Genomic DNA, 56,524 nt, shown 5'->3' with positions numbered 1-56,524 from the left:
TCGCGCCGTGCGCCGGAGAACCTCGGCCCCTGCGACGGTTCGGCTGCTGCCTGACCGGCTCCCTCATCTCCCATGCCCGTGCTGACGGTGGCCGTGGGGGTGTGGACCGGTGCGTGCTTGGTGATTCGTCTCGTCGTGCAGTCCTGCACGCAGCCCACCGCCCCCTTTGGACGGCGGTGACCGCCGCGTGCCGTACCCACGTGCAGGAGTTCCCTGATGCGTATCCTCGCGTCATCCGCCCGCCGTCTTGCGACGGCTGCAGCCTTCGCCGCGACGGCCACTGTGGCCCTGACCGCCTGCGGCAGCTCCTCCGGCGATCAGCCGATCGCCTCGATCTCGGTGCCCGCGAACGCGCCCACCGCCTCCAGTGGCTCGATCACCCTCGACCCGCCCTACACCAAGCCGAGCCTGACCCTGACCGACGACCACGGTCAGAGCTACAACCTGGTCAAGCAGACCGCTGGCAAGCCGCTGTTGCTGTACTTCGGCTACACCCACTGCCCCGATGTGTGCCCGACGACCATGGCTGACATCGCGGCTGCCACGCGTACGCTGCCCACGGCGGAGCAGCAGCGCCTTCAGGTGGTCTTCGTGACCACCGACCCCGCCCGGGACACCCCGCAGCGGCTGAATCAGTGGCTGGGTGCCATCGACCCCGCCTTCATCGGCCTGACCGGCGACTTCAGCCAGATCCAGGCCGCGGCGAAGAGCGTTGGTGTGGGCATCTCCGCGCCGGTCAAGCACGCGGACGGCAGCTACACCGTCAGCCACGGCGCCGAGGTCATCGTCTTCTCGCCGAAGGACGACAAGGCCCACCTGCTCTACACCTCCGGGGTGCCGGAGTCGCAGTACGCCCAGGACCTGCCGAAGATCGTCAAAGGAGAAACGCCATGAAGAACCTCGCACCCCACGTAGCCGTCGCCGTGGCCACCCTTGTGGTCGGCGCCACCGCGCTCACCGGTTGCTCCACCTCGTCGTCAGCCGCATCCCCAGCCGGTGGCAGCCCGGAGCTGAAGGTGACGGGCGCGTATGTGCCGCAGCCGCCAATGGCCGACATGGCCGCCGGTTACTTCGCCATCACCAACTCCGGCACGGCCCCGGACCGGCTGACCGGGGTCACCAGCGACATCGCCTCCGACGTCTCGATGCACACCACGACCGCGTCCGACCAGATGAAGCCGGTGGCCTCCTTCACGATTCCGGCGGGCGGCCGGCTCGTGCTGAGCACCGGGGGCAACCACCTGATGCTGATGGGCTTGAAGCACAAGCCGGTGGCCGGCCAGGCGGTCGCCTTTCACCTGCGCTTCGCCACCTCGGCCCCGATCACTGTGCGGGCGCCGGTCGAACCTGCCACCTACCAGCCCAAGGGCTGAGCCGGCGCCCCCACTGCGTGCGGCAGCCCGGCGGCCGCGGTGTGCGCGGGGGAGCGCGCGAGCCGGCCTTGGAGCGACACCCGCAAGTGGCGTCCAAAAGAAGCGGAATAAGGAAGATGACGGATCAACACAGCATTTCCCGGCGGCGGTTGCTGAGCACGGCGGGCGCCGCCGGAGCGGCCGGCCTGGCGGTCGGCGGAGCGGGCGGCGTGCTCGGCTCCACAGCCGCACATCACTCCACGCCGCTGACAGCGGTGGGCAGCACGATGGTCCCGTTCCACGGCACCCACCAGGCGGGCATCACCACCCCGGCCCAGGCCCGGGGCCACATCGTCGCCTTCGACCTCGCACCCGGCGCCGACCGCAAGGCGGCGGCCGGGCTGATGCGCCGCTGGTCGGCGGCGGCCGAGGCGATGACCGCAGGCCGCACCCCGGCCGGGGACGACCAGATCGCACTGGATGCGGGCCCCTGTTCGCTGACGGTGACCTTCGGCTTCGGCGCGAGCTTCTTCCCCAAGGCCGGCCTGGCCGACCACGCCCCGGCGGCACTGGTGCCGATGCCCGCGTTCCCCTCTGACGCGATCGACCCCAAGCAGAGCAACGGGGACCTGTGGATCCAGATCGGCGCGGACGATCCGCTGGTCGCCTTCCACGCGCTGCGCATCCTGCAGAAGGAGGCCGCCGGGGTGGCGACGCCCCGGTGGCAGATGAACGGGTTCAACCGCACGCCGGGCGCTACCGCCCGTCCGATGACGGTCCGGAACCTGATGGGCCAGATCGACGGCACCAACAACCCCAAACCAACTGATAAGGACTTCGACGCCAAGATCTTCGTGCCCGACAAGAGCGGGCCGCAGGCGTGGATGAACGGCGGCTCCTACGCCGTCGTACGCCGCATCCGCATGCTGCTCGACCCCTGGGACGACCTCACCGAAACCGAGCAGGAGCAGGTCATCGGACGGCGCAAGTCCAACGGCGCCCCGCTGTCGGCCCCGGCACCGACCGGGATCGAGACCACCCCGGTGGACTTGGAGAAGGTCAACCCGGACGGCTCGCTCGCCATCCCCGGCGACGCCCACATCCGGGTCGCGGCTGCCCAGTCCAACGCCGGAGCCACCATCCTGCGGCGCGCGTTCTCGTACCACGACGGCTACCGTGCGGACGGCAGCCCTGATGCCGGGCTGCTGTTCATCTGCTGGCAGGCCGATCCGACCACCGGTTTCATCCAGATCCAGCTCAAGCTCGACGGCAGTGACCACCTGACCCGGTTCATCCGGCACGAGTCCAGCGCGATCTTCGCCGTGCCCGGCGGGGCCCAGCCCGGCGAGTACGTCGGCCAACACCTGCTGGAGGCATGAAGCGATGCCCGCGATAAATGACGCGCTCGGCCTGCTGGCTGCCTCTGCGACGCCCCCGAAGTCCGGTATGGGGTCGATGCCGTGCATGCCGTCTATGCCGATGCCGGGCTGCCCACACGCGCCGGGCTCTGGGACGATGCACATGCACGGCTCCATGAGCGGGCCGATGTGGATGCCCATGGACCCGCCGACCCTGGCCCGGTTGCTGGCCTGGCATCCCCAGCCGATCCCGCTGGAACCGGCCGCCTGCGTGCTGGCCCTGGTGATCTACACGGTAGGGGTGTGGCGGTTGCGACGGCGCGGTGACAAGTGGCCGCTGCACCGCACCCTGGCCTGGACGGCCGGGGTGCTCAGCATCGCCGCGGTCACCTGCACCGGGGCCGGTGGGTACGGCATGGAGCTGTTCAGCGTCCACATGGTGCAGCACATGGTGCTGTCCATGCTCTCCCCGATCCTGCTGCTGCTCGGCGCGCCGTTCACCCTGGCGCTGCGGGCCCTGCCCTCGGCACCTCGTGGTCGTACCGGGCCGCGCGAGGTGCTGATCCGGCTCCTGCACAGCCGCCTGGCCCGGATCGTCTCCTCACCGCTGTTCACGCTGCCGCTGTTCATCGCCAGCCTGTACGGCCTGTACTTCACCCCGCTGTTCGACGCCGCGATGGGCAGCTGGCTCGGGCACGAGTGGATGCTCGCGCACTTCCTCGCCACGGGCCTGCTGTTCTTCTGGCCGATCATGGGCGTCGATCCGGCACCGCGCCGCCCCTCCCATGTGATGCGAATGCTGGAGCTGTTCATCGGCATGCCCTTCCACGCCTTCTTCGGCATCGCCGTGATGATGTCCAGCACCCTCATCGTCGGCTTCTTCGCCCACCCCCCGGCCGCCTGGCACCTCAGCCCGCTCGCCGACCAGAACACCGGAGGCGGCATCGCCTGGGCCTTCAGCGAAGTCCCCACCATCCTCGTGCTGCTCGCCCTGCTCGTCTCCTGGGCCGCCTCCGAACGCCGCGCGGCAGCCCGCGCCGACCGCCAGGCCGACCGCGACCACGACGCCGAACTCACCGCCTACAACGCCTACCTGACCCGCCTCGCCGCCCGAGAAGACCTCGGGTAATGCCCCAACGACGCTTACCCCGGCGTGAGCGAACGCCTCGTTCGCCACCCCGCACGCCGTACGCCGTACGCCGTAGCCAGACCGACCGTCACGACCAGAGCCCGAATGCAACCCCGGCCGCAGCAGCCAGCTTGAACAGGCCGGATAACTCCCTCAAATCCCTTGATTTTTCCAACAGTTCAGGCCGCCTCACCTCCGTTCGATGGTGTCGGCCACCCCCCATCCCGGGAAGGAATGACCTCATGAGTGACAACACCGCCGTCGGCAGCGCACGTTGGTCCAGGCGACCAGCAACAACTGCGGCGGCAGCGGAGTGGCAGGCGCGCGATGCCCGACGGTGGCTGCAGCTCGCCCTGGCAGCCATCTGGCTCCTCGACGGCGTGCTGCAGTTCCAGCCCTACATGTTCACCAAGAACTTCGGCACCCAGTTGCTCGCCGTCACGGCACAGGGCAACCCGCAGGTGATCGCCCAGCCCATCACCTGGGTCGCCGGGATCGTCACCCACCACCCCGTCCCCACCAACGCCGCGTTCGCCGCCATCCAGGTGCTGCTCGGCCTCGGCATCGCCTGGCGCCCCACACTCAAGCCCGCCCTCGCCGCATCGATCGCCTGGTCGCTGGGCGTGTGGTGGTTCGGCGAGGGACTCGGCGGCGTCTTGACCGGCACCACCAACCCCGTCATGGGCGCCCCCGGAGCCGTCATCCTCTACGCGCTGCTCGCCGTGCTCCTGTGGCCGACCGCCCGTACGGATCACGACGTGGCGCCGTCTCGGTTCGTCGCCGAGCGCCCGCTCGGTGCAACTGCCGCACGCGTGCTGTGGCTGGTGCTGTGGGGCAGCCTGGCGTACTTCGCCATCCAAGGCAGCAACCGCAGCCCACAGGGGCTGCACGACATGATCGCGCAGATGGCCTCCGGTGAGCCCAGTTGGCTCGCCTCGATCGAAACCCACGCCGCAAACCTCGTCGCACACCAGGGCCTGCCCGTCTCGATCGCCCTGACCGTCCTGCTGACCGTCGTCGCCGTCGGCGTGTTCCTGCCGAGGCCCGCCGCCCGCGTCGCCGTCATGCTCGCCCTGGCGCTGGCACTGGTGATCTGGGTCGTCGGGGAAGCCCTCGGCGGCATCTTCACCGGTCAGGGGACCGACCCCAACTCCGGGCCGCTGCTGGCCCTGCTCGCCCTCGCCTACTGGCCGTCCACCCTGCAGCAATCCGCGGCAACCAGCGGTGAAGGGACGGCGAACTCCTGAATCGTGGCCCGCTGAACCGCAGCCGGGCCCGACCGATGCGGAGGAGAAGATCATGGCGTCACCCTCCTGGTTGACCGACACCTTCGCCGCGATCATGCTCGTGATCGCCCTCTCCTGCGTGGCCCGGCTGCTCACCTCCTCGCTCCGACGGCGGGAGGTCGAGTTGGATGCCGATGCGGTCCACCTCGTCATGGGCATATCGATGGCCGGGATGCTCGTACCGCGGCTGGACCCGGCACCGAACGGCGTGTGGGATGCGGCCTTCGCACTCGCGGCAGCGTGGTTCGCTGCCCGAACGGTCCGGGCCTGGCGCGGCAACGCCGCCACGGGCTGGCGCTGCCCGCACCCCCTGCCCCATCTGGTCGAAAGCGGCGCCATGCTCTACATGCTGCTCGCCGCCCAGAACCCGGCCCCCGACAACACCGGCAAGAGCATGGCCATGCCCGGCATGGGCGCAACGGCCGGCACCGGCTTGGCGCGTTTCCCCGCCCTCGCGCTCCTCCTGGCGGTCTTCATGGTCGGCTACGTGGTGTGGCTCGGCGACCGGCTCACGCTGGTGAGCCCGGCATCGACCGGCAGGGCAGCCCGGAGCGCAGACGAAAACCCGGCCGGGTCCTCGGGCGACCTCGGCTGGATCACCCGCGCAAACGCACGAACCGCGGCGCGCGGCACCGCCGGCTGCGGCACACAGCCGACCGGGCACACCTCCGCGTCGGGCAGGACGATTCTCGCTCCACGCGCCGCGGCCTGCTACAAGATCGCCATGGGCATCACCATGGGCTACATGCTCGTCACCATGCTCTGAGGTGTCTGCGGGGCCTGGTGTGCATGGGGGCGCGAAGGTGGTCGCTCTGGCATCGTTTCGCCGACCGTGGCCCGGCATCGCTCACCAGCGACCGGCCACTGGCCGACCCCGAGCCAACGGAAGTCAATGTCAAATGGATCGGGCTGCGGCGCAACGGCACCTTGGGAATGGCCTGCCGCAGGGTGTCCGCCCGCTCCGCCGGCTGGCCCAACAGCCCCCCGCCGAAGGCGGCCCACCCCTGTCGGCAGAGGAGACCCCAGGGGCCGAGAGCCGGGCCCATACAGGCCCCCGGGTGTCCGGCATGTCGGGTGAGGTGTGAGCAGCCGCCCGAGGGGACCCGCCTGTGGCCCGAATCGGGGCGGTGGCGGATTTCATTTCGGGTGCTGACTCGCGGAATGAAACCGCCATCCGGGTGATTGCAGTCTTTGATGGCATGAAGGTCACAGGCAATCCACAGGTCACCCGCCGAGCCCTGATGTCGCTCGGTGGGCTGGTGCTGCTCAGCGCCTGCGCGGCGCACGCCAGCACGCCCCCACCTACGTCGGCGTCGAAGACCCCGCAGCCCACCACCGTGCCGGGCGACTCACACCCCAGCCCGCCGCCACCCAGCGACCCGCCCGACGCCGCACCGGCAGGCAAGCCGGAGTTCTACGTCCACCGGGGACCGCACGCGATCGCGCTGACCATCGACGACGGCCCGCACCCGGAATGGACCCCACAGGTCCTGGACCTTCTGCGCCGCTACGGGATCACCGCCACGTTCTGCCAGGTCGGAGCCCAAGTCAGCGCCTATCCCGGCCTGGTGCGGGCGGTGGCCGCCGAAGGCCACCTGATCGCCAACCACACCTGGACCCACGCCGACCTGGCCCGCGCCTCGGCGGCGACCGTCCGCTCCCAGCTGGAGCGCACCAGCGATGAGATAGAGAAGGTCTCCGGCCACCGGCCCGCCCTCTACCGTGCGCCCTACGGGGCCTGGTCGAAACAGACCCTGTCCACCTGCCGGGAGTTGGACATGCGTCCGCTGGACTGGTCGGTCGACCCGCGCGACTGGTCCCGGCCGGGCACCTCCCGCATCGTCGAGCGCATCATGGCCCACACCCATCCGGGGTCGATCATCCTTGAACACGACGGCGGGGGCGACCGCTCCCAGACGGTGGCCGCCTTGCGGGTCGTGCTTCCCCGCTTGATCGACGCCGGCTATCAATTTGTCACGCCGTAGGCCGCGAGCGACCGGTTAAGACAGAGCCCGGCTGCCCTTCCCGGCCAGTCGGGAAGGGGAGCCGGGTCCTGCCTTATGCCCAGCGTGCTCAGCGCGCAAAGAGGTCACACGCTGCGGCCGAGCCGGGTCGTCAGGAAGTTCTCTTCCTCGGCGAGCGCCGTCCAAGCCGACCGCTCCGAACGTTGGTGCTGGTCGATGCGAATGCCGTCGGCCAGGGTGGTCCTGCCCGAGCCCGGGAACCCGGTCAACACGGCGACGAACGCACATTCGTTCACGGTCTCCTCCACGTCGGTAGCCGCGGCACGTCGGTAGCCGCGGGTGGGTGTCGATCACATGATTCCGAGGTAGTGGAGTGGGCCGTGGATGTCGACGGGGAACATCCCGAAGACCGCCATGGCTTCGCCGACGGCGATGACAACCAGGCAGAGACCGGTCCACCACGTCTGCGGTCGACCGCCTCGTTGCCGGACGACCGGCAAGGCGGATCCACCGTGGTGGTGAGTCGGCGATACGCGTCTGTGAGGAGCGCGTGGCGGGGCACCGTCTCAGCGGTAGTTGCCGGTGTGGCCGACGCTGTAGCGACCCGGTTGGGGGAAGAAGGCCAGGCCGTGGGGGTTTGCGCCGACGCGGATGCGGGCGAGCAGGTGGCCGTCGTGGGTGGAGAAGACGTAGACCTGGTCGGTGTTGCGTCCGGAGAGCCACAGTTGGGTGCCGTCGGCGCTGACGCTGCCCATGTCGGGGGATCCCCCGCCGGGGATGGTCCAGGTGCTGGTGACCTTCCGGGTGGCGGGATCAATGACGCTGACGGTGCCGGCGTTCCGGTTGGAGACGTACAGCAATCTGCCGTCGCGGCTGGGGTAGATGCCGTGCGTACCGGCCCCGGTGGCGATGAAGCCCTCGACCTTCATGTACGTGCCGTCGACGACGATCACTCCGCCCTTGGTGAAGGAGGCGACGTAGACGGTATGCCCGTCCGGACCGAGGCGGATGTCCTGGGGTACGACGTGCGGGCCGAGGCGGATGTCGTCGAGGAGTTGCAGCGTCTTGGTGTCGTACTTGAGCAGCTGGCCGGAGAACTCGCAGGTGGTGATGAAGTAGGTGCCGTCGGCGGAGAAGTCGGCGTGGTTGATGCCCCGGCAGGGGACGGCGACGGTACGCCGCAGTCGCATGGTGCGCGGATCCAGCACTTCGATGTGGTTGCGGCGTTCGGCGAAGGCCAGGGCGCTGTTGCCGTCCGGGGTGAAGTACAGGTTGTAGGGGGCGCCGACGGGGACAGGCTTGCCGGGTTTGGCGGTGCGCGGGTTGATCGGGACGAGTTGGTTGCTGCCGCTGGCGTCGACCCAGAGGGTCTTCAAGTCCCAGGAGGGGGTGACGTGTTGCGGCATAGTCCCGACCGGAAAATGGGCGACGATCTTGAAGGTCTTCGGATCGATGACGGTGACCGTGTCGCGGTCGGGATTGTCCGAGGGGTCTCCTCCGCCCATGCCGGGCTCGCCGCTATTAGGCACGTACACCAACTGGGGGTCACCTGCGACGGCCGGGCTGAACATGCCGGCGCCGGCGTATCTGTAGATTCCCGCAGCCCCCGCGACCTGGGCTCCTCGATGGGCGGACCGGTCGCCGGTGGCGGCTCGCAGCCACCCGGGTACGACCACATTGCGCAGGTCGGCCAGCGGAGGCGGCAAGTGGGGATCGCGCATCGGTCGGATCAGGCGGCTGGACGTGGACCCCGCGGCCCAGGACGAGTGGCCGGAACTCGCTCCGACGCCCGCCGCCAGAGCCCCGCCCGTCAGAGTCAGACCGCACACCACAACGGCACGGAAACCTGGCCGACGCACCGAAACCTCCGTTGGGCAAGAGAAGGGATCTCCCCATCAACGTAAGCAGTTATGTGGCGGGTCGCGACCCGGCGAGAGAACTGGCGGCCATTGGAGTTCTCGGGGAGCAGGTTGCGGTCTTTGCCGCGACGAGGGAGTGACTGAACCGCAAACATGTTCGTCAATGCCGGTCGAGCATGAGCTGCCCGGCATGCCTTCCGACAGGTTTTGCTCTATGCTAATTTTGCGTATGGCAATGGTAGGGCGGAGCGCCGCTCGACGGCGACGCGGTCGCGGTTGAGCGGCGCGGCCAGGTGGCTGCCGTCAACGGCTTCGTCGGGTATGTGTCGTTGCCAGGGGAGGGGGACGCATGCCTGTCGAGACGGGTGTCGATCATGTCGAGTTCATATGTCCCAAGTGCGGGCATCAGTGGGAGCGGCAGTACGGGGTGCGGCACTGCGAGACCCCGAGCGGAGAGGTGCGGGAGTACTTCCAGATCGGAGGGCTCTGGGTGCTGCCGCCCTACACCGCCGCCGGCGCACCGCGATGCGTGCGATGCGGAAGGCGTGTGATCGGAAGGCTGAACGGGCGGCACTGAGGCGGCGTTACCGCCTCGACGGTCCGGTCCGTTACACGGAGCGGGTCGGCCGGGCACCGACTCGACCGGCGCCGGGCCGCTACTGAGCCCGACGGGTGAAGGGAGACTGGCTTGCTGCACAAGGTGAGAGACGTTCCGTCACCGACCGGGCTGCGCCGCCTGCTGGTCCGCGCTCCCATCCTGCTGTACCGCTGGCATCTAGGGTGGCTGTTCGGCCAGCGGTTCGTACTCCTCACCCATACCGGGCGTCTGACCGGGCAAAGCCGACAAGTCCTGCTCGAAGTTGCCGGGCGCGCACCCGAAACCGACGCCTATCTGGTGGCCTCCGGGTTCGGCGTCAACGCCCAGTGGTACCGGAACGTACGCCAGGATCCCGCCGTCACCATCCAGGTCGGCGGCTGGCGCACGGCTGCGGTGGCCGATTTGCTCACGCCCGAAGAGTGCGCCGGTGCCATGGCGGAGTACGCCGCCCGCCATCCGCATGCCGCGGCGCAGCTGATGCGCGTGTGCGGACTGCACGTGGACGGGAGCGAGACGGACTTCTATCAGGCCGGACGGGATCACATTCGCTTCGTCAGACTAACGCCGAAGGCGGCCAGGGGTCCTGGACGGCCCTCGGCCGAGGCGCGCCCCTGAGAGCGTCGCGGAATCCGCGCGGACCGGTGGACGACACCATCCGTGGCGCTCAGGCGCCCGGCCGGGTGCGCAGCGGCCGCTGCGTCGGCCGGGCCTTCGTCCAATGGGATGGCCTTGTTCTCGTCCCGGCCGGTGGGCGGCCGGTCACCGAAGACCACGGCCAGCTGCTGCAGGACATCCACGCAGTACCGGTCGCTCTCCAACACGCACCACCGCGTCCACGTGGCCGCGCGCCGTGCGCAACCTCCGCAGCGCGGCCGTCGGTCCCTCCTGGCCGACGGCGCTGTATGCCAGGGCCGGCCGCCCCGAAAGCCTGTGCGCGGCCTTGTTCACGGGACCACCCGCCATCACGCCTCCCTCAGCCGCCCTGGGTCCGCTTCGGGCCCAGGAGGCGGCCCGCAAGGCGCGCGTATTCCAGGCAAGCCAACCCGACCGGGGGAGGGTAGGCCCACCCTGCCCTCCGCGAAGGCCGCTGGGCCCCATCCGCACAGAAGCAGGGATGGCGGACTGCCCCTGCCCTTGGTGCACGAGGGCGATCCGCTGACGGTGGCCCGGCTCGGGCGGAACCACGTCGTCGTCGGATATGCGCAGTCTCCCGTGGAGACGGGCCCTAAAACGTCGAAGCGGTGTCCGTGTGATCGCTGTGCTCCGGTGGAAACACGGATGAATGCATGCCCGCTGCTCGGCCGTGGACGTCGCTGTGGGCGGCGTCGGCGACGAGGTGCCCGCCGGCACGCAGCGCGTCCAAGACGCCCATGGCGTCCATGATCTTCACGTGCTCGTCGCGGAGGTCGCACAGCAGGACGTGGGTCCCGCGGCGGGCGAGCGTGGTAATGGTGGTCCGTAGCGCGAGGATGCCGGTGGCGTCGACGGCGGAGACCCGTGACATGCGCAGCACAATCAACGAGGCCTGGGATCCCTTCACCGGGTGCAAGAGGCGGTCGACGGTGGCGAACAGCAGCGGTCCGTCAATATCGTATGCGGCCATCCGGCGGTCCGGACGGGTCTGCCATGGAGCCCAGCTGACGGGTAGTGACTCAAGGTGTACCGGTTCCATGTCATGGAACGCAGGCTCGGTGCGGGCGGAGCGCACCAGAGTGTGCAGCGCCAACGCCGTGGCCACCGCGACACCGGAAGCGATAGCGGTGACGAGGTTGAAGACAAGAGGGGTCACCGCAGTGACCCCGGCGACGGCGGCCTGGCCGCGGTCGGCCCTGGCCAGAGAGCACAGTGCGCCGAAGTCGATCAAGCGGATCACGGTGGCGATCATCACTCCGGTCAGCGCGGCACGTGGGATCGCGGCGGTCAGCGGGGCGACGGCGTAGGCCAGGATGCCCAGGACAGCGCAATTCACCAAGGATGCGAGGCGAGAGGTGGCGCCGATACGGGCGTTGACAGCCGTGCGCATGACGGCGCCAGTGGCCGCAAGCCCCCCGAACAGTGGCGCGGCCAGATTGGCGACGCCCTGCCCGAACAACTCTCGGTCTGCGTCGTGCCGGTCGTCCCCGCTGATACCTTCCGCAGCCGAGACCGCCATGAGTGACTCGAATGCCACCAGCACCGCCAGCAGCGCCGCCGAGGGCAAGAGAGCCGACAGCGAGGAGAATCTCAGGAAGTGCAGGGACGGGACAGGCAAGCCCGCCGCGACGTGACCGATGCGCTGCAACGGCAGATGTGCGGTCTGAGCCAGCGCCGTGATGGTGGCCACGGCCAGGACCGTGAACGGTCCGGGCAGCCGCAACTGGCTCTCGATCAGCCGCACGACCATCGCGCCACCGGCCACGGCGACAGTCACCCAGTGGGGATGCGCCGGAAAGTGCACGACCGCTTTGACCGCCGTGACGACGGCCATGCCAGTGTGCCTGGCGGCCAGTCCCAATGCCACGGGGAGTTGACGGAGGACGATCACGATGGCGCCACCCACCGTGAATCCCTGGACAACCGGCACGGGCACATAGCGCATAAAGCGGCCGGCGCCGCTGACGGACAGGACGATCAGTAGAATTCCGGCCAGTAGTCCGGCGGTGAGTGTCCCTGACGGGCCGTAAGTGCGGGTGACGGGGGTCAGGATCAGCAACAGGATTCCGGTTGGACCGGTGACCTGGAGATTCGAACCCCCGAGCAGAGCTGCGACGGCTCCGGCCACCACGGCGCTGACGATTCCGGCGGAGGCACCCAGCCCGGACGCGACCCCGAGACCCAGTGCTGCGGGGAGCGTTGCAATCGCCACGACAACTCCGGCCATGATGTCCCTGCGCGGAGAGCAGCACATCGCGGTGAGGTCATGCCACGCAGGCCGGACCGCTGCAATGCGCCGGACAACTCCGCGCATCCGGCACGGTCTGCCATGGCCGGTGCGATTCATCCAAGTCCGCCCCTTCTGAATTCAGGCACGGGAGAATGGGGCACGCGGACTCACCACGAGTCCCGCGCTGCAATGGCTGCATCGAACGGGTGCTATAAGCCCGAGTCCAAGCTGATGCGGCGCAGGTATGACCAATGCTCCGCCTCCCCCGGGTCGTCCCAGGATGTGCAGAAATGCATTGGTCTCAAAGGAGTCGAGTGCAAGGAACCTGAACTCCTGTGAATGAAGGGTTCTTCACTCGTGGGAGCTGTTGGAATCTATGGGCGCTGCGCGTCGAAATTTACGATGGCACACCTCATATGCCTGCCGCAACCGGTCTCTTGTCTTCGGATTATCGGCTTTCGGTCGTGCCTGCCGTGCGATGTAAACGCGCCGATCGGAGGCGCGGGATGCGGCCGTTCGGCAGGTCGGGACGGGCAACATCCGCCGCGCCGGGGTGCCGTTCATCGAGGTGGATCCGCCTACACCTCGCAGCGCTGCCCGCGCTGCGACCACACCGAGCGCGCCAACCGGCCGACTTGGGACAACTTCTCCTGTCGTCGTTGCGGCCTCGCTGGGCGAGCCGACCACGTCGCCGGGGTCAACATCGCTCAGCGAGGGGCCACGGCGTGGGTATTCGTCAACATGCCCGCTCCGGTCCCCGCATAGCGGGGACCGGTAGATGTGACCCGTGGCCGCCCTGTCGTAGGGGGCAGTCGGGAGCATAAACAGAGCCGTACCGAACCGAGTCAACAAGCTCGGTTACGGCAGAGTAGTTGACTGGGTGGTGACGACGGCTTGGACATGGACCAGGCCGGCGACTCCGAACTCCAGCGTCAGTGGCAGCGTGTGGATGGCCGTGGTGCCGTGGACGTCCTGGAAGAGAACATGCGGACCGTGGCCGCCGAACGTGGTGGTGCTTCCCGGCTGCAGCAGGATCCCGGCGGAGGTCATGGAGCCGTCGACAGCGCTGCCGCCTTGAAGGGTGGCCCTGCTTCCGCCGGGGGCGGCGATCATGTCGAGATGCTCGGGGACACTGCCGTCGTTGCGGATGGTCATGGTCACCTCGCCGGTCCCGGAGGCGTTGAGGCGGGCGGTCACGTCGCTCAGGCGCAGGTCGATTCCGGGCGCGGTGACGTCCATCCGCCCCGGGGTGGAGGCTGGGCTCGTCGAGCCGCTGGTGGACGTGGTCGGCGCCGTCGGCTCGCTCGGGCTTACGGAGCACGCCGTTGCCAGCGCGGCAAAGACTGCCGAGACGGCGGCCGCGCGAATGGTTCGGATGAGGAGGCTGTCGCGGGTCATTTTTGCATTATGCCAACATTGGTCGACGGTCTTGCACCCGCACCCCGGGTAAGCCCCGCCGCTCGCTCGCCGGCTCACCAGCCTCACCAGCCGACGTCGAGGGACGGTTTGACGTGCGCTGGGGGCTCCCCGCCGGCTTGCGTGAACGCGTTGAGCGCTTCGATCAGACCAGCACGCCGGTCGGGCGGCATGGCGGCGACGATGCGGGCGATCTCGTCCCGGCGGTGTTCGGTGGCCTCGCGGACGACGCGTCGTCCGGCGTCGGTCAGGTCGATGAGGATCTCGCGCCGGTTGGCCGGATTGGGCGTGCGGGCCAGCATGCCGGAGGCCACGAGCCGGTCGACCATGCGCATGGCGGTGGAGGGGATGACGTCGAGGTGTTCGCCGAGGCGGGAGATGTTCATCGCGCCGCGGCTGTCGAGGACAACGAGCATGCGGAATTGCGGCAGCGTCAGCGCCTCTTCGACGGAGGCGAGAGATCGCGCGGAGACCGCCACGAGTAGTCGTGATGCGGTCAGGACGGCGGTGACCACCTCGTCGGCGCTCTCGGCATCGGCACCGGCGGGGCTTGAGCGTCCTTGATCGCGCGGTGAGGGGGCGGTGTGGGGTGGGCGCTTCGGCATGTGCACCTTTCTACCTCCTCTCCACCGCCTCGCCGGAGGCCGCGGGCCACTGCGTCTCACATAGTGAGCGTCCCTTGCATAGGACAATGGTAGGTCTTGCATACTGCAAATATGATGAGCCGACCGACCACGGGACCCACCACAGCTTCCATACGCGGCGCCGCGCCCGCCGTGCGGCGTGGCCTGCCCGCCGGGCTTGCCGCTTTGCGCGAGGCGAAGAGCGGACTGCTGGCGATGGCACTGCTCGTCGGAGCCGTCGCGGGCCTCGGGGCGATCGTCTTCCGTTGGCTGATCAAGACCTTCACCTCCCTGCTGTCCGGTCACGCCGACTATTCGGCGGTGACCGGGCATCCGGCCAACCCGCATGTGCCGTGGCTGGGCCCCTGGTTCGTCCTGGCGGCACCGGTGCTGGCGGGGCTGGCGTACGGGCCGCTGGTGCAGCGTTTCGCCCGCGAGGCGCGCGGCCACGGGGTGCCCGAAGTGATGTACGCGGTCGCCCGGCGCGGCGGACGGATCGCCCCGCAGGTCGCGATCGTGAAGTCGCTCGCCTCCGCGCTGTGCATCGGCGGCGGCGGATCGGTCGGTCGCGAGGGGCCGATCGTGCAGATCGGCTCCGCCTTCGGCTCCACGCTGGGGCGCGTGGTGAAGGTGGCCGAGGACCGGATGCGGGTGCTGGTCGCCTGCGGTGCGGCCGGCGGCATCGCGGCCACCTTCAACGCCCCACTGGCCGGGGTGTTCTTCGCGATGGAGCTGATCCTGCGCGACTTCACCGCAGAATCCTTCGGCATGGTCGTCCTCGCCTCGGTCACCGCGTCCGTGATCGGCCGGGCCGCCTTCGGCAATACCCCGTTCCTGCACCTGCCGCCCTTCACGGTCCACAACCTCGCCGACTACCTGCTGTTCGCGCTGCTCGGTGTGATCGCCGGTGCCGTGGGGGTGGCCTTCACCCGGATCCTGTACTGGATCGAGGACGCCTGCGACTTCGCCTGGCGCTGGCCGGAGTGGGCCCGCCCCGCCGTCGGCGGTCTGCTGCTCGGCGGTCTGCTGCTGGTGCTGCCGCAGATGTACGGCGTCGGCTACCCCGTGCTGGAAAACGCCGTCGCCGGCAAGTACGTGATCGGCTTCCTGCTCGTCCTGCTCGTCGGGAAGATCGTCGCCACCAGCCTGACCATCGGCATCGGCGGCTCCGGCGGGGTCTTCGCGCCCTCCCTGTTCATGGGCGCCATGCTCGGCTCCGCCTTCGGCGCCACCGCCCACGACCTTGCGCCCGGCATTACGGGGCAGCCCGGGGCGTACGCTCTGATCGGCATGGGCGCGGTCTTCGCCGGAGCCGCACGCGCCCCGATCACCGCCGTGATCATCATGTTCGAGCTGACCGGCGAGTACTCGATCATCCTGCCGCTCATGGCCGCGATCGTGCTGGCCACCGGCATCAGCCGGGCGCTGTCGAAGGACACCATCTACACCCTCAAGCTGCGCCGCCGCGGCATCGACATCGACCACACCCCGGCCACCGCACCGCTGGCCGGGATCACGGTGGGCACGGTGATGGAGCCGGTCCCGGCAACGCTCGATGAGAACCTGCCGTTGGCCAAGGCCGCCGGTGCCTTGGCCCGTTCCCCGCACGGTGTCCTACCCGTCCTCGCCGCCGACGGCAGCTATCTGGGCTGCGCCACCGCCCGCACCGCCGCCGAAACCCTCGCCGACGGCACCCACAACACCACCACCGTCGCCGCCATCACCCACCTGCCCAAGCCCGTCACCACCGGCACCGGGGTCGCCGACGCGCTCGACGCCCTGGTCGCCACCGACGGCGCAGGCGTGCCTGTCCTCGACGAGGACCGCACCCGCCTGATCGGCTGGGTCACCCACCAGGCCGTCCTCACCGTCCTCCACAACGGCCCGAAGCAAGCACCGCAGCCAGCACATACCTGACGGCCAGTCACGGGAATCCTGCTCACCGGCGACAACCACCGGGCCGCCCACACCGCCGCGGCCGTCGGCATCGACCAGGTCCACGCCGAGGTCCACCCCGATCACAAAGCCGCCATCATCCGGCGACCTCCGGACAGACGGTCAGCGGGTGGCCATGGTCGGCGACGGCAACAACGACGCCCCCGCGCTGATGCAGGCCGGTCCGGTGATGGGGACTACTACGAGTACGGGTTCCTGCCCGCGCCCGGCTCCTTAGTGACCCTCGGTATCGGGATCGCGGCTGTCGGCTTCGGGATCGCCGCATCCACGGCGGTTTGCGTGCGGAACTGCTGCTGGCTGGCTGGCGGGGATGCAGAGCGCTGCCCGTCGATCACGGTCGTGCCGGAAGCCGTGTTGTTCACGGTCGTGCCGGGAGGCCGGGTTGCGTCTGTCGCGGCCTTGTGTCGCACCACCCTCATTCGATAGCTTACCCTATCGGATATGTATTACTATCGGATAGGTAGCCCTATCCATGATCGTCGGTCGTCATGACGAGAGCAGGTGGGACGCATGGCAAAACGCGTGACCAAGAGGCGACTGGAGACGAACGAGCGACTGCTTGATGCGGCCGAGAAGGCGTTCGCCGAGCATGGGTTTCACGGGGTCTCGATCGCGGAGCTGTGCGCACGGGCCGGCTATACGACCGGCGCGTTCTACTCGAACTACGGCTCCAAGGACGAGCTCTTCCTCGCGTTGTTCACTCGTCGCTCCGAGGTCGTCCTCAAACAGCTCGGGGAGGCGGTGGACCAGGCCATTGTCTCCGGGGATCCGGTTGCCGTGTTCATCGAGCTGGCGAGCGTCGTGGACGAGGAGACAAGAACCTGGTTCCTCATATCCACCGAGTTCACTCTCTACGCCATCCGCAACCCCGAGGTGGCCGAAGTGCTCGCTCGCCACGACGCGGCGATCCGGGCGGCCATCGCGGAGCTGATCGCGCCGCTCCTCGCGACCGCGCCGAGCGGGGTGGCCGAGGCGGATCTCGACATGCTGCTGCGCTTCGTCGTCGCTGTCCGGGAAGGCGGGCTGGCACAGAGTCTGGTGGAGCCGACAGCTCTTCCGCACGGCGAGCTGGAACGCCGGTTCCTGCCCGCGCTGTTCGGAGGACGCGGATGACGACCGGTATCGAGCAGTGGTGGTCCGGGGGCGACCTGGTCCCGCTCACCGTTGCCGGAGTCTCACGCGAGGTGTTCGTTCGCCGGATCGGCAGCGGCCCCGTGATGACCCTGCTCCACGGTTTCCCCAGTTCGTCGCACGACTGGGCCCAGGTGGTACCTGATCTCGCTGCTCACCACACCCTGCTCATGCCGGACTTCCTCGGCTTCGGTGCGAGCGAGAAGCCAGCCGATCACGACTACTCGATCCACGAACAGGCCGACCTGGTGGTCGCGTTGTGGCAGCACGAGGCGGTGGCCTCGACGCACCTCGTGGCACACGACTACGGCACCACCGTGGCGCAGGAGCTGCTCGCGCGCAGCGCCGACGGGTCATTGAAGAGTCGGATCACGAGCCTGACGCTGCTGAACGGCGGCATCTACCCGGAACTCCACCGACCGGAACCGGTCCAGTCGGCGCTGCTCGACCCGGACATCGGCCCCCAGCTCAGCGCATCGCTGAACGCAGAGCTCATGGCATCCGCCCTCGCACCGACATTCGCCGAGGGCTACGACCCGAGCGCCGACGTAGCCGAGATGTGGAAGGGCGTGAGCCGCGGTGACGGCCACCTGAACGCCCACCGGCTGATCCGCTACATCACCGACCGGGCCACCCACCGAGACCGATGGGTGGACGCCATGGAGACGAGCAACCTGCCCAAGACGTTCATCTGGGGCCTGCGCGACCCCATCTCGGGTGCCCACATGGCCGAGCGGATCGCCGAGCGCATGCCGGACGCGCCGCTCCACGCCCTTGGGGACGTCGGGCACTGGCCCCCACTGGAGGCGCCGCAACGCGTCGCCGCCCTGATTCTCGCCGCGGGAGGAAGCAGCTGAAGTTTCCCTGTGCCGGCGTCACGGGGCGCACGGCCTGACCACGTCTACGTACATCGGTCTCCGCACATCGAGAGGAACGAAGAGCATGACGACCACGCAGCGCTACGCCCCCGAGATCCTCGACCTGATCCGGGCCAACGTCGGCCCGATACCCGACGACTTCGATCTCCCGCTCCCGCCCATGGATCCCTCGGTCGAAGAAGAGCGCGACATACGCAAGCAGGAACTCGCCGCCGCCTTCCGGATCTTCGGCAAGCTGGGCTTCTCCGAGGGGGTCGCCGGGCACATCACCGCCCGCGACCCGGAGTTCCCCGACACGTTCTGGGTCAACCCATTCGGGATGAGCTTCAACCAGATCAAGGTCTCCGACCTGATCCGTGTCGACCATGAAGGCAACCTCCTGGACGGAAAGCGACCGGTGAACCGTGCTGCTTTCTGCATCCACTCCGAGGTCCACAAGGCCCGCCCGGACGCCGTCGCAGCCGCGCACGCGCACTCCCTCCACGGCAAGGCGTTCTCGACGCTCGGGATCCCGCTGGCACCTCTCACCCAGGACGCCTGCGCCTTCTTCGAGGACCAGGGCCTCTACTGCGACTACCGCGGCGTCGTGAGCGACTCCGAGGAGGGGCGCCGTATCGGCGAGGCGCTCGGTTCGGCGAAGGCTGTGATTCTGAAGAACCACGGCCTGCTGACCATCGGCCAGTCGGTTGCCGCTGCCGCGTGGTGGTTCATCACGATGGAGCGGTCGTGCCAGGCGCAGCTGCTTGCCATGGCCGCCGGCACCCCGCACGAGATCGATCGGGAGACCGCGGAGCTGGTCCGCGCACAGATCGGCGGGCCGCTCGCGGGCTGGTTCCAGTTCCGTCCGCTGTGGGACCAGATCGTTGCCTCGTCACCGGACCTGTTCGACTGAGGCTCCCGGCTTCGTCAGAACCAACCAGAGGAGGCAGGAGCGCACATGGCAAACTTCGGCGACTACCAGTTCGAGATCTACCTCGACGGACTCTCCGGCATCATGCCGAAGATGCCGATGACCTACGCCGAGTTGGAGGAGCGAGGTTCCCAGGCGTTGGACCCCTGGCTCCTCTCCTACGTCGCCGGCGGGGCGGGCGACGAGCGCACTCAGGACCTCAACGCCTCGGTGTTCGACGACTGGGGGCTGATCCCGAGGATCCTCGTCGACGGAGCCCAGCGAGACCTGTCCATCGAGCTGTGCGGGCTGTCGCTGCCGTCCCCGCTGTTGATGGCGCCCGTGGGTGTGATCGGCCTGTGCGCGCAAGACGGCCACGGTGACCTGGCCGTGGCGCGAGCCTCGGCCAGGACTGGTGTGCCGATGATCGCCTCCACGCTCACAGTCGACCCGATGGAGGATGTCGCTGCTCAGTTCGGTGACACCCCGGGCTTCTTCCAGCTCTACACCCCGAACGACCGAGAACTTGCGGAAAGCCTGGTGAACCGGGCCGAGCAGGCGGGTTTCAAGGGGATCGTCGTCACACTGGACACCTGGATCCCCGGGTGGCGGCCGCGTGACCTCAGCCGCTCGAACTTCCCCCAGCTGCGAGGGCTGGTCCTTGAGAACTACTTCAGCGACCCGATTTTCAGGTCCCGGTTGGCCAAGCCCCCGGCACAGGACCTCCAAGCCGCAGTGGGCGCCTGGGCGACGACCTTCGGCAACCCGAGCCTGATGTGGGACGACCTCGCCTGGTTCCGTTCCATGACCGACCTGCCGCTCATCCTCAAGGGAATCATGCATCCCGAGGACGTCAAGCAGGCGATTGACGGCGGTGTCGATGCGATCTACTGCTCGAACCACGGTGGACGCCAGGCCAACGGTGGCCTTGCCTCGCTCGACATGCTGCCAGATGTCGTCGAAGCCGCCGACGAGACTCCGGTGATCTTCGATTCCGGGGTGCGCTCCGGCGACCACGTCGTCAAAGCGCTGGCGCTGGGCGCGCGAGCGGTGGCGGTGGGGCGACCGTACGTCTACGGTCTGGCGCTGGGGGGCGAGGACGGAATCGTCCACGTGCTGCGGTCTCTCCTTGCGGAGGCCGACCTCCTCATGGCGGTCGACGGCTACCCGAAGATCGCGGACCTCGGCCCCTCGGCTCTGCGGCGACGCCCGTGACTCAGCTGTTCAGCTTCTGTCAGCCACCAACGCGGTGACTTCTCGGTCGTGCAGGTCCACCGAGGGTCCTGGCCTCCGACGCCGTCGTCACCATGGGCTGCCGGGGAAGTCCGGCAGCGCCTTGCGCGGGCTGATCGGCGCTACCCAGCCGCGATAGCTTCTGCGATATGCCAGAGCTCGCCGAATCGGCCGCCGTCGTCGAACCGTTCAGCTGCGTTGACGCTGAGATTGATCTTGCTGACGGCGTGCTTCGGGGGGTTCGAGCCGGCGGGGCAGGGCACCGGACCGCGCCGAACTCGGCCGGAGGAGACAGGTCCCACCCCTTTCGAGCCGCAACTGCGCGCTCAGCCGACGGCAGTGCCGAACCACTCGGGCAGCTGGCTGAGCAGATCCTGCTGATCTTCACCGACCCACGCCACGTGGCCGTCCGGGCGCAGCAGCGCCGCGGGCACGTCCAGTTCCTCGCTGACGTCGACGACGTGGTCGACCCGATCTTCCCAGCCTGCCACCGAGAGCCGGCCGGTCTGGTCGAGCAGAAGTCCGCGGCCGCCGTGCATCAGCTCGTAGAGGCGACCGCGCTTCAGCCCGACGTCCCGCATCCGCCGGCCGAGCAGTTCATGCCCCTCGCCGAAGTCGTAGCGGACCGCGATCGCAGTGATCTTCTCGATCAGGTACCGGTTCACGTCCTCGAAGTCCATCAGCTCCGACACCAGCCGGCGCACTGACCGGGGACCTGGCTCGGGGGACAGCAGCTCGGTCTGCGCGCGGGTGTTGTCCAGCACATCGGCGGCCACCGGGTGCCGTTCGGTGTGGTAGCTGTCCAACAGCCCCTCCGGCGCCCAGCCGTTGACCTCGGCGGCCAGCTTCCAGCCCAGGTTGAACGCGTCCTGGATGCCGAGGTTGAGCCCCTGCCCGCCGGTCGGCGGGTGGATGTGCGCCGCGTCGCCGGCGAGAAGCACCCGGCCGGTCCGGTAGCGCTCGGCCAGCCGGGTGGCGTCGCCGAAGCGGGAGAGCCAGCGCGGTGAGTGCGCGCCGAAGTCGGTGCCGGCGAATACCCGCAGCCGCTGCCGGAGCTCCTCCAGGGTCGGTGGGACCGTGCGGTCCTCGGCCACCCCTGCGGCGGGCACGATGATGCGGTACACCCCGTCCCCGAGGGGTATGGCGCCGAACCGCACATGGGTCTTGCGGACTTCGGCCACCACGGCGGCCAGCGTCTCCGGTTGCTCGGTCACCTCCACCTCGCCCAGCAGCGTCTCGACCCTGGCGGGCTCACCGGGGAAGCCGACGCCGAGCAGCTTGCGCACCGTGCTGCGGCCGCCGTCGCAGCCGACGAGGTAGCGCGAGCGCAGCTGCGTGCCGTCGGCCAGCTCGGCGGTCACCCCGTGTTCGTCCTGGCTCAGCCCGACCAGTTCGCAGCCGCGCCGGATCTCGGCGCCGAGCTCGGTGGCGTGCTCGGTCAGCAGGCGCTCGGTGACCGCCTGCGGGATGGCGAGGACGTACGAATGGGCGGTGTCCAGGCGGTCAGGCCACGACTTGCCGATGCCGGCGAAGAAACCGCCGACTGCGAACTGCTTGCCGAGCGGGAGGAACCGCTCCAGCAGACCGCGCTGGTCCATCACCTCGATGCTGCGCACGTGCATGCCGAGCGCGCGGGACTGCCCGGTCGGCTCCGCCTCCTTCTCCAGCACGAGCGCGTGCACACCGTGCAGCCGCAACTCGCCGGCCAGCATCAAGCCGGTCGGTCCGCCGCCGGCCACGATCACGTCAATCATGAAAACCCCCCTCATCCAACAAGGTTGCATTTCGCCAGCTGCTCCGCGCAGTCCGGCGGCGCGCACACCCGCACCTCCGCGCCGAGTGCCCGCAACCACACCGCGAGTCCCACCGTCGTTCGACATCCCCGCGCGACCCATACATAGCCAAAAGCGCACGTACTTCGCGAATCCCTGATTTCCGCAAGTTCTGGCTTCGGTCGGAGATTCTGCAGCACGACCCGGGTCTTGCCGCAAGGCCCCCGGTGCGCTATACGTTGAGAGTGGCAAGGAGTGGGTAACCTCCTTGCCTTTGCCTTTTGTCGTCCGCTGTGGACGGACAAGCTCCTCCCGAGCGGTGATGCGCCGGTTCCACTAATCCCGGGGCCGGACTTCAGCGAAGGGATCAGTGTCGAGCTGCGGCATGTCATGTGAGGCTCGCGGCCTGTTCCCTTGTGTTCTGGGGCGCGTTCTCCCGGCGCGGGAGCAGCAACGGGGTGGTGAGGAGGAGGACTCCGGCGGCTGCAATCGCGGCGCGGGGGCTGGTGATGGCGGCAAGCAGACCCCACAGGGCGGTCAGCGCCGCGATGATGGCGCTGCTGCTGACCGACCACGCGGACAGGGTGCGGGCGACCCGGTCGGGGTCGGTGTGGTCGAGCCGGTAGGTGGCCAGCACCGGGTTGAACACGCCGTAGCAGGTCACCAGGCCGAGTTGGACGGCGATGATGAGTACGATCCCGGGGACACCGGGCCGGACGAACGCCAATCCGACAGGCCAGCACGCACGCAGCGCCCCGGCGGTGAGCATCACCTTGTGCTGCCCGAATCGCGCGACGAGTCGGCGCGCCAGGCGTGAGCCGACGAGACCACCGACGCAAGGGGCCGCGAACGCGAGACCGTACTGCCAAGGTGCGAACCCGAGGCGGCCCAGCAGGAGTACGGCGAGCAGCGGCTCGGTCGCCATGATCAGGCCGTTGACCACGATTGTGTTGAAAAACAGCGGGCGCAGCGCGGGGTGGGTGAGGATGTAGCGCCAGCCTTCGAGCAGATCGCCTGCTCGCAGCCGCGGTGCACCGGTCCGCGCGGGGCGCGGCTCGCTCCCGCCGATAGCGCGGATGCCCAGCGCCGAAAGCAGGTAGCTGACCGCATCGGCCACCACGCTGGTCACCGGGCCGAACATCCCGATCGCGGCCCCGCCGAGCGGTGGTCCGACCACAGTCGCGGTCCACGTCGTGGACTCGAACCGGCCGTTCGCGACGAGCAGGTCCTCCGGCGGCACGAGCGCCTTCAGATACGCACCGCTGGCCGTCTTGAAGGCGATGTTGGCCGCAGCGACGACGACGGAGACGACGAGGAGTTGGGCGAAGCTGAGCCAGCCGAGCGCGAACGCGGCGGGGACGCTCATAATCGCCGCGAACCGGGTCAGGTCCATCGCCACCATGACCGGCCGCTTGCGGCGGAACTCCACCCATGGACCGAGCGGCACCGCGACCACGGCCCCTACTGCCCGCCCCGCGGCAGACAGCGCCGCCACCTGGGTCGGCCCGGAGTGCAGCACGAGGACCGCGATCAAGGGAAACGCACCGAACCCGATCCCCGAGCCGTACGAGCTGACCGCATACGCCGCCCACAACCACCCGAACCGCCGCCCCAGCGCCCGCCTACCCGGCATACCCAACGCACCTCTCGCCGATCTGAACAACCACACCCTGACTATCGGCATCAAAGCGAGTAGCAGATGGCGAGATCAAACAACCGATCAGCCAGGAAAGCACAACCATTGGTTGTGTCGATACCGTGGTCGGCGTGGATCTCGATGCTGTGCGCACGTTCGTGGCCGCCGCCGACGCGGGGCGGTTCCAGGACGCCGCCGCCGAATTGTCGATCACCCAGCAGGCAGTCTCCAAACGCATCGCCACGCTGGAGAGGATCCTCCGCGTGCGGCTGTTCACCCGCACCGCGCGCGGAGCGAAGCTCACCATCGACGGGCAGTCGTTCCTGCCCCACGCCCGCGACCTTCTACGGGCCGAAGAGCGGGCAGTCGCCTCCGTTTGTCCCGGCCGCCGCGCGCTGCGCGTCGACGTGATCGGCCGACGACTCGCCCCGGCTGCCCTGCTGCGCGACTTCCATCGCGCGCACCCCGAGGTCGAACTTGATGTCGTGACCCTCTTCGACGCCGACGCGGCCATCGACGCTATCCGGTCCGGCACGATCGACGCGTCCTTCCGCGCCGTCACCATGCCCGGCCGGCAGCTCCCCGACGACATCGGGGTCGTCCGGGCCTTCGACGAGCCTGTCCAGCTTCTCACTGGACCGGCCCACGAGCTCGCCGCCGCCCGCGCGGTCACGCCCGCCGAGCTCGTCGGGCACCGGATCTGGATGCCCGGCATCGTTCCCGGAACCGAGTGGGCCGCCTACTACGATGCCCTCGCTGCCGCGTTCGGGCTCACCATCGAGATCACCGGCCCGGACTTCGGCACCGAGCCCCTGTTGGACACCATCGCCGACTCCCGGTCGCTGGCGACCTTCGTCGGAGAGCAGACACGCCTCGTCTGGCCCGCCGACCACGGCTTGCGGCGGATCGCCGTGCGCGACCCGGCACCGGTCTACCCGCACTCGCTGGTGTGGCACCGCGACAACCCGCGCCCGACACTTGCCGCGCTCCGCGACCACCTATGCTCCGGGCATTTCGAGCACTCTGACGCCGAGACCTGGACACCGACATGGGCAATGTGGTCAGGACCACCGCGTTGCCCAGCGCCGACAACATCGTGAGCCGAGAGGACGTCCGGCCTCCGGCGGCGTCGGCCGGGTGCGATCGGCGGGTGCGTGCGGCAGGCTGGTCGAGGTCGTTGTCGACGTGGCGGATGTGTTCGCGTCCCGGGCCGGGCGCAACCCGAACGGCGTCAGACCGCGGCCGTCGGGGTGGAGTCGGCCCGGTGGGCGCGGATGATGTCGGCGTAGCGGCGGCCGCTGTCCTTGATGGTGCGGCGCTGGGTGGCGTAGTCGACGTGGACGAGGCCGAAGCGCTTGTCGTAGCCGTAGGCCCACTCGAAGTTGTCCAGCAGCGACCAGGCGTAGTAACCGGTCAGCGGTGCCCCGGCGGCCGCGGCGCGGGCGCAGGCGGCCAGGTGTTCCTCCAGGTAGGCGGTGCGCTCGGGGTCGTGGACGTGGCCGTCCGGGCTGACCACGTCGTGGTAGGCGGCCCCGTTTTCGGTGACCATCAGCTCGTGGACCCCGTAGTCGCGGGTGAAGCGGAGCAGCAGTTGTTCCAGGCCGAGCGCGTGGACCTCCCAGCCCATGGCGGTGCGCGGCCCCGGCCCGGGCACTTGCCGGAAGAAGGGTGCCCCGCAAGCCGGGTCGTCGGTGATGATCTGCCGGAAGTAGTAGTTCACGCCAATCCAGTCGAGCGGCTGGGCGATCGTCTCCAGGTCGCCGTCCCGTTCGGGCAGGGATACGGAGTACACGTCGACCATGTCCTGGGGGTAGCCGCGGCCCAGGACGGGGTCGAGCCACCAGCGGTTGATGTGGCCGTCGGCGCGTTGGGCCGCGGCCTTGTCGGCGTCGCTGGGGCTTGCCGGTTCGCAGGTGCTGAGATTGTTGATGATGCCGAGGCGGACCGGGCCGGGGGAGGCAGCCCGTACCGCCTGGGCAGCGAGACCGTGGCCGAGGTGCAGGTGGAAGGAGGCGCGGACGGCGGCGGTGAGGTCGGTGAGGCCGGGGGCCATCTTCCCTTCCAGGTGACCGATCCAGGCGCTGCACAGAGGTTCGTTGAGGGTGGCCCAGTCGGTGACGCGGTCGCCGAGCCGGGCTGCGACGACGGCGGCGTAGTCGGCGAAGGCGTGTGCGGTGTCGCGTGCGGGCCAGCCGCCGCGATCCTGGAGGGCCTGGGGCAGGTCCCAGTGGTAGAGGGTGGTGTTCGGGCGGATGCCGGCCGCCAGCAGGGTGTCGACGAGGCGGTCGTAGAAGTCGAGCCCGGCCTGGTTGATCTCGCCGGTGCCCTCGGGGACTATCCGCGGCCAGGCGATGGAGAAGCGGTAGGCGGTGAGGCCGAGGGCGCGCATCAGGGAGATGTCCTCGGGCCAGCGGTGGTAGTGATCGCAGGCGTGTTCGCCGGTGTCGCCGCCGTCGACAGCCCCGGGGACTTGGCAGAAGGTGTCCCAGATGGAAGGGGACCGGCCGTCCTTGGCCACGGCCCCCTCGATCTGGTAGGCGGACGTCGCCGCCCCCCAGAGGAAGTCGGGGCCGAAGGCGGTGGTGTCGGGGGAAGGCATCGGGCTCCTCAGCTCACGGTTCGGGTGAAGGGAGGGGAAGGAGGTCAGGGCGCGGCGGCCGTAGAGATCGCTCGCAGGGTTACTTGACCGATCCAGCCGTCAGCCCGGCGACCAGATAGCGCTGGAGCAGCAGGAACGCCGCTACCACGGGCACGCTGACGACCAGCGAGGCAGCCATGATCTGGTTCCAGTACACGTCGTTCTGCGACGCGTAATTGCGCAGGCCGACGGCCAGCGTGCGGGTGGAGTCGTCGGTCATGACGGAGGCGAAGAGCACCTCGCCCCAGGCGGTCATGAAGGAGTAGACGGCGACGGTGACGACGCCGGGCACGGCGGCCGGGAGGATGATCCGGAACAGCGAGCCGATCGGGCCGTTGCCGTCGACCCGGGCCGCCTCGTCCAACTCGCGCGGGATCGAGTCGAAGTACCCGGCCAGCATCCAGATCGAGAACGGCAGCGTGAAGGTGAGGTAGGTGATCACGAGCCCGAGCCGGGAGCCGGAGAGCTGCACCCCGGTGCCGGCGCCGATGTTGACATAGATGAGGAAGAGCGGCAGCAGGAACAGGATGCCGGGGAACATCTGGGTGGACAGCACGGTCACGCTGAACAGCCTCCGGCCCGGGAACCGGTAGCGGCTGACCGCGTAGGCGGCCAGGATCGCGATGACGACGGAGACGACGGTCGAACAGCTGGATATGATCAGGCTGTTGAGGAAGTAGTGCCCGAGCGGCACCGTGCTCCAGATGTCCGCGTACGGCCGGAGCGTCAGATGCGCGGGGATCCATTCGAAGCCGGCCTGCACGTCCTGCAGCGGTTTGATCGAGCTGCTGAGCATCACGTAGAGCGGGAGGAACGTCAGCAGGCCGACCAGGGTCAGGCCGATCCTGCGGGTCCACACGAACGATGGCGGCGGCGCCATCGGGGGCCGGTGTCGGGACCGTGACGGCGACCGGTCAGGCATCGGCGTTCCCCCTCCGGTTGGTGACGAGCAGATACGCGGCGGTGACCAGGAGCAGGAAGACCAGCAGCAGGACGGACATCGCCGAGCCGGAGCCGAAGTTCCAGCTCTGGAAGGAGGTGTCGTAGATCTGCAGGGAGAGCAGGTTCGCCTGGGGCGGTGGCACGTTGCCGAACAGGACGTAGGGGGTGTTGAAGTCGTTGAAGGTCCATAGGAAGAGCACCAGGACGAGAACCTGGTTGACGGGGCGGAGCTGCGGCAGGGTAATCGAGCGGATCCGCAGCCACACGCCCGCCCCGTCGATGGCGGCCGCCTCATAGAGATCGCCGGGAATGTTCTGCAGGCCCGCGGTGACGACGAGGAAGGCGAACGGCCAGGTTCGCCAGACCGCGGTGATCACAAGGGCCCAGAAGCTGTTGCCGCCGAGCAGCCAGAACGGCGGCTGCTTGAACAGGTGCAGGTCGTGCACGAGCAGGGTGTTCACCAGCCCGGTGTCCCGCTGGAACATAAACTCCCAAGTGATCGCGGCGGTGTAGGCGGGAAGGGCGTACGGGATCAGGAAGTAGGTGCGCAGTAGCCTGCGGCCGCGGAAGGGGTCCTGCATGAGCAGCGCGGCGCCCGTTCCGATCAGCCAGGACAGGCCCACCGTCAGGACGGTGAAGCCGCAGGTGATCCAGAAGGAGTGCAGCAGATTGCGGCCGACCGCGCTGTTGACGTCCAGCGCGAAGCGGTAGTTGCCGAGGCCCGCGGAGGGGGCGGCGCTGCAGTTGCGGATGAAGAACTCGGTGAGCTGCTTGAAGCTCATGAAGATGCCGACGAGCATCGGCACCACGTGGACGAGCAGCTCGAAGAGCACGGCCGGCAGCAGGAGCAGGTACGGCAGGCCGATCCGCCGCACGCGTTCCCATGAACGGCGTGTCGGAGGTGGCGGCGTGGGCGGCGGCGCGGACACCCTGGCGCGGGCGGCTTCGGTGGCTGCGGCCATCGGCGTGGGTCCTTCCAGGCGGTGCGCTGCTCGCTCGGGTGGCAGTGGTGCGGTGCACGGACAGTTGCGAAAGGTCCGTCCGGGAGGCGGGTCGGCGGACGGGTCTCCCGCGAGACGGAGGCGTGCGGCGCCAGGCGGTGTGGCAGTCGCCGGTCAGCCACCTGCCTGCAACTGCTGCTGCGCCTGGTTGAGCTGGGCGGCCACCGTCTGATCGGTGACGGCCTTGCCGCTGGCGGCGTCGGCGAACAGGTTCTTCAGTACCCCGCCGATGGCCGTCTCGAACTGGCTCTCCTGGGGTACGGCGGGCATCGGCGCGGCCGAGTTGTCGAGTACCTTCTGGAACACCTGGGCCGTGGGCGTCTGGAACGCCGGGTCGGAGTAGGCGTCGGTGACCGAGGGCAGCGAGCCGTAGGCCTTGTTGAGCTCGATCTGGGTCTGCCTGCTGGTCATGTACTTCACGAATTTCAGGGCGGCGTCCTTGTTCTTGGTGTCGGCGAAGACGGACAGGTTGATGCCGGCCACGATCGAGTCGGCGCGCTTGCCGCCGGGCGGTAGCGAGGCCGGGAAGGGCACGGGTACCACGCCGTACTGGGAGGGTTTCATGCCGTAGTTGGCCAGCGACGCGTCAGCGGTCTGCCACAGCAGCATGGCTGCCTTGCCGGTAGCGAAGTCCTGCACGGCCTCCGTTCCGTTGGAGTACTCGGCGTCACTGGGGTTGGCGATCTTGTCGGCGGCCATGAAGTCGACGTACTGCTTGATGGCGGCGACGTTCTGGGGCGTGTCGAAGGTGGGTTTGCCGGAGGCGTCGAAGAAGCTGCCGCCGTGCTGCTGGCTGAAGGTGAAGGCGTGGTGGGCGTTCTCCGAGGTGCTTGCACCCTCGACGCTGACGCCCCACTGGTTGCCATGGGTGAGCTTCTTGCCGTCGGTGACGAACTCATCCCAGGTGGTGGGCGGGTTGGCGATGCCCGCCGCCTGGAACATCGCCTTGTTGTAGTACAGCGCGTAGGCCATGGAGTACAGGGGGACGCCTACCGGCTCCTTGCCGGGTGCGCCGGTGGCCGCCAGCGCCCCGGGCAGGAAGCGTCCGCTGTCGCCGATCTGCTTCATCACGTCGCTGGACATGGGCTGGAAGGCGCCGGTCGCCTGGAGCGAGGCGGACCAGGTGTTGCCTATGTTGACCACGTCCGGTCCCTGTCCCGAGCTGGCCGCGGCCAGGATCCGGTTGAGCAGGTCGTTCCAGCAGATCACCTCCAGCTTGACGTTGATACCGGTCTGTTTGGTGAACCTGGTGAGTTCGGGCGTGAGCACCCTGACGTCGTCGGAGATCGAGCTGCCCTGGTCGCTGGCCCAGTAGGTGATCGTCGGATGCCCGCCGGAGGCGGAGGAGGAGCCGGAGCCGCTGCCGCACGCGCCGGTCAGCAGGGCGGTCGCGGCGGCGAGGGCGAGCACGACGGGTCTGCGGTGCAACGGACGGCGCATGGCGGACCTTTCAACGGGCGGTAGGCGCGGTGGCATGACGGGTCGAGAGGGTGCCGGGGCTGCGAGGTGCGGGACGGTGGGCCGAGAGGGGGCGGGGTTGCAAGGCGCGCGTGGGTGGTTGACCGGTGACCGGACCGCTGCGACGGATGACGGGGCCCGCCGGGCGGTTCGTGAACGCCCTTTCCTCAAGGGTTAGTTCGCGGTGTGATCTAACTTGTGAGACAATCAACCGTCAAGACATCGCGCAAAATTGACGGTCGGCCGGTGCCCCCCCTGAACGGAGGCGGCCGCCGACGAGCAGAAGGGTTGGCGCATGACCAACGAGGGGAACAGAAACGTCCGCGACCTGCGGCGCGCCAACCGGGCCCGGCTCCTGCGTCACCTGTACTTCCACGGGCCGCTCAGCCGACAGGACCTCATCCACGCCACCGGCCTCAGCTCCGCCTCCGTCAGCAACGTCGTCGCCGACCTGCTGGAGGCGAAGGTGGTCGTCGAAGCCGGCTCGGTCGAGTCCGACGGTGGCCGGCCGCGGATCCTCCTCCATGCCGACAACGCGCGCTACCAGGTCATCGGTGTGGACGTCGGCGAGACCCGGATCCGGCTCGAACGCTTCGACCTCAGGTTGCGCGAGCAGGCGTCGATCGACGTGCCCATCGTCGGAAGACGTCCGGACCCCGACCAGGTGGTCGCCGGCATCGCCTCGGGTCTTGGCGAGTTGGCCGCGGGACAGGAGCGGCGGATCCTCGGAGTCGGCATCGGCGTGCCCGGTATCGTCCAGCGGGAGCCGTACGCCGTGGTGTACGGGCAGACGGTGGGCTGGGACGCGGTCCCGCTCGAGGAGCTGCTGCGCGCCCACACCGAACTGCCTCTGTTCGTCGACAACGGCGCCACGACCATGGGCCAGGCCGAGTTGTGGTTCGGCTCGGGCAGCACCTCCGGCAGCGCCGTCTTCCTGCTGATCGGGTCCGGTACCGGGGCGTCGCTCATCATGGGCGGTAAGCCGCTGCGCGGCTCGAGCACCAGCGCGGGCGAGTGGGGCCACACGAACGTCCAGGTCGGCGGCAGGCTGTGCCGCTGCGGCACACGGGGCTGCCTGGAGGCCTACGTCGGCGCGCCCGCCGTGATCGCCCGCTACCAGGAGGCCGAGGGCGCTGCGGAGTTGGATCCGGCCGACGAGGAGAAAGCGCTCAGCAGGATCATGCTGCTGGCCGAGCGTGACCGCTCCCCGGCGGGCGAGGCGGCCAGGTCGGTCCTGGAGGAGACAGCCCTCCGTATCGGCGTGGGCATCGCCGGCCTGGTCAATCTCTTCAACCCGCGGCGGGTCATCATCGGCGGCTGGGCCGGACTGACCATGGCCCCCGCGCTGCTGGCCCCCATCCGCGAGGCCACCCGGGACCACGCGCTGCGCCTGCCCTTCTCGCAGACATCCATCGAACTGGGCGCGCTCGGCCCCGACGCCGTCGCGCGGGGCGCGGCCACCCTGCCCGTGGCGCGCTTCCTGGACGCCGGCGGGGAACTGCCCGCACTGCCGCCGAATACCACTCGCGAGGTGGGGCGCGCCGCTGCCGCCGCCCGCTGACCACTGCGGGCGGTGCTGAGCCCGCCTTAACGTCCTGAAGGACATTCAGGGTATTTCGACCGCGGCGTGCGCACTTTGTTGACAGCCGCGAATCCGGCTCCCACCATGCCGCGTACAGAGATGCCGAGAGCCCGGCCGGGCCCCGACGCCGGACGACACCGGGGCCCGAACTCGCCCGCCGCCGTGCCCCGGGGTACCCGGCGCCCCCTGGAGGAGGATGGCAAGACGCCCGCGAGTCGGGCAGGCCCTCCGACTGTGGTCCCTGGTGGACAAGCGATGGACGGAGGCCTTTGGACGGTGCAGCACGAGGCATCGCGTTGAGGGTGGCGCGCCCGCCCGGCCACCCCGGCGTCGGGCCTCCTTCCGCGAACGGTGGCTGCTGCCGGGGTCTGCAGCCCCCCGGCAGTGTGAACCGTCGGTCAGCTCAGCCGGGCATCGGCGTAGACGACCATCGCATCGCGCTGGTAGACGGCCAGCCCTTCGGCGATCTTGTCGAAATTCGAGCGGAACTGCGGGTCCTCGACGTAGGTCTGGCCCAGTCCCTCGTACGCGGCGGCGTTCGGGGTCCAGAACCGACAGACGCCCTGGTAGTGGGCGTCCACTTCGGCCTGCACCGCAGGATCGGCAACCGATGTGCCGACCACCATGAACTCCGCCATGCGGATCATCTGCGCCGTCACCTCACGCTGCCACCGCTCCATGTCCTCTGCGGTCATCGCCTCGATGACCTGCTGGGACTGCTCCCACGCCTGCGGCCACCGCTCCCGTACCTCGGCCTCGGCCTCGGAGTGGGAGGGCTCGAATCCCTCGAACAGGTTCTCCGGCCTGTTGATCTTTGTCATGTCGTCGTTGTCCTTACCTTCCTCCAGTTCGGCGATGGTCCGCCCGACCGTGCGGGCGAGCGTCTCGAGCCGGTCCCGCTCCCTCAGCAGCCGCCGGTGGTGCTCGCGCAACACGGTCACCTGATCGACGTGGCTGTCCAGGACCGCCTGGATCTCGCGCAGCCCGAGGTCCAACTCCCGCATCAGCAGGATCTGCTGCAGCCGCAGCAGATCGGCCTCCTCGTAGTAGCGGTGCCCGTTGCTTCCGATCCACGCGGGCGGCAGCAGACCGATCTCGTCGTAATGCCGCAGCGTCCGGGACGTCACCCCGGACATCCGGGCCACATCCGCGATCGACCAGGCCATTGCCGTGCCTCCCATCGCCGGGCCGGTCTCTCCGGCCACACAGACGACCGTAGGAGTTGACGCAGCGGAAACCGCAAGCCGGAACCGGCGTCCGAAGCGGAACAACGCACAGACGCGGCGCAGTCCCGCGCAGGCGCTGCGCCCGCACTTCGGCGATCGCTGGCGTCTGGAGCGGCTGACGGTCAACTAGCGCACCCCGGCTGAGGTCATGGACGCCTCGGGCGAGATGCTGGCCGCGATCCATCCGGAGCTGGAATCGCCGCGCGCCACGTGTCCAGTACCGTCCCCGAGCCGATAGCCAACCGGCTGATCTGCCGGTTCGCAGCAGGCGACGCGGCTGTCACCGTCCGCCGTCGTTAGAGTGCGGTCATGCCTTCTTACAGCATTGGCCAGGCTGCGCGGCTGCTGGGCGTGAGCGGGGAGACGGTCCGGCGGTGGGCCGATGCGGGGCGGCTGGTCACCGAGCGGGACGAGGCGGGGAATCGCGTGATCGACGGGGTGAGTCTTGCGGGCTTCGCCACGGATCGGGCGAAGGATGCCGGGTTCGAAAGTGACGACGTCCTGACCTCGGTCCGCAATTCGTTCCGCGGCATCGTCACCGCGGTGCGTGTGGACGATGTGGTGGCGCAGGTGGAGATCCAGGCGGGTCCGCATCGGCTGGTCTCGGTGGTGACGCGCGAGGCGGTCGAGGACCTGGGGCTCGCGGTGGGTGTTGTGGCGACGGCGCGGGTGAAGTCGACGAACGTTCACATCGACCGGCCCTTGTAGCGCGGGCCGTGCGGGTGGCACAGGAGTGCCGCGCGGAGATCGAGCCGGTCCGTCAGGCGGGACAGGTTGCGCCCGACCCCGCCTTCGCCAACGCCCTGCGCGACGCGACCGGAGTGCGCTTCACAGAGGTCCCGCTGCTACGCGCCAAGGTGTGGCTGGCCCTCGAGGAACACCGGGCTCAGGACGCAACGCCGGACCGGCCGTCCAGGAGGCACCCCCCACACGAAGGCTCGGCATGACCAGGATGCCCGCATGTGTGAGCCATATTCTTTAATACGGCACACATTCATGAGGCAAAGTCGCCGAAAGCTGCAGCATGTGCGGTTCGCGACCATGGTGAACGGGCATGACGTCTTCCGGACAACCCGTCGCACGGATGGTCGGAGGGGACGCCGATGAGCCGCACCACAGCACCGCCCCTGACAACAACGGTCCGCACCGGGCCCCTGCGCCTTCACGGCGACCTCCGCCACCCCGCCGACCTGACCGTGGAACAGCTACGGCACTTCTCCGCCCACCAGGCAGACGTCGTCTTCGACTGTGCCACCAACGGCGCCCAGCACCACGCCTTCACCGGACCCCTGCTCAGGGACGTCATCACCCGGGCCGAACCGGCCTTCGACGTGCGCCGCCGCAAGGACCGCTCGCGCTTCCTCGTCGCGGTCTTCGGCAGGGACGGCCATCGAGCAGTGCTGTCCTGGCCGGAAATCGACGCCGAATTCGGCAACGCCCCCGTGCTGCTCGCCACCAGCCTGGACGGAAACCCGCTCGATGCGGAAGGCAGCCAGCTCGTCGTCCCGAGCGATGCCTGCGGAGCGCGGTACGTCAGCGCGATCACCGAAATCTGGGTGGGCGCCTACCGTCCCACGAACACCGAAGCCGACCTGGCGTAGGCATTGTTGAGGAATCAGCCGCCGGTCCGCTGGCTTTCGAGCCGCGCGATGCGCGAACCCGCAGCTCGGGCAGGACGGCGACGCGGCGGCGCGGAGCGGCGGGCGCCACCCAGACGGTGACGGTGGCTCTGTAGCGGGTGGGCCCGAGGCCGGCTGCGCCCCGGTGCGTGCTCGCGGCCGAGTTCGGGGCAGCCGCGCCGGCCGGCAGGCGTCCCCGCTGTCGGGGCCCGAACAGTGGGCCTACGAAATTCGGTCGCTCGGCGGCGACCGTTGCCTCTACGGTGCAGAAGTCTCATTGCCGCCGACTGGAGAAGACCATTGCTCATCTGAGGTTTCCCGCGTCATCGAACACCGCGAACCCGACCGGAGGCCTCCATGAGTACGTCAACCTCGTCCGTCGTCTGCGCCGACCTCACCTTCGCCTGGCCCGACGGCACCCCCGTGTTCACCGACTTCTCGCTGCTGATCGGTCCCGGCCGTACCGGACTGATCGGCGTCAACGGGTCAGGTAAGTCGACGCTGCTCCGGCTGATCGCCGGGGAGCTGACCCCGGCCGGCGGTTCGGTCAAGGTCACCGGTGAGTTCGGCTACCTTCCGCAGAACATCACACTCCGCACCGACGTACGCGTCGAGGAAGCGCTCGGGATCGCCGAGATCCGCAAGGCACTCGCCGCGATCGAAGCCGGGGACGTGCGCGAGGAGAACTTCGCCGTCGTCGGCGACGACTGGGACGTCGAGGAGCGGGCCCGGGCCACTCTCGACCGGCTCGGCCTGGAGCACGTCACGCCGCAGCGCCCGATCGGCGAGCTCTCCGGCGGCGAGTCGGTGCTGCTCTGCCTCGCCGCGCAGCTCCTGCGGCGGCCCGACGTCCTGCTCCTCGACGAGCCCACCAACAACCTCGACCTGACCGCCCGCCACCGGCTCTACGATGCCGTCGCCCAGTGGACGGGCGCCATGGTGATCGTCAGCCATGACCGGGAGCTGCTCCGACTCGTCGACCAGATCGGCGATCTGCGCTCGGGCGAGATCCGCTGGTACGGCGGCAACCTCACTGACTACGAGGAGGCGGTGGCCGCCGAGCAGGAGGCGGCCGAGCGCATGGTGCGCGTCGCGGAGTCCGATGTGCGCAAGCAGAAGCGCGAACTGAGCGAGGCGAGGATCAAGCTCGACCGGCGCGTCCGCTACGGGCAGAAGATGTACGACACCAAGCGTGAGCCCAAGGTGGTGATGAAGGAACGCAAGCGCCAGGCGCAGGTGGCCGCGGGCAAGCACCGCACGATGCACATGGAGAAGCTCGAAGAGGCCAAGGAGCGGCTCAGCGAGGCGGAGTCGGCCGTGCGTGACGACAACGAGATCCGCATCGACCTGCCGCAGACCTGCGTCCCGGCCGGACGGACGGTGCTCACCCTCACTGGGCTGCAGCCGCAGTGGGGCGGCGACCGGGCCGATCTGGATGTGCGCGGCCCCGAACGGATCGCCCTCGTCGGCAGGAACGGAGCGGGCAAGAGCACGCTGCTGCGCACCATCGCCGGTGAACTCCCGCCGGTGGCAGGGGAGGTGAGGGCGTCGGTTCCCGTCCGTTATCTGCCGCAGCGGCTCGACGTCCTCGACGATGGGCTGACGGTGGCGCAGAACACCGCGCGGTTCGCGCCTGCGGTGGCCGACAACACGATCCGCGCCAGGCTGGCCCGGTTCCTCTTCCGGGGGCGTCGTGCCGACCAGCAGGTGGGCACCCTCTCCGGCGGCGAGCGCTTCCGGGCCACCCTGGCGGCGCTGCTGCTCGCCGAACCACCGCCGCAGCTCCTGCTGTTGGACGAGCCGACCAACAACCTGGATCTGGCGAGCGTGCGGCAGCTCTCCACGGCGCTGGAGTCGTACGAGGGCGCGCTGATCGTGGCCGGTCATGACGTCCCGTTCCTGCGCGATCTGGGCATCACACGCTGGCTGCGGCTCGACGGCGAGCTGACCGAGATCGACCCGTTGTGACATCTGCCGTGTAACCAAAGGAACGAGCGCCGGGAGGGCCTCGTGGCCGGCAAGCGGGCCTCGCGACCGCGCGAGAGCGTCTGGCTCACGCGCCCCCGGCACCTCGGGGGCGCGGCGGGCACACGAGCGGGGCGCTGACCGAGCAGATCGCCGACCACGGTCTCCCCCGAGGCTTGCGTTACTTCGACGCCCCCTGCTCGAAGATGACGCTGTTGTCGGCGGCGACGATCTTCACGCCCTTGATCGCGCTTGCGCCGGAGGTGGGGATGGCGCCGGCGAAGCCCTGGCCCACGGACTGGAACTCCTTCTTCGCCTGGGCGTCGCTGGTCTTCGCGTTGGTCTCCATCACCAGGTAGCACGAATCGTCGGAGGTGATCTTCGTGATCTTCACCCCCGTGCCGGCGGTGTTCAGCTCCTGGTTCATGGCGTCCTTCTCGCTGTCCATCGCCTGCGTGGCCTGCTTCAGGACCGGGGCGTTGCACCCCTGGCCCGGGGCGGCGGCGGCCGGCGTGGACGCGGCGGCGCTGCTCGGCGCCGACGAGCTGGTGGCCTTGGTGCCCGACGAACAGCCGACGGCTCCGGCGCCCAGGCAGACGGCTGCGGCTATGACGGCAAGAGTCCTGTTCATGAAAGCTCCAAGTCGTAACGCAAGTACACAGATGGGCATGTACACGCAAGAGCACGGCTGCCCCGCCGCGACGGCCGGATCACCCTACCAACTCGTCAGGGACATGCCAGACTCGATACCGGGCTCGGGACAACCGCTCGGGACACCCGCTCGGGAGAGCTCAGGACAGCTCAGGACAGCTCACGACAGATGCGTCCGCAGGAACTCCAGCGTGCGGTCCCAGGCGAGCGAGGCGGAAGCCGGGTCGTGGGTCTCCGGGCGGCTGTCGTTGAAGAAGGCGTGGCCTGCCGGGTAGAGGTGGAACTGCGGGGTGATGCCGGACTGGCTGCGGATCGCCGAGGCGAGCTCGTCGAGCGACTCCGGCGGCACAGTGCGGTCGGTACGGCCGTAGTGGCCGAGCACATCGGCCTTGAGCGCCGAGAAGTCCGGCAGATCACCGTGGATCACCCCGTAGAACGGTACGGCGGCGGCGATGCGCGGGTCGCGGGCGGCGAGCAGCAGCACGAAACCGCCGCCCATGCAGAAGCCGACAGCGCCGACCCGGTCGCCGGTCACCTCGTCGCGCGAGAGCAGGTAGTCGACGGCACCCGAGAGCAGCTCGACGCCGCGTCCCGCGGGCAGCCCGGCGGAGATCCGGCGGGCCTCGGCCGCGTCGTGGGCGACGGTGCCGCCGAACAGGTCGGGGGCGAGCGCGGTGAATCCGGCGGCGGCCAGGCGGTCGGCGACGTCGGCGATGTGCCCGGTCAGGCCCCACCACTCCTGGATGACGATCACACCGGGACCGCCGCCGTCGGCGGGCAGGGCGAGGTAGCCGTGGGCGGTGCCCGCGGCGCTGGGGAAGGTGACGTTCTGGCGGGCGGGTGGCTGGACCATCGGATGCTCCTGGTGCTGAACGTACTGGGCGATTCCGGGTGTGAGGCCCGGCTGGTGGCCGCCCGCCGCGCGTCAGCATTCCCGTACGACTACTATCCGTAACAGAAGGTCGGGAGGACGGTAGTCGGCATGGGTGTTCCGGCAGTCGACATCGTGCGGCGCACGGCCGCGGAGGCCTGGATCTACGCATACCCCATGCTGCTGAACTACCGCACGATGTACCGGCAGGTCATCGAACCCGTGGACGGCGAGTTCGGCCGCTTCCGGCACGACATGCGGCCCGTCAGCGACACCCCGTACTCCTGGGCGTGGCTGGATCTGCGGGCGGGACCGTGGATCCTCTCGGTGCCGGCCACCGATCGCTACTACGTCCTGCCGGTCCACGACCTCGACACCTGCTACGTCGGCCTCGTCGGTACCCGGACCACGGGGGCGCAGCCCGGCAGCCACCTGATCACCGGCCCCGACTGGAGCGACCCCGTACCCGATGGCATCGACAGCGTGCTGTGCGCCGACACCTTCCTCGTCGGCATCGTCGGCCGCACCTTCCTCGCCGGCCCCGACGACATGACGGGCCTGCGTACGGTCCAGGAGGGGTACCGCCTCACGCCGCTCAGCGAACGCCTCGGCGAGCCCGCGCCACGATCCGCGTGGGACGGGACCGACTGGCCCGTCTGGGACGAGGAGTCGCTGCGCAGTGCCGCCTGCTTCCGCCTGCTCGACTTTCTCCTCGGCTTCTTCCCCACCCTGCCGGAGGAGGCGGAACTGCGCAGCGCTCTCAACGAGTTGGGCGTCGACGGCAGCGGCACCTTCGAACTCGACGCGCTCACCCACGAGATCCGCACCGCGGTCGAGCTCGGCGTCGTCGACGCACGTCAGCTGATGCGCACCGCCACCGCCCGGGCAACCGACTCCTCACCCTGGTACGGCACCCGTGCCGAGCACCGCGGGAACATCCTCGCCCGCGCCGTCGGCGCCCACCTCGGACTGTACGGGCTGCCGGTCGACGAGGCCTGGTACGGCGGCTGGACCGCCGACAGCGAGGGCACCGCGCCTCCGGACGGCGGGGTGCGCGATTACACCATTCGTTTCGCGTCCGGAGCACTGCCGCCCGCGCGCTTCCTCTGGTCGGTCGCGATCCGGCAACTGCCCCGGCGCACTCTCGTCGACAACCCCGAGAGCCGCCACTGGATCGGTGACCACACGCCCGGCCTGGTCCAGGACCCTGACGGCGGATTGACGCTGTATGTGCAGCGCGAGCGTCCCGGCAAGCCGGACGAGGCCGCGAACTGGCTTCCCGCGCCTGCCGGTCCGTTCACGCTCGCGATGAGCATCTACGGGCCTGAGGCGTCGGTGCGCGACGGGCGTTGGTCGCTTCCGCCGCTTGTGCCGCGGCCCTTCCGGCGGGAATCCCCGCCCTAGCTAGGCCTAGGCCTGGCGGCGTTCGCCGGGTGCGGCCGCCGGCTCGGGCTCGCGGTCTGCGGGCTCCAGGGCTTCGCGGGGACCGGTCTCCCGCGCGGGCGGGGCGGAGTCGGACGCCTCGTCGGTGCCCTCGTTGCCGTCCTCACGCAGCGCGCGCGTCTCGGCCTTGAGGATGCGCAGCGACTTTCCGAGGCCGCGGGCCGCGTCCGGCAGCTTCTTGGAGCCGAACAGCAATAGGCACACCACGACAACCAGGATCACGTGCCAGGGTTCAAGCCCGTTCCGGAACATCCTGCAGCCTCGCTCTCGCCGGGGGCGATCGGGTGATACTCCGCACGGAGTATCACCCGATCGACGCACTCTACGGAACGGTTCCAGCGGAAAGTCGACGGAAAACGATTACTCGGGCGTGCTGTACTCGCGGATGTCCGCCGCCGGGGCGCGGCGGGCCTTGCGGATCTCCAGCGCCACCGGGATCAGCGAGACGACGACGATCAGGGCGATGATCGGCAGCAGGTAGCTGTCGATGTTGGGGATCGACGAGCCGAGCGCGTGTCCGGCGATCGTGACGCCGATGCTCCACACCACACCGCCCAGGACCTGCCACAGGGCGAACGTCTTCGGCGGCACGCCGAGCGCACCGGCCATCGGGTTGAGCACCGTGCGCACCACCGGGATGAACCGGGCCAGCACGATCGCCTTGGCGTGCCCGTACTGGTCGAGGATCTCGCCGGAGCGCTTGATCCCGTGGTGCAGCTTGGGGTTCTTGATACGCGCGATGAGCGCCGGGCCGCCGCGGCGCCCGATGTAGTAACCGGTCTGCGCGCCGATCAGTGAACCGGCGGCCGCCGCGAGCAGCACCCAGGTGAGGGACAGGTGGATCGTGGAGTTCGCGGTCGTCGTGGTGAGCAGGCCGGCCGTGAACAGCAGCGAGTCGCCGGGCAGGAAGAAGCCGATCAGCAGGCCGGTTTCGGCGAAGAGCACGACCAGGATGCCAAGCGCGCCGAATGTCGACAGCAGTGAGGTCGGATCCATCACGTTGACGGCGAGCTGTGACCCGTGGGTCAGTGCGTTCATGTCGCGCCCCTCTGCGGCGGTGGGTGCAGGCTGGGTGGTGTCTGGGGGTTCTCTGGGCTCTGAAGGTCTACACGAGTGTAGACGCAGCTCGGGGCGCGCTGGTTCGCGGCGCTGTGATGCCTCGCGGGCAGGGCGGGGCCGTCATGGCCAAAACTACGGGATCAGGCTGTGATCACGCCGTGAAGTGCTCGTCGTGGTGGACATGCCAGTGCCCGTCGTGGGCCAGGACCGCACCCTGCGCCGACTCGATATTGGCATGCAGATCGGTCGCGGCTTCGAGCGCGCATACGCCCGAGGCGAGCACGCACGCGGTGAGCAGCGCCGCCACCGCCGCTGCGGGCCGCGTCGTGCGCAACCGCGACGACCAGTGCGGCCGCGGCTGCTCCGCCGCGAGCAGCGCCGCCACCCGGCGTGGCACGGGCCCGGTGGAGGCGGCGAGCGCCATCGCGGGCCGGGGCAGGGCGGGCGCCGCCGATGCGGCGAGCGCGGCCCGGCCGACTGCCCGCGCGGTCAGCTTTCGGTCGCCCACCGCCCGGGCCGCGGACTCGTCCGCCCACCGCTCCAAGTGGAACGTGAGCGGCGTACGCAGCAGGCGCAGCGCCGGGTGCAGGCAGCTCGCGAGATCGGTGAGGATGATCAGCACGTGATGCCGGCACTTCAGGTGGGCGCGCTCATGCGCCAGCAGCACTTCGCGCTCACGCGCGTCGAGCCGCCGCAGCATGCCCGCGGTGACGACGACCCGGCCGGGCCGGCCGGGCAATCCCGGCAGCGCGTAGGCGTCGGCGCCGGGGTCGGGCAGCACGGTCAGATCGCCTGCGCCGCCGTGGCGCTCCGCTGTGTCGGTCGCACGCAGCAGGTCGCGGCGGTGCCGCTGCGCCGTACGCAGCAGGGCCACCGCCGCGACCGCGAGCGTGAGCGCGGCCAGCGCGCCGATCGGCAGGACGACCGGGGTGCTGCGCCGCATGTCCGCGGCAGACATGTGGGCGAGTCCGGCGATCAGCGGCAACCGCAGCAGTCCGGCCGCGGTCAGCATCGCCAGAGCGCCGGCGCTGAGCAGCGCGAGCAGCGTGGCGGTCGAGGCGAGCAGCAGCGCGGCGGCACGTGGCGGAAGGATGTCGGCCAGCCGGCGCGCCGACGGCACCGCGAGCAGCGGTGCGAGCAGCGGAGCCCAGACGGCCCAGGTCACGGGCGGCTCCCCGGCTCCTCGGCGCGGGCCAGCAGGCCGCGCAGCAGCTGTTCGTCGTCGGGCGAGAGCCGGGAGACGAAGCGGGCGAGGACGCCGGATCGGTCGTCGCCCTTCTCCAGCTCGGTGTGCATGCGGCGGGCGGCGAGCGCGGCCTCGTCCTCGACGGCCGGGGTGTAGGCGTAGGCGCGACCGGACCGGCTGCGTATCACCGTGCCCTTGTCATGGAGTCTGGCCAGGATCGTGGCCACGGTCGTACGGGCCAGGGTGCCCCCGAGGGATTGCTGGACCTGTGGCGGCGTGAGCGGGGCATGGGCGGCCCACAGGGCGGCGAGGACCTCTGCTTCGAGCTCACCCGCCGGGCGGCGCGCGGCGTCCGTCATGGATTCCGTCCCCTCTCCCGTCGACTAAAGTTGGCCCACAGTCTACGAGCCTGTAGACATTCGGGGCGGGCCGCGAGGCGCGGCGCCGAATCGATTATCGGAGGAACTTCGCTCGTGCCCACACTGCCCGCTGCCGATGTGGCCCACAGCACCCTGCGCGTCCATGCCGTGAACGCTCTCGCCTTCAACGGCTCGCACATCGACGGCGGCCTGTACACGCAGGTCACCGGCTGGGCGCGCACCGCTCCGGCGTGGCTCGACGACATCATCAAGTACTGGTCGTCGTTGGGTGTGGGGATCTTCGCCGTGCTCATGGTGATCGGATGGTGGTGGGCGCGGCGGCAGCCGTCCGCGACGATGGCGCGCGTGCTCGCCTCGCCGGTCGTGGTGGTCGTGGCCTACGTCGTCAACGACGTGATCAAGTCGATGGTGCAGGAGGCGCGGCCGTGTCAGCAGATCGCGCACAGCTTCACCCTCGAAGCCTGCCCCGGCACGGGTGACTGGTCCTTTCCGAGCAACCACACGGTGGTCGCCTTCTCAACTGCCGCCGCGCTCTTCATCGCCCATCGCAGGCTCGGGTGGCTGGCCCTGCTCGCGGCCGTCGCCATGGGTGTGTCACGGGTGTACGTCGGCGTGCACTATCCGCACGACGTGGTCGTGGGCGCACTGATCGGGGTGCTCGTGGCGGTCCCGCTGACGGTGCTCGCAGGGCGGTATGCGGAGGCGCTGGTGGAGCGGGCGCGCGGCGGGCGGCTGCGGCCGCTGCTGGTCAATCCCTGAGGGGGCGATGCCCGAGGGCACGGGGGCCCAGTCCCCGGTGCCGATGACGGGGAGTTGTCCACAGGGGGGCCGGGGAGCCAGGGGAGTTATCCACAGGCGGTGACAGGCTGATCACGGACTGGAACCCTCGATGGCATGTCCGATCAGCCGAGCTTTTCGCCGCCGTCCGCCCCGTCTCCTCCGATTTCCGTCCGTCTGCTGGACGGAGCACGCCGCAGGCTGCTGTGGGCCGTGCTCGCCGCGTACGTCTGCGCGGCGCTGCTGCCCGGGCCCGGACTCGCACTGCGCGTCGTCGTGCTCGCCAGGCCCGTGCTGCCCGTGCTCGGCGAGGTGCCGTTGACGATGTCGGCGGCGCTGCTCGGCTTCGTGCTCTTCACCGCGGCGTTTGGCATCCAGCCTGGCCTGCTCGCCGATCTGGCCCGCAGACCGGTGGCGCTGATCACGGGGGTGTGCGCCAACGTCGTGTTGCCGCTGCTCGCCCTGCCGCTGCTCGCGCTCGGCGTCCATCTGTGGCCGTACGGCGGGCGCAGCGCCAGCCTGCTGGTCGGTATCGCGCTGATCGGCGCGATGCCGGTCGCCGCGGGGGCGACGGTGTACGGGGCGCGGGCCGGTGCCAATGCGGCGCTCACGGTTGCGGTGGTGCTGGCTTCGACGGCCCTCAGCCCGGTCACCCTCCCGCTCACCCTGGCCGAGGCGGCACGGCTGACCGGCGGTGCGGCCTCCGGCAGCCTGCGCAGGCTCAGCCGTACCGGAGGCGGGGCGTTCGCCCTGGTCTCCGTGGTGCTGCCGTGCGTCGCTGCGCTCGCCGCCCGCAGGCTGTCGCCCGAGCGGCACGTCCGGTGGGTACTGCCGTGGGTCAAGCTCGCCGCACTCGCCGCCGGCGTCGCGCTCACCTACCTCAACGCGGCAGGCGCGTTGGGCGCGGTGGTCGGACAGCCGGATCTGCCGCTGCTCGCCGCGGACGTCGTCGCCGCGGCGGCCGTGTGCACAGCGTCGCTGGCGTGCGGGCACTGGCTGGGACGCGCGCTGAAACTCGCCCGGCCGGAGGCGGTCGCGGTGACGGTCACCTCCGGGATGAACAACTCCAGTGCGTCCGCGGTCTTGGCGGTGACGCGGCTGGCCGACCAGCCTGCGGTGCTGGTGCCCGTCCTCGCCTACAGCATGATCCAGAAGATCGCCGCCTGCGTGGTGGACGGACTGCTCAGCCGCGACCGGCCCTCCGGCACGGGCCCGCCCCGAACGCCCGTAGCGGGTGCGTGAAGCGGCGCCGGGCGGTCCCTGCGGAAAGCCGCGTGAAACGCCCGGCGGGCCCAGCCGTCGCTCAGAGCTGCAGTTCGGCGCCGTACTGGCGCAGCCACGCGTCGAGGCCGAGTACGACCTCCATGGACGAGCGGAAGCCCTCGCCCGGGGTGTCGGCCGCCTCGACGGCAGCCGCCGTGTCGACCAGCGGACGCACGGGGGAGTCCGTGTCGCCGAGGGTCTGCTTCATCTCGGCGCGCAACGCCTCGGTGTAGCGCGGGTCCTGGGTGCTCGGGTAGGGGCTCTTGACGCGCTGTGACACGGACTCGGGCAGGATGTCCACGGTCGCCGCGCGCAGCAGCGACTTCTCGCGCCCGTCGAACGTCTTCATCGCCCATGGGGTGTTGAAGACGTACTCCACCAACCGGTGGTCGCAGAACGGCACGCGTACTTCGAGCCCGACGGCCATGCTCATCCGGTCCTTACGGTCGAGCAGGAACTGCACGAAGCGTGTCAGATGCAGATACGAGACCTCCCGCATCCGCCGCTCGTGTCCCGACTGGCCGTCCAGGTACGGGACTTCGGCGAGAGCCTCGCGGTAGCGGGCCTCCCGGTAACCGTCCAGGTCGAGCTTGTCGAGCAGCCCCTGCGCGAGCAGGGACTCGCGTCGGCCGGCCCGCGCGCCCGCGAAGCTGTTGATGCCGAGCGCGGTCAGCCACGGGAACGTGTCCGACTTGACGGCTTCCGCGTCGTGGAACCAGCGGTAGCCGCCGAACACCTCGTCCGCCGACTCGCCGGACAGAGCCACCGTCGACTGCTCGCGGATCGCCTTGAACAGAAGGTAGAGCGAGGTGTCGCCTTCACCGAGCCCGTAGGGCAGGTCACGCGCCCCGAGCACGGCCCTGCGGTGCGCCCGGTCCATCAGCGTGGTCGTGTCCAGCACGATGTCGGAGTGGTCCGAGCGCACGTGCTCCGCGAGCGCGTGCGCATACGGGCCGTCCGGCGTGCCCCGCAGGTCGTCGGCCTTGAAGTTCTCGGTGTACCCGATGAAGTCCACCGAGAACGACCGCACCGGTCCGTTGCCGCTCTCGGCGAGGCCGCGGGCCGCGAGCGCCGTGATCACCGAGGAGTCCAGACCGCCGGACAGCAGCGTGCACAGTGGCACGTCCGCGATCAGCTGGCGCGCGACGATGTCGTCGAGCAGTCCCCGCACGGTGCTGACGGTCGTGTCCAGGTCATCGGTGTGCTCGCGTGCCTCCAGCGCCCAGTAGCGCTTGACCGTGAGCCCCTCGCGGCGCACCCGCACCATGTGGCCGGGCCGCAGCTCGTGCATGCCCTTGTAGACGGCATGCCCCGGCGTCTTGGTGAACGCCAGCAGCTCCGCGAGCCCCTCGGCGTCGACCACGGGACGCACCTCGGGGTGGGCGAGTATCGCCTTCGGCTCGGAGCCGAACAGGACACCGTCCGCGGTCGGGTAGTAATAGAGCGGCTTGATGCCCATGCGGTCGCGCACCAGCAGCAGTTGCTCCTCGCGCGGGTCCCACAGGGCGAAGGCGTACATGCCGTTGAGCCGTTCGGTGAAGCTCTCGCCCCATTCGAGGTAGGCATGGAGCGCGACCTCGGTGTCACTGCTGGTACGGAAGGTGTGGCCGCGGGAGGTCAGCTCGGCCCGCAGCTCACGGTAGTTGTAGATCTCCCCGCTGTACGTCGTGACGAGCAGTGTGCGTCCGTCCTGCTCCACCGACATCGGCTGCTTGCCGCCCTCGATGTCGATGACGGCGAGGCGCCGGTGGCCGAAAGCGGCGTGCGTGTCGAGCCAGACGCCCCCGGTGTCCGGCCCGCGGCACGCCATCGTCTGCGTCATCGCGTCGAGCGTGGCCCTCTCTGCGGTGAGGTCCCTGTCGTAGGCGATCCATCCGGTGATCCCGCACATGCGCGGTCTTCCCCTTTCCGGTCGGCGGCCCCGGCCCTGTCCCGTCGAGGAAGGGCGGGGCGCGGCTCAGCCCCGTACTGCCACGGCCGGTCGCCGTATCCCTGCAACGGGCCGCCGTGATCAACCGTACGCCCACTTAGTTGCATTCGCCACCGGTCGCCTCAGGCAACATACGAATCGGGCCATGTACGACGCCGGAGCGCCTGGTGGCGCACCGGATGCGGACCGCACTGCAACGGCTCACCATGGAGGCCGGACGGCGTAGCCCGTGCACTCGCGCGCGGACCGAAAACAGCAGGGCAGACGAGGAGGACGCCGGTGGGAACCGACGCCTCACGGCCCGAATCCCCCCGACGCGACGCCTCGCAGCCGCCGGGGAGGTCCGTCCTGCTCGAACTCGTCGAGGGCACGACGGCCGGCATCGGCATCCTCGACACCGAGCTGCGCTACCTCTATGTCAACCCCGCGCTCGCCGTGATGAACGGCGTGCCGGCCGCCGACCACACCGGCCGCACCGTCGCCGAGGTGCTCCCCGAGCTCGACGCCCGCGAGGACGTGCTGCGCGCGGTGCTTGCCGACGGCCGTCCCCGCGAGGTCACCTCCAGCGGCCAGACCCAGGCCGCCTTCCCCCTGGACCGCCGTTACTTCCATGGCGCCTACCACCGTCTCGAAGAGGGCGGCACAGTGATCGGCATCGTCGGCATCGTCGTCGAGGTCACCGCCTCCCACCAGCAGCAACGCGATCTGGAACGCGCCCGGCAGCGACTCGCGCTCCTCGACAAGGCCGCCACCCGCATCGGCACCTCGCTCGACATGGACACCACCTGCCGCGAGCTCGCCGAATTCCTGGTGCCGGTGCTGGCCGACGTGGCCACCGTCGAGGTCGTACCGCCGGAGCAGGCCGACGCACCGCGCCCCTATGAGGTGCCCGGCGGCATGCCGCTGCGGCTGCGCCGGGCCGCGATGGCGTCGGTGCCCAAGCTGCGCGGACGCGTTGAGGTTTTCGGCACTGCCGGCGAGTACGTCGAGTACCAGGAGGACTCCTCCATCCCGAACTGCCTGCGGAACGGCGAGCCCGTCCTGCTCAACCTGCTCGACGACGAGGAGCTCGGCCGCCAGGCACCCAATGTCGACCGCGTCGCGCTCTACCGCGAGATCGGGATCCACTCCGCCCTCGTCGTCCCGCTCACCGCCCGCGGGCACCCCATCGGCACCGTGACCATGGTCCGGGCCGGCGACTCGCCCGCCTTCACCAGCGAGAACGTGGTCGCCGCCCAGGACCTCGCGGGCCGCGCCGCCATCAGCCTGGACAACGCCCGGCGTTACACCCGCGAGCACGGCATCGCCGTCGAGCTCCAGCGCGCCCTGCTCTCCGAACCGGGCAGTCCGCACCCGGACGTCGAGGTGGCCTTCCGCTACCAGCCGGCCGGCAGCAGTGCGCTGGTCGGCGGCGACTGGTACGACACCGTCCGGCTGCCGTACGGCCGTACGCTGCTCGCCCTGGGCGACGTGATGGGTCACGGCGTCGAGGCCTCCGTCGACATGAGCCAGTACCGCTCGATGCTGCGGTTCGTGGCCTCCGCCGACCTGCCGCCGCACCGGATCCTGCGGCGGCTCGACACCATGATCGCGGAGAGCGAGCGCGACCGCCCCGCCACCTGCGTGCTCGCCCTGACCGACCCCGCGCGCGGCAGGTGCTCGTTCGCCAGCGCAGGACATCTGCCGCCCGCCATCCTCGGCACAGACGACCACACCGAGCTGCTCGACCTCCCCGTCGGCCCGCCGCTCGGCACCGGCATCGGCGGCTACGAGCTGGTCACTGCCGAGCTGGAACCCGGGCGCGTGGTGCTCCTCTACACCGACGGCCTGATCGAGCGCCGCGGCGAGGACATCGATGTCTCGCTCGGCCGCCTCTCGCAGGTGAGCCTGCCGTCGGAAGGCGGCCTCGACGCGCTCCTCGACCGCCTGCTCTCCATGCTGGTGCCCGGCCCCGCGGAGGACGACGTCGCCGTCCTCGCGGCCCGCTTCCGCCGCGGACGTGCAGGACTTGCACCTCACGCGACGTGAGGCCGCACGCTGGTCGCGCTTGCACAACACAAGGAGGAGTGGCGGGCCATGAGCTACTCGGTGGGACAGGTCGCGGGCTACGCCGGGACCACGGTGCGCACGCTGCACCACTACGACGAGATCGGACTGCTCTCGCCCAGCGGCCGCAGCCATGCGGGCCACCGGCGATACGAGGACGCCGATCTCGACCGGCTGCAGCAGATCCTGTTCTACCGCGAACTCGGCTTCCCGCTCGACGAGATCGCGGTCCTGCTCGACGACCCGGACACCGATCCGATGGAGCACCTGCGCCGCCAGCACAAGGTGCTGACCGACCGGATCGGCAAGCTCCAGGAGATGGCAGCGGCCGTCGAACGAACCATGGAGGCACGGAAGATGGGCATCAATCTCACGCCCGAGGAGAAGTTCGAGGTCTTCGGCGACCATGACCCCGACGACTACGCCGAGGAGGCCGAACGGCGTTGGGGCAGCACACAGGCCTGGGCGCAGTCGCAGCGCAGGGCGGCCTCGTACACCAAGGAGGACTGGCTGCGGATCAAGGCCGAGGCGGACGCCGTCAACGAGGGCATGATCGCACTGATGGAGGCCGGTCAACCGGCCACGGGCGAGGCCGCGATGGAGCTGGCGGAGGAGCACCGCCAGCACATCCGCCGGAACTTCTACGACTGCTCGTACGCGATCCACACCGGTCTCGCCGAGATGTACATCGCGGACGAGCGGTTCACCGCCACCTACGACGCGCTCAAGCCGGGGCTTGCGGCCTACGTCCGTGAGGCGATCCTCGCCAACGCTGCACGCCACGCCTGAGCTGCAGGCCCGGGAGGCGCCCCCGGGCCGGCACCTCACGTCTTCCCCATGCGGCAAAACCACAGCGTGCCGGTGGTGATCGCGGCCGTCCTCGGCGACCAGGCCGGCTGTCCGTTCGGCCGCAAGGCCCGCAAGGCCGGGGCCTTGCCCTTCCGTCGTCCGGAGTCGACCCTGTTCAGACAGGAGAACATCGAGAGGACGCATGCGTTCTTCGAGCGGCACGGGCCGAAGTCGATCATCCTTGCTCGCATCGTTCCGATCGTGCGCACCTTCACCCCGGTCATCGCCGGGGTGGGCCATGGACTACCGGACGTCCATCACATTCGACGTCCTCGTGCTGGTCTCCGTCGTCCCGATCGGCGTCGAGTATCTGAGCGCACGGCGCTGCGCGTCGGCGCGCTCCGAGAGCTGAGCGGACGAATCGCTGACCGCCTCTGAGTGGGTACCCGAAGTACCTGCTGCACACTGGTGTGGGAAATTCAGGGTTTGAACGGCAGAGCGATTGGGCACATGGGAGCGGCTCAGGTGGCGGAGAACAGGCGGACCGGTGACATCGGCACGTCCGGCCCCGGCACACAGGACACCAAGCCCGAATCGGACGAGGCACACTCCGCGTTCACCCCTCCCCTCGGAGTTCCGCTGCCGCCCCCGCCCGAACCCGAGGGCTCGGCCTTCACGCCCCCCGGTGCCGGCTCGACCACCGCAAGCACCACCGGCACCCACCCGCTGCCGGTCCAGCCCTTCCGGCATGCGTTCACCCCGCCCGAGGGCATCCCCGTCGTCCGGCTGGGAGCCGACGCCCCCTGGCAGGACCGCATGCGCGCCATGCTGCGCATCCCCGTCGCCGAACGCCCGTCCCCCGAGCTCGCCGAACGCGCCGAGGCCGACGCCCTGCCCGTGCCGCGCATCCTCGACCTGACGCTGCGCATCGGCGAGCTGCTGCTGGCCGGCGGTGAGGGAGCCGAGGACGTCGAGGCGGCGATGTTCGGCGTCGCGCACGCCTACGGCCTCGACCGCTGCGAGCCGACGGTCACCTTCACCCTGCTCTCGATCAGCCACCAGCCGTCCCTCGTCGACGACCCCGTCACCGCGTCGCGCACCGTACGCCGCCGCGGCACCGACTACACCCGCCTCGCCGCCGTCTTCCGGCTCATCGACGACATCACCGCCCACGAGGCGACGCTCGAGGACGCCTACCGCGCCCTCGCCGAGATCCGCCGCAACCGGCACCCCTACCCCGGCTGGCTGCTCACCGCCGCCGCCGGTGTGCTCGCCGGCGCGGCGAGCATGCTGGTGGGCGGCGGCCCGACCGTCTTCGTCGCCGCCGCGCTCGGCGCGATGCTCGGCGACCGGCTGGCGTGGCTGTGCGCAGGCCGCGGGCTGCCCGAGTTCTACCAGTTCGTCTCGGCAGCGATGCCCGCCGCCGCGATGGGCGTGCTGATGACCCTCTACGGCAGCCACCTGCCGGGTGGCGGCCACGTCCAGACCTCGGCGGTGATCACCGGTGGGCTGTATGCGCTGATTCCCGGCCGTGCGCTGGTCGCCGCGGTGCAGGACGGCCTCACTGGCTTCTACATCACCGCATCGGCGCGCCTGCTCGAAGTGCTGTACCTCATCGTCGGAATCGTCGTCGGCGTGACGATGGTGCTCTACTTCGGCGTCAGCATCGGTGCGCGGCTCAACCCCGACCAGGCGCTGCAGGTCTACGACAGCCCGCTCGTGCAGCTGATCGCGGCGATGCTGCTGACGCTCGCCTTCGCCGTGCTGCTGCAGTGCGAGCGCAGTGTGCTCGCGGTCGTGGCGCTCAACGGCGGCGTCGCGTGGGTCACTTACGGTGTCCTGCACTTCAACGCGCACATGTCGCCGATCGCGGCGACCGCCATCGCCGCCGGACTCGTCGGCCTGTTCGGGCAGCTGCTCTCACGCTACCGCTTCGCCTCCGCGCTGCCCTACGTCACCGCCGCGATCGGGCCGCTGCTGCCCGGTAGCGCCACGTACTTCGGGCTGCTCGCCTTCACTCAGGGCCAGCAGGACGCGGGCCTCGCCTCGCTCGCCAAGGCGGCGGCGCTGGCGCTCGCGGTCGCGGTCGGCGTCAACCTCGGAGGCGAGATCGCCCGGCTCATGATCCGCTCGCCGGGCGGCGGCGGCCCGGAACGGCGCCGCGCGGCGAAGCGCACTCGCGGCTTCTGAGCTGCAGACGTACTTCTGAGCCGCAGACGTATACGGCGAGAGGCCCGCGCGAAACGCTCGCGCGGGCCTCTCGCCGTATGCCGTACAGGGGTCCGGAGGTCAGTGGCCGTGGCCGGAGGCCTCCAGCCGCTTTATGGACGCCTCGACCTCGGCCTCGGCCTCCGCGCGGCCCACCCAGTTGGCGCCCTCGACCGACTTGCCCGGCTCCAGGTCCTTGTAGACCTCGAAGAAGTGCTGGATCTCCAGGCGGTCGAACTCGCTCACGTGATGAATGTCACGCAGGTGCTCCACGCGCGGGTCGGAGGCAGGGACGCAGAGCAGCTTGTCGTCGCCGCCCTTCTCGTCCGTCATCCGGAACATGCCGATCGCGCGGCAGCGGATCAGGCAGCCCGGGAACGTCGGCTCGTCGAGGATGACCAGCGCGTCCAGCGGGTCACCGTCCTCGCCGAGGGTGTTCTCGACGAAGCCGTAGTCGGCGGGGTAGCTGGTCGAGGTGAAGAGCCTGCGGTCCAGGCGGATACGACCGGTCTCGTGGTCCACCTCGTACTTGTTCCGCGAACCCTTCGGGATCTCGATCGTGACGTCGAACTCCACTGCTCCTCCATGATCAGCTACACGCATCGGGTGATTAAGTGTCCCCCACGCAGGTGGGTGCTGGCGAAAGGGGCTGGTCCGGGGTGGACAAGGCCAGGAGCATGACAGCCATGGCGGTGCTGTCGAAATGGGCGGACCTGGCGAGGTCGCATTCGTCAGCGGCGACGTCGTACGTGACCAACCTCTCGGGTCCGGCCCGGTCGACGCTGAAGCTCGTCGCCGGATCGGCCGGCGTCGGCCTCCTCGCGGCCATAGTGGCGATCGCGGCCACCGGGCCGTGGCAGGCGGGCCAGCGCACGGCAGAACGCGCCTGGGCCGCCGCGCGCGAGGGGGCGAACGCCGCCGAGAACAGCATCACCCCTGCACCCAGCGCACCGGCCGTCCTCACCGGCATCGACCCCGCCGGCTCGACGTCCGCCACCGGCCCGGACACGCCCCTGCCGACCGCCCAGGGCCTGGACGCCGCGCTCGGGCCGCTCTTCAACGACCCCGCGCTGGGCGGGATCCGCACCGGCGCCGTCCTGGACGCGGCGACCGGCCGCCGACTCTTCGGCCACCAAGCAGACCAGCCCACCGCCCCCGCCTCCACCACGAAGATCGCCACCGCGGTCGCCGCCCTGGAGACCCTCGGGCCCGGCTACACCATCCCGACGACCGTCGTTCCCGGCCAGGCGCCCGGCAGCATCGTGCTCGTCGGCGGCGGCGACCCCACGCTGACGGCAGCCGCGCCGACGCCCGGCGCCGACCCCTCCGCCCAGCCGGCGAGCCTGGTCACGCTCGCCGACGCCACCGCCAAGGCGCTGCGCGCCCGCGGCACCACCAAGGTCACGCTCTCCTACGACACGTCGCGCTACAGCGGGCCCGTCATCCACCCCATCGGCATCAACGAGAACATCGCCCCCGTCACGCCGCTGATGACCGACGAAGGGCGGGTCGACCCGAACTCCACCGAGGACGCCCCGCGCGTCGCCGACCCCGCCGCCTCCGCGGCGCAGAGCTTCGCCGGATTGCTGCAGGCCCGCGGCATCACGGTCGAGCGAACCCCGGCGCCCGGCCAGGCCCCGTCCGCGTCCGGTGCACCCATCGCCCAGGTCCGGTCGATGCCGCTGTCCGCGCTGGTCGAGCGGATGCTCACCAACAGCGACAACGACATCGCCGAGCACCTGGCCCGGCAGACCGCGATCGGGGCGCACCTGCCCGCCGACTTCTCGGGCGGCGCCCAGGCGGTCCGCCAGGCCCTCGCCAGGCTCGGTATGCCGCTCGGCGGCACGGTCTTCCTCGACGGCAGCGGACTCGACCGCGACGACCGGCTCACCGCCGACCTGCTCACCCGGCTGCTCGCCACCGCCGCGAGCCCGGCCCACCCCGAACTGCGCTCCGTCCTCAGCGGCCTGCCCATCGCCGGCTTCACCGGCACGCTCAGCGACCGCTTCAACGCCTCGGAGAACGCCGGGGCCACCGCGGCCGGCCTCGTCCACGCCAAGACCGGCACCCTCACCGGTGTGAACACCCTGGCCGGCACCGTCGTCGACACCGACGGGCGGCTGCTGGTCTTCGCCTTCATGACCTCGGGCACCGCCGACGCCGACGCCGCCGTGGACGCACTCGACCGCCTCGCCACAGCCGTCACGGCCTGCGGCTGCCGCTGAACCGACGGGCCTTGGGGTCCCCTCAGGGCCCCTTGAAACGAGCTCTCAGGGAAAACCCGGATTCCGCGGCCAGGCCCCCCACATCCGCGCCGCGCCACGTACGGTGAAGCCATGACGAGCATCGGTGGTGCGGAGATGGTCGACTGGAACCTCGCGGTGACGACCGCGACCCGCCTGGTGAGGCCGGGCCCCGAGGTCAGCCGCGACGAGGCGCGGGCCGTCGTGTCCGAGCTGCGCCGCCACGCGAGGTCGTCGGAGGAGCACGTTCGCTCCTTCACCCAGATGTACGGGGCGGGCGGCGACCCCGCATCGTACGAGCACGGCACGCCCGTGCTCGTCGTCGACCGGCCCGGCTGGATCAAGGCGAACGTCGCCGGCTTCCGCGAAGTCCTGCGCCCCCTGCTCGACAAGATGCAGGCCCGCCGCTCCAGTCTCCCGGGCGGAGCCGTGCTCGGCACCGTCGGCGGCAAGGTCACCGGCGTCGAGGTCGGGGCGCTGCTGTCGTTCCTCGCCTCGCGCGTGCTCGGCCAGTACGAGACGTTCGCCCCGGCCACGCGTGAACTGCCAGCCGGCCCCGCAGACGCCGCACCCGGCGACCAGCGCGCCGGGCGACTGCTGCTCGTCGCCCCCAACATCGTCCACGTCGAGCGTGAACTCGACGTCGAACCGCATGACTTCAGGCTCTGGGTGTGCCTGCACGAGGAGACCCACCGCACCCAGTTCAGCGCCGTGCCCTGGCTGCGCGACCACATTGAGTCGGAGATCCAGGAGTTCCTCGCCGAGACCGAGGTCGACCCGGTCACCCTGCTCGAACGGGTGCGGGAGGCCGCCCAGTCACTGGTGAGCGGCAAGGGCGAGGGCGACGGGCGGCCTGCGGGGGAGGGCCTCAGCATCGTCGAGATCGTCCAGACCCCCGCCCAGCGCGAGATCCTCGCCCGGCTGACCGCCGTGATGTCGCTGCTCGAAGGGCACGCCGACTACGTCATGGACGGCGTCGGCCCGGACGTCGTGCCGTCCGTCGCCGAGATCCGCGAGAAGTTCCAGAAGCGGCGCGCCAGCGGCGCGGGCCGGCTCGACCTGGCGCTGCGGCGGCTCCTCGGGCTCGATGCCAAGCTGCGCCAGTACCGCGAAGGCGAGCGCTTCGTCCGCGCGGTGGTCGACGAGGTGGGCATGGACGGCTTCAACCGGATCTGGACCTCGCCCAACACACTCCCCACCAAGACGGAGATCGCGAAACCCGCGGACTGGATCGCAAGGGTGCACCGGCGTAGCGATTCGTGAACCCTGAGCGCCCTGTACTTCACCCATCCGAGGGACCATGGCCCGTGGGTAGGCGTGCGATGCTCGGGTAGCACTCCACATCTGTCACCATCTAGCTACGCTCCGTGATGCCCCCTTCCGGGAGGGAATGGACATGGGTCCCCATCCTGCGGTCGCGGCGATACGCCTGGCCGTCCGCCGCGTCCTCCACGACATCCTCAACGACCAAGCCCGAGCGAGTACCGTCGCCGGCGCCCGCCCCCTCGTCCTCGCGGCCTGCAGTGGAGGCGCCGACTCCATGGCGCTCGCCTCCGCCCTCGTCTTCGAGGCCCGCAAACTGGGCGTCCGCGGGGGAGGCGTCACCATCGACCACGGCCTCCAGGCCGGTTCCGCCGCCCGCGCCACCGACGTCGCCCACCGCCTGCGGGGCCTCGGCCTCGACCCGGTCGAGGCGCTAGGCGTCACCGTGGGCCGCCAGGGCGGCCCCGAAGCCGCCGCCCGCGACGCCCGGTACGCCGCACTCGAAGCCTGCGCCGCCTCGCTCGGCGCGGCCGCCGTCCTGCTCGGCCACACGCGCGACGACCAGGCGGAAACCGTCCTGCTCGGACTCGCCCGCGGCTCCGGCACCCGCTCGCTCGCCGGGATGGCCGCGATCTCGGGGCCCGGCGGCCGCTACCGCCGCCCCTTCCTGCTGCTCGACCGCGACACCACCCGCAAGGCCTGCCTCGTCCAGGGCATCGACGTGTGGGAGGACCCGCACAACGCCGATCCGGCCTATGCCCGCGCCCGCGTCCGGCACGAGGCGCTGCCCGTGCTGGAGAAGTCGCTCGGCCGCGGCGTCGTCGCCTCGCTCGCCCGCACCGCCCAGCTCTTCCGCGACGACGCCGACGCGCTCGACCAGTGGGCCGCCAACGCCGCCCGCGAGGTCGTCGCCGACGAAGCACCCGACGGCCGTCCCGGCGGCGCCCTGGACACCGCCAAGCTCTACACGCTGCCGCCCGCGGTGCGCCGTCGTGTGCTGCGGATGGCCGCCGTCGAGGCCGGCAGCCCGTCCGGCTCGTTGTTCGCCCGTCACGTCGAGGAACTGGACCGGCTGGTCACCGGCTGGCGCGGCCAGGGCCCGATCAACCTGCCGGGGGGCGTCGAGGCCCGCCGGCGGAATGGCAGACTGGTCATTCGGCGCGCGATCGCGTCCGACTGATCACTTGAGCCGGCAGGCCTTGCAGGAAGTAGCGCGGGTGAACGAGAAGGACATGGGCACCGACCTGGAGCAGGTGCTCGTCAGCAAGGAAGACATCGACGCCAAGCTGGCCGAGCTTGCCGCGCTGATCGACAAGGACTACGACGGGAAGGACCTGCTGATCGTCGGCGTCCTCAAGGGCGCGGTCATGGTGATGGCCGACCTCGCCCGGGCCCTGTCCACCCCGGTCACGATGGACTGGATGGCGGTCTCCTCGTACGGGGCGGGCACCAAGTCCTCCGGCGTGGTGCGGATCCTCAAGGACCTCGACACCGACATCCAGGGACGTCACGTCCTGATCGTCGAGGACATCATCGACTCCGGGCTCACCCTGTCCTGGCTGCTGTCCAACCTCAGCTCGCGTGGTCCGGCGTCGCTTCAGGTGTGTACGCTGCTACGCAAGCCGGAGGCGGCCAAGGTCGACATCGATGTGAAATACGTCGGCTTCGACATTCCCAACGAATTCGTCGTCGGGTACGGCCTCGACTACGCCGAGAAGTACCGCAATCTCCCGTTCGTCGGTACCCTCGCCCCGCACGTCTACGGCGGCTGATGAGCCCGGTCTCCCCTCACGGGAACGGTTCACGGGTTCCTGCCGTTGGAGCAAGGGAAGAGGGGTTCGTTACCGGTCCTCGGCAGCTTCGGGTGACAATGCTGAGGTACCGTCCGAAGGTCGGGTCATACACCTAGCTGGCGCACAGCGGCTTCATCGGCCGAGGTGCTCTCACTGTGGGCAGGAGGGACGGGGCGTCACCGCCCCGCATGGATGGACGTCAAACGCTACTTCCGTGGGCCGGTCATGTGGATCGTGCTGGCCGTCCT

The 56,524-nt window shown here is 69.9% G+C and carries 50 protein-coding genes and 1 pseudogene (1 of these 51 cut by a window edge); 31 read left to right on the top strand and 20 right to left on the bottom strand.

Going from position 1 to position 56,524, the window contains the following annotated elements; translation table 11 throughout:
• Window positions 1-216 precede the first annotated feature (216 nt).
• The 7 genes from NGB36_RS10810 to NGB36_RS10780 all read left to right on the top strand — a co-directional run bounded on the left by NGB36_RS10810 (window position 217) and on the right by NGB36_RS10780 (window position 7,110).
• Complete coding sequence (locus NGB36_RS10810) at window positions 217-894, top strand: SCO family protein (protein ID WP_255919972.1); 678 nt, start codon at window positions 217-219, stop codon at window positions 892-894.
• A complete protein-coding gene (locus NGB36_RS10805) occupies window positions 891-1,373 on the top strand; it encodes a copper chaperone PCu(A)C (protein WP_255919971.1) in 483 nt (160 codons plus the stop codon). Before NGB36_RS10810 ends, NGB36_RS10805 begins: the two co-directional genes overlap by 4 nt.
• A 116-nt stretch (window positions 1,374-1,489) precedes the next feature.
• Window positions 1,490-2,731: an iron uptake transporter deferrochelatase/peroxidase subunit gene (gene efeB / locus NGB36_RS10800; protein WP_255919970.1), complete on the top strand. Its 1,242-nt coding sequence runs from the start codon at window positions 1,490-1,492 to the stop codon at window positions 2,729-2,731.
• Window positions 2,732-2,909: 178 nt separating this feature from the next.
• Window positions 2,910-3,839 (top strand): cytochrome c oxidase assembly protein, encoded by a 930-nt coding sequence (locus NGB36_RS10795; RefSeq protein WP_308288833.1) that lies wholly within the window; start codon window positions 2,910-2,912, stop codon window positions 3,837-3,839.
• Between the two features lie 242 nt (window positions 3,840-4,081).
• Complete coding sequence (locus NGB36_RS10790) at window positions 4,082-5,086, top strand: hypothetical protein (protein ID WP_255919969.1); 1,005 nt, start codon at window positions 4,082-4,084, stop codon at window positions 5,084-5,086.
• Window positions 5,087-5,138: 52 nt separating this feature from the next.
• A complete protein-coding gene (locus NGB36_RS10785; protein WP_255919968.1) occupies window positions 5,139-5,891 on the top strand; it encodes a DUF5134 domain-containing protein in 753 nt (250 codons plus the stop codon).
• Window positions 5,892-6,324: 433 nt separating this feature from the next.
• Complete coding sequence (locus NGB36_RS10780; protein WP_255919967.1) at window positions 6,325-7,110, top strand: polysaccharide deacetylase family protein; 786 nt, start codon at window positions 6,325-6,327, stop codon at window positions 7,108-7,110.
• 104 nt (window positions 7,111-7,214) lie between these two features.
• On the opposite strand, the gene NGB36_RS10775 is transcribed toward NGB36_RS10780, so the two are convergent.
• Both NGB36_RS10775 and NGB36_RS10770 read right to left on the bottom strand, forming a co-directional pair.
• Window positions 7,215-7,385 (bottom strand): hypothetical protein, encoded by a 171-nt coding sequence (locus NGB36_RS10775; RefSeq protein WP_255919966.1) that lies wholly within the window; start codon window positions 7,383-7,385, stop codon window positions 7,215-7,217.
• 270 nt (window positions 7,386-7,655) lie between these two features.
• Window positions 7,656-8,810: a YncE family protein gene (locus NGB36_RS10770; protein WP_255919965.1), complete on the bottom strand. Its 1,155-nt coding sequence runs from the start codon at window positions 8,808-8,810 to the stop codon at window positions 7,656-7,658.
• Between the two features lie 826 nt (window positions 8,811-9,636).
• On the opposite strand from NGB36_RS10770, the gene NGB36_RS10765 reads away from it, so the two are divergent.
• Window positions 9,637-10,161, top strand: coding sequence for a nitroreductase family deazaflavin-dependent oxidoreductase (locus NGB36_RS10765; RefSeq protein WP_255919964.1), 525 nt, complete (start codon window positions 9,637-9,639; stop codon window positions 10,159-10,161).
• A gap of 610 nt (window positions 10,162-10,771) precedes the next feature.
• Here NGB36_RS10765 and NGB36_RS10760 read toward each other — a convergent pair.
• Window positions 10,772-12,406, bottom strand: coding sequence for a SulP family inorganic anion transporter (locus tag NGB36_RS10760; protein ID WP_255919963.1), 1,635 nt, complete (start codon window positions 12,404-12,406; stop codon window positions 10,772-10,774).
• A gap of 342 nt (window positions 12,407-12,748) precedes the next feature.
• Between NGB36_RS10760 and NGB36_RS10755 the strand changes: the two genes are divergently transcribed.
• Window positions 12,749-13,174, top strand: coding sequence for a zinc ribbon domain-containing protein (locus NGB36_RS10755; RefSeq protein ID WP_308288832.1), 426 nt, complete (start codon window positions 12,749-12,751; stop codon window positions 13,172-13,174).
• A 93-nt stretch (window positions 13,175-13,267) separates the two neighbouring features.
• Here the strand turns inward: NGB36_RS10755 and NGB36_RS10750 are convergent, their stop codons facing one another.
• Entirely contained in the window at window positions 13,268-13,807 is a 540-nt protein-coding gene (locus tag NGB36_RS10750; RefSeq protein ID WP_255919962.1) for a copper chaperone PCu(A)C domain-containing protein, read from the bottom strand.
• An 83-nt stretch (window positions 13,808-13,890) separates the two neighbouring features.
• Window positions 13,891-14,430 (bottom strand): MarR family winged helix-turn-helix transcriptional regulator, encoded by a 540-nt coding sequence (locus NGB36_RS10745; protein WP_255919961.1) that lies wholly within the window; start codon window positions 14,428-14,430, stop codon window positions 13,891-13,893.
• Between the two features lie 228 nt (window positions 14,431-14,658).
• On the opposite strand from NGB36_RS10745, the gene NGB36_RS10740 reads away from it, so the two are divergent.
• The 5 genes from NGB36_RS10740 (at window position 14,659) to NGB36_RS10720 (ending at window position 20,517) form a co-directional block, all read left to right on the top strand.
• Window positions 14,659-16,365, top strand: coding sequence for a chloride channel protein (locus NGB36_RS10740; RefSeq protein WP_255920096.1), 1,707 nt, complete (start codon window positions 14,659-14,661; stop codon window positions 16,363-16,365).
• Between the two features lie 549 nt (window positions 16,366-16,914).
• Window positions 16,915-17,517 carry a TetR/AcrR family transcriptional regulator gene (locus NGB36_RS10735; RefSeq protein WP_255919960.1) on the top strand — a complete coding sequence of 201 codons (603 nt, stop codon included), beginning with the start codon at window positions 16,915-16,917 and terminating at the stop codon, window positions 17,515-17,517.
• Window positions 17,514-18,392 carry an alpha/beta fold hydrolase gene (locus NGB36_RS10730; RefSeq protein ID WP_255919959.1) on the top strand — a complete coding sequence of 293 codons (879 nt, stop codon included), beginning with the start codon at window positions 17,514-17,516 and terminating at the stop codon, window positions 18,390-18,392. The genes NGB36_RS10735 and NGB36_RS10730 overlap by 4 nt, the downstream gene beginning before the upstream one ends.
• Window positions 18,393-18,477: 85 nt before the next feature.
• Window positions 18,478-19,305, top strand: coding sequence for a class II aldolase/adducin family protein (locus NGB36_RS10725; RefSeq protein ID WP_255919958.1), 828 nt, complete (start codon window positions 18,478-18,480; stop codon window positions 19,303-19,305).
• Window positions 19,306-19,350: 45 nt separating this feature from the next.
• Window positions 19,351-20,517, top strand: a complete 1,167-nt coding sequence (locus NGB36_RS10720; RefSeq protein WP_255919957.1) for an alpha-hydroxy-acid oxidizing protein — start codon at window positions 19,351-19,353, stop codon at window positions 20,515-20,517.
• A 344-nt stretch (window positions 20,518-20,861) separates the two neighbouring features.
• Here the strand turns inward: NGB36_RS10720 and rox are convergent, their stop codons facing one another.
• Entirely contained in the window at window positions 20,862-22,289 is a 1,428-nt protein-coding gene (rox, locus tag NGB36_RS10715; protein ID WP_255919956.1) for a rifampin monooxygenase, read from the bottom strand.
• Between the two features lie 406 nt (window positions 22,290-22,695).
• Entirely contained in the window at window positions 22,696-23,940 is a 1,245-nt protein-coding gene (locus NGB36_RS10710; RefSeq protein ID WP_255919955.1) for an MFS transporter, read from the bottom strand.
• 134 nt (window positions 23,941-24,074) lie between these two features.
• On the opposite strand from NGB36_RS10710, the gene NGB36_RS10705 reads away from it, so the two are divergent.
• Entirely contained in the window at window positions 24,075-25,043 is a 969-nt protein-coding gene (locus NGB36_RS10705; protein WP_255919954.1) for a LysR family transcriptional regulator, read from the top strand.
• 131 nt (window positions 25,044-25,174) lie between these two features.
• Here NGB36_RS10705 and NGB36_RS10700 read toward each other — a convergent pair whose 3' ends face one another.
• The 4 genes from NGB36_RS10700 to NGB36_RS10685 all read right to left on the bottom strand — a co-directional run bounded on the left by NGB36_RS10700 (window position 25,175) and on the right by NGB36_RS10685 (window position 29,964).
• The gene (locus NGB36_RS10700; protein WP_255919953.1) at window positions 25,175-26,542 is read right to left on the bottom strand and encodes a GH1 family beta-glucosidase; all 1,368 of its coding nucleotides are present in this window, start codon (window positions 26,540-26,542) and stop codon (window positions 25,175-25,177) included.
• 79 nt (window positions 26,543-26,621) lie between these two features.
• Complete coding sequence (locus NGB36_RS10695; protein WP_255919952.1) at window positions 26,622-27,503, bottom strand: carbohydrate ABC transporter permease; 882 nt, start codon at window positions 27,501-27,503, stop codon at window positions 26,622-26,624.
• Window positions 27,496-28,485: a carbohydrate ABC transporter permease gene (locus NGB36_RS10690; RefSeq protein ID WP_255919951.1), complete on the bottom strand. Its 990-nt coding sequence runs from the start codon at window positions 28,483-28,485 to the stop codon at window positions 27,496-27,498. The genes NGB36_RS10695 and NGB36_RS10690 overlap by 8 nt, the downstream gene beginning before the upstream one ends.
• A gap of 153 nt (window positions 28,486-28,638) precedes the next feature.
• On the bottom strand, window positions 28,639-29,964 hold the full coding sequence (locus NGB36_RS10685) for an ABC transporter substrate-binding protein (RefSeq protein ID WP_255919950.1): 1,326 nt from the start codon (window positions 29,962-29,964) through the stop codon (window positions 28,639-28,641).
• Window positions 29,965-30,277: 313 nt separating this feature from the next.
• Between NGB36_RS10685 and NGB36_RS10680 the strand changes: the two genes are divergently transcribed.
• Window positions 30,278-31,543, top strand: coding sequence for an ROK family protein (locus NGB36_RS10680; RefSeq protein ID WP_255919949.1), 1,266 nt, complete (start codon window positions 30,278-30,280; stop codon window positions 31,541-31,543).
• Between the two features lie 419 nt (window positions 31,544-31,962).
• Here the strand turns inward: NGB36_RS10680 and NGB36_RS10675 are convergent, their stop codons facing one another.
• Window positions 31,963-32,730, bottom strand: coding sequence for a MerR family transcriptional regulator (locus NGB36_RS10675; protein ID WP_255920095.1), 768 nt, complete (start codon window positions 32,728-32,730; stop codon window positions 31,963-31,965).
• Window positions 32,731-33,099: 369 nt separating this feature from the next.
• On the opposite strand from NGB36_RS10675, the gene NGB36_RS10670 reads away from it, so the two are divergent.
• The 3 genes from NGB36_RS10670 (at window position 33,100) to NGB36_RS10660 (ending at window position 36,377) form a co-directional block, all read left to right on the top strand.
• A complete protein-coding gene (locus NGB36_RS10670) occupies window positions 33,100-33,498 on the top strand; it encodes a TOBE domain-containing protein (RefSeq protein WP_255919948.1) in 399 nt (132 codons plus the stop codon).
• 395 nt (window positions 33,499-33,893) lie between these two features.
• Window positions 33,894-34,391, top strand: coding sequence for a molybdopterin-dependent oxidoreductase (locus tag NGB36_RS10665; RefSeq protein WP_255919947.1), 498 nt, complete (start codon window positions 33,894-33,896; stop codon window positions 34,389-34,391).
• Window positions 34,392-34,766: 375 nt separating this feature from the next.
• Window positions 34,767-36,377: an ABC-F family ATP-binding cassette domain-containing protein gene (locus NGB36_RS10660; RefSeq protein WP_255919946.1), complete on the top strand. Its 1,611-nt coding sequence runs from the start codon at window positions 34,767-34,769 to the stop codon at window positions 36,375-36,377.
• A gap of 178 nt (window positions 36,378-36,555) precedes the next feature.
• Here the strand turns inward: NGB36_RS10660 and NGB36_RS10655 are convergent, their stop codons facing one another.
• Together NGB36_RS10655 and NGB36_RS10650 are read right to left on the bottom strand one after the other, a co-directional pair.
• The gene (locus tag NGB36_RS10655) at window positions 36,556-37,005 is read right to left on the bottom strand and encodes a hypothetical protein (RefSeq protein WP_255919945.1); all 450 of its coding nucleotides are present in this window, start codon (window positions 37,003-37,005) and stop codon (window positions 36,556-36,558) included.
• Between the two features lie 180 nt (window positions 37,006-37,185).
• Entirely contained in the window at window positions 37,186-37,878 is a 693-nt protein-coding gene (locus NGB36_RS10650) for a dienelactone hydrolase family protein (RefSeq protein WP_255919944.1), read from the bottom strand.
• Window positions 37,879-38,007: 129 nt separating this feature from the next.
• On the opposite strand from NGB36_RS10650, the gene NGB36_RS10645 reads away from it, so the two are divergent.
• Window positions 38,008-39,300, top strand: a complete 1,293-nt coding sequence (locus NGB36_RS10645; protein ID WP_255919943.1) for a DUF1254 domain-containing protein — start codon at window positions 38,008-38,010, stop codon at window positions 39,298-39,300.
• Window positions 39,301-39,306: 6 nt separating this feature from the next.
• On the opposite strand, the gene tatA is transcribed toward NGB36_RS10645, so the two are convergent.
• The 4 genes from tatA to NGB36_RS10625 all read right to left on the bottom strand — a co-directional run bounded on the left by tatA (window position 39,307) and on the right by NGB36_RS10625 (window position 41,943).
• Complete coding sequence (tatA, locus tag NGB36_RS10640; protein ID WP_255919942.1) at window positions 39,307-39,591, bottom strand: Sec-independent protein translocase subunit TatA; 285 nt, start codon at window positions 39,589-39,591, stop codon at window positions 39,307-39,309.
• A gap of 108 nt (window positions 39,592-39,699) precedes the next feature.
• The gene (locus NGB36_RS10635; RefSeq protein ID WP_255919941.1) at window positions 39,700-40,377 is read right to left on the bottom strand and encodes a DedA family protein; all 678 of its coding nucleotides are present in this window, start codon (window positions 40,375-40,377) and stop codon (window positions 39,700-39,702) included.
• A 172-nt stretch (window positions 40,378-40,549) separates the two neighbouring features.
• Window positions 40,550-41,563 carry a M56 family metallopeptidase gene (locus NGB36_RS10630; protein WP_255919940.1) on the bottom strand — a complete coding sequence of 338 codons (1,014 nt, stop codon included), beginning with the start codon at window positions 41,561-41,563 and terminating at the stop codon, window positions 40,550-40,552.
• Window positions 41,560-41,943: a BlaI/MecI/CopY family transcriptional regulator gene (locus NGB36_RS10625; RefSeq protein ID WP_255919939.1), complete on the bottom strand. Its 384-nt coding sequence runs from the start codon at window positions 41,941-41,943 to the stop codon at window positions 41,560-41,562. Before NGB36_RS10625 ends, NGB36_RS10630 begins: the two co-directional genes overlap by 4 nt.
• Window positions 41,944-42,057: 114 nt before the next feature.
• Here NGB36_RS10625 and NGB36_RS10620 point away from each other — a divergent pair, with 114 nt between their 5' ends.
• Entirely contained in the window at window positions 42,058-42,723 is a 666-nt protein-coding gene (locus tag NGB36_RS10620; protein ID WP_255919938.1) for a phosphatase PAP2 family protein, read from the top strand.
• 135 nt (window positions 42,724-42,858) lie between these two features.
• On the top strand, window positions 42,859-43,983 hold the full coding sequence (locus NGB36_RS10615; RefSeq protein ID WP_255919937.1) for a bile acid:sodium symporter family protein: 1,125 nt from the start codon (window positions 42,859-42,861) through the stop codon (window positions 43,981-43,983).
• Between the two features lie 61 nt (window positions 43,984-44,044).
• Here the strand turns inward: NGB36_RS10615 and asnB are convergent, their stop codons facing one another.
• Window positions 44,045-45,895 carry an asparagine synthase (glutamine-hydrolyzing) gene (gene asnB, locus NGB36_RS10610; RefSeq protein WP_255919936.1) on the bottom strand — a complete coding sequence of 617 codons (1,851 nt, stop codon included), beginning with the start codon at window positions 45,893-45,895 and terminating at the stop codon, window positions 44,045-44,047.
• Between the two features lie 318 nt (window positions 45,896-46,213).
• Between asnB and NGB36_RS10605 the strand changes: the two genes are divergently transcribed.
• The 4 genes and pseudogenes from NGB36_RS10605 to NGB36_RS10590 all read left to right on the top strand — a co-directional run bounded on the left by NGB36_RS10605 (window position 46,214) and on the right by NGB36_RS10590 (window position 50,959).
• Window positions 46,214-47,962 (top strand): SpoIIE family protein phosphatase, encoded by a 1,749-nt coding sequence (locus tag NGB36_RS10605; RefSeq protein ID WP_255919935.1) that lies wholly within the window; start codon window positions 46,214-46,216, stop codon window positions 47,960-47,962.
• 48 nt (window positions 47,963-48,010) lie between these two features.
• Window positions 48,011-48,769, top strand: a complete 759-nt coding sequence (locus NGB36_RS10600; protein ID WP_255919934.1) for a MerR family transcriptional regulator — start codon at window positions 48,011-48,013, stop codon at window positions 48,767-48,769.
• A gap of 72 nt (window positions 48,770-48,841) precedes the next feature.
• Window positions 48,842-49,181, top strand: a pseudogene (locus NGB36_RS10595) (VTT domain-containing protein); the annotation flags it as partial.
• Between the two features lie 113 nt (window positions 49,182-49,294).
• Window positions 49,295-50,959, top strand: coding sequence for a threonine/serine exporter family protein (locus tag NGB36_RS10590; protein WP_255919933.1), 1,665 nt, complete (start codon window positions 49,295-49,297; stop codon window positions 50,957-50,959).
• Between the two features lie 99 nt (window positions 50,960-51,058).
• Here NGB36_RS10590 and NGB36_RS10585 read toward each other — a convergent pair whose 3' ends face one another.
• Window positions 51,059-51,553, bottom strand: coding sequence for an inorganic diphosphatase (locus NGB36_RS10585; RefSeq protein WP_255919932.1), 495 nt, complete (start codon window positions 51,551-51,553; stop codon window positions 51,059-51,061).
• Window positions 51,554-51,663: 110 nt separating this feature from the next.
• On the opposite strand from NGB36_RS10585, the gene dacB reads away from it, so the two are divergent.
• The 5 genes from dacB to ftsH all read left to right on the top strand — a co-directional run.
• Window positions 51,664-53,202, top strand: a complete 1,539-nt coding sequence (gene dacB, locus NGB36_RS10580) for a D-alanyl-D-alanine carboxypeptidase/D-alanyl-D-alanine endopeptidase (protein WP_255919931.1) — start codon at window positions 51,664-51,666, stop codon at window positions 53,200-53,202.
• 111 nt (window positions 53,203-53,313) lie between these two features.
• A complete protein-coding gene (locus tag NGB36_RS10575) occupies window positions 53,314-54,483 on the top strand; it encodes an Rv3626c family coenzyme F420 biosynthesis-associated protein (protein ID WP_255919930.1) in 1,170 nt (389 codons plus the stop codon).
• Window positions 54,484-54,616: 133 nt separating this feature from the next.
• Window positions 54,617-55,663 (top strand): tRNA lysidine(34) synthetase TilS, encoded by a 1,047-nt coding sequence (tilS, locus tag NGB36_RS10570; protein ID WP_255919929.1) that lies wholly within the window; start codon window positions 54,617-54,619, stop codon window positions 55,661-55,663.
• Between the two features lie 52 nt (window positions 55,664-55,715).
• Window positions 55,716-56,255 (top strand): hypoxanthine phosphoribosyltransferase, encoded by a 540-nt coding sequence (hpt, locus tag NGB36_RS10565; protein ID WP_255920094.1) that lies wholly within the window; start codon window positions 55,716-55,718, stop codon window positions 56,253-56,255.
• Window positions 56,256-56,468: 213 nt separating this feature from the next.
• Window positions 56,469-56,524, top strand: the beginning of a protein-coding gene (gene ftsH / locus NGB36_RS10560; protein WP_255919928.1) for an ATP-dependent zinc metalloprotease FtsH. The gene runs 2,011 nt beyond the window's last position; the window shows 56 of its 2,067 coding nt (coding positions 1-56); it begins with the start codon at window positions 56,469-56,471; its stop codon lies beyond the right edge, outside the window.

It is taken from the genome of Streptomyces humicola (genome assembly GCF_024436035.1).
Taxonomy (GTDB): domain Bacteria; phylum Actinomycetota; class Actinomycetes; order Streptomycetales; family Streptomycetaceae; genus Streptantibioticus_B; species Streptantibioticus_B humicola.
Note: the sequence above shows the minus strand (reverse complement) of the source record. Positions and strands in the feature narration are given on the sequence as shown.

Excerpts from the sequence above, each read along its gene's own strand:
- NGB36_RS10810 (WP_255919972.1), top strand. The coding sequence starts at position 217 with ATGCGTATCCTCGCGTCATCCGCCCGCCGTCTTGCGACGGCTGCAGCC.
- NGB36_RS10805 (WP_255919971.1), top strand. The coding sequence starts at position 891 with ATGAAGAACCTCGCACCCCACGTAGCCGTCGCCGTGGCCACCCTTGTG.
- efeB (WP_255919970.1), top strand. The coding sequence starts at position 1,490 with ATGACGGATCAACACAGCATTTCCCGGCGGCGGTTGCTGAGCACGGCG.
- NGB36_RS10795 (WP_308288833.1), top strand. The coding sequence starts at position 2,910 with ATGGACCCGCCGACCCTGGCCCGGTTGCTGGCCTGGCATCCCCAGCCG.
- NGB36_RS10790 (WP_255919969.1), top strand. The coding sequence starts at position 4,082 with ATGAGTGACAACACCGCCGTCGGCAGCGCACGTTGGTCCAGGCGACCA.
- NGB36_RS10785 (WP_255919968.1), top strand. The coding sequence starts at position 5,139 with ATGGCGTCACCCTCCTGGTTGACCGACACCTTCGCCGCGATCATGCTC.
- NGB36_RS10780 (WP_255919967.1), top strand. The coding sequence starts at position 6,325 with ATGAAGGTCACAGGCAATCCACAGGTCACCCGCCGAGCCCTGATGTCG.
- NGB36_RS10770 (WP_255919965.1), bottom strand. The coding sequence starts at position 8,810 with ATGCGCGATCCCCACTTGCCGCCTCCGCTGGCCGACCTGCGCAATGTG.
- NGB36_RS10760 (WP_255919963.1), bottom strand. The coding sequence starts at position 12,406 with ATGGCCGGAGTTGTCGTGGCGATTGCAACGCTCCCCGCAGCACTGGGT.
- NGB36_RS10755 (WP_308288832.1), top strand. The coding sequence starts at position 12,749 with ATGAAGGGTTCTTCACTCGTGGGAGCTGTTGGAATCTATGGGCGCTGC.
- NGB36_RS10750 (WP_255919962.1), bottom strand. The coding sequence starts at position 13,807 with ATGACCCGCGACAGCCTCCTCATCCGAACCATTCGCGCGGCCGCCGTC.
- NGB36_RS10745 (WP_255919961.1), bottom strand. The coding sequence starts at position 14,430 with ATGCCGAAGCGCCCACCCCACACCGCCCCCTCACCGCGCGATCAAGGA.
- NGB36_RS10735 (WP_255919960.1), top strand. The coding sequence starts at position 16,915 with ATGGCAAAACGCGTGACCAAGAGGCGACTGGAGACGAACGAGCGACTG.
- NGB36_RS10730 (WP_255919959.1), top strand. The coding sequence starts at position 17,514 with ATGACGACCGGTATCGAGCAGTGGTGGTCCGGGGGCGACCTGGTCCCG.
- NGB36_RS10725 (WP_255919958.1), top strand. The coding sequence starts at position 18,478 with ATGACGACCACGCAGCGCTACGCCCCCGAGATCCTCGACCTGATCCGG.
- NGB36_RS10720 (WP_255919957.1), top strand. The coding sequence starts at position 19,351 with ATGGCAAACTTCGGCGACTACCAGTTCGAGATCTACCTCGACGGACTC.
- rox (WP_255919956.1), bottom strand. The coding sequence starts at position 22,289 with ATGATTGACGTGATCGTGGCCGGCGGCGGACCGACCGGCTTGATGCTG.
- NGB36_RS10710 (WP_255919955.1), bottom strand. The coding sequence starts at position 23,940 with ATGCCGGGTAGGCGGGCGCTGGGGCGGCGGTTCGGGTGGTTGTGGGCG.
- NGB36_RS10700 (WP_255919953.1), bottom strand. The coding sequence starts at position 26,542 with ATGCCTTCCCCCGACACCACCGCCTTCGGCCCCGACTTCCTCTGGGGG.
- NGB36_RS10695 (WP_255919952.1), bottom strand. The coding sequence starts at position 27,503 with ATGCCTGACCGGTCGCCGTCACGGTCCCGACACCGGCCCCCGATGGCG.
- NGB36_RS10690 (WP_255919951.1), bottom strand. The coding sequence starts at position 28,485 with ATGGCCGCAGCCACCGAAGCCGCCCGCGCCAGGGTGTCCGCGCCGCCG.
- NGB36_RS10685 (WP_255919950.1), bottom strand. The coding sequence starts at position 29,964 with ATGCGCCGTCCGTTGCACCGCAGACCCGTCGTGCTCGCCCTCGCCGCC.
- NGB36_RS10680 (WP_255919949.1), top strand. The coding sequence starts at position 30,278 with ATGACCAACGAGGGGAACAGAAACGTCCGCGACCTGCGGCGCGCCAAC.
- NGB36_RS10675 (WP_255920095.1), bottom strand. The coding sequence starts at position 32,730 with ATGGCCTGGTCGATCGCGGATGTGGCCCGGATGTCCGGGGTGACGTCC.
- NGB36_RS10670 (WP_255919948.1), top strand. The coding sequence starts at position 33,100 with ATGCCTTCTTACAGCATTGGCCAGGCTGCGCGGCTGCTGGGCGTGAGC.
- NGB36_RS10665 (WP_255919947.1), top strand. The coding sequence starts at position 33,894 with ATGAGCCGCACCACAGCACCGCCCCTGACAACAACGGTCCGCACCGGG.
- NGB36_RS10660 (WP_255919946.1), top strand. The coding sequence starts at position 34,767 with ATGAGTACGTCAACCTCGTCCGTCGTCTGCGCCGACCTCACCTTCGCC.
- NGB36_RS10655 (WP_255919945.1), bottom strand. The coding sequence starts at position 37,005 with ATGAACAGGACTCTTGCCGTCATAGCCGCAGCCGTCTGCCTGGGCGCC.
- NGB36_RS10650 (WP_255919944.1), bottom strand. The coding sequence starts at position 37,878 with ATGGTCCAGCCACCCGCCCGCCAGAACGTCACCTTCCCCAGCGCCGCG.
- NGB36_RS10645 (WP_255919943.1), top strand. The coding sequence starts at position 38,008 with ATGGGTGTTCCGGCAGTCGACATCGTGCGGCGCACGGCCGCGGAGGCC.
- tatA (WP_255919942.1), bottom strand. The coding sequence starts at position 39,591 with ATGTTCCGGAACGGGCTTGAACCCTGGCACGTGATCCTGGTTGTCGTG.
- NGB36_RS10635 (WP_255919941.1), bottom strand. The coding sequence starts at position 40,377 with ATGAACGCACTGACCCACGGGTCACAGCTCGCCGTCAACGTGATGGAT.
- NGB36_RS10625 (WP_255919939.1), bottom strand. The coding sequence starts at position 41,943 with ATGACGGACGCCGCGCGCCGCCCGGCGGGTGAGCTCGAAGCAGAGGTC.
- NGB36_RS10615 (WP_255919937.1), top strand. The coding sequence starts at position 42,859 with ATGTCCGATCAGCCGAGCTTTTCGCCGCCGTCCGCCCCGTCTCCTCCG.
- asnB (WP_255919936.1), bottom strand. The coding sequence starts at position 45,895 with ATGTGCGGGATCACCGGATGGATCGCCTACGACAGGGACCTCACCGCA.
- NGB36_RS10600 (WP_255919934.1), top strand. The coding sequence starts at position 48,011 with ATGAGCTACTCGGTGGGACAGGTCGCGGGCTACGCCGGGACCACGGTG.
- dacB (WP_255919931.1), top strand. The coding sequence starts at position 51,664 with ATGGCGGTGCTGTCGAAATGGGCGGACCTGGCGAGGTCGCATTCGTCA.
- NGB36_RS10575 (WP_255919930.1), top strand. The coding sequence starts at position 53,314 with ATGACGAGCATCGGTGGTGCGGAGATGGTCGACTGGAACCTCGCGGTG.
- tilS (WP_255919929.1), top strand. The coding sequence starts at position 54,617 with ATGGGTCCCCATCCTGCGGTCGCGGCGATACGCCTGGCCGTCCGCCGC.
- hpt (WP_255920094.1), top strand. The coding sequence starts at position 55,716 with ATGGGCACCGACCTGGAGCAGGTGCTCGTCAGCAAGGAAGACATCGAC.